A 57671-nucleotide genomic window follows, 5' to 3' on the forward strand; every position below is an offset into this window, starting at 1 on the left:
AGAAAGTATGAGTAATGAACTTATAAAATCTATAGTAAGTAATCATCACTACTTAGACGCATTTATGCGAAGTTAATATCCGTAAATTGTATAATATTACAGATGCAATGGTTAATGAGTATTTGGAACATCATGGCAGACCAGATGATGGTAATGCAACGAATTTTATAATTGAGAAATGACCATGGGGTGACTTTTAGTCACCAGCCCGAACCTATGGACTTAAAGTCCATAGTGGTTCAGTTTGGTTAAATGTTAACACCTTTAGAATTTTTTATTTAATAATAAAATAAGTAAATATCGCGATGATTTTATTTTAATTATTTCATTTTTAGCGGTTTGTGTTTTTTTTGAAATGTTAAGGTTTTTTTTTTGAAAAGTTAGATGTACTAAATGTAAGTTAATTAGAAAATAATAAAGGCAATGCTTTATTTGCTACTCTAAATTTGTGGCTATAAATTATTAAGAAATATAGATGGTTTCTTGCTAGTATTTAAAATATCTGATTAAACAGGTGTTAGAATTTAATTCCCTTATTGTCTAGATCAATATTTTCAATACTTTATCTGTTAATTAAAATTTGATTAGCAAGAGAATATACTATGTTTTTTATAAAACTTAACTCTTAAAACACAAATACAATGAAAACTAGAATTTTTAAACACAAAACGATTTTGTTATCTGGAATAATGTTGGTCGTTATTTTATTTGCTTCTTGTGAGAAAAATAAGCTTGAAACAGAAGTTTTTGAACAACAAGAGACTATTCAGAAAAGGAATAGAGATATTTATTTTGGAGAACCCTCTAATACTCTAAAAAGACAAGATTTTGTAGGGTTTGCGGGGGTTTTTGAAGTTAGAGATATAAAAGTGTTTCTTAATAACAATGTTCCCCAAGAATGGATGGTGCCAACTCAAAATGCAATTAATCAATGGAATTCTTCTAGTCCAGGAATAAGTATGAGTAGAACGACCAACAGAGGAGAGGCAGATATTGTAATCTCTGGAGAAGCTGAGGTTGGATTTGATTTTTCTCCTGCAGGTGCAGATTTTCCTCAAGCAGCAGGTGGTGCAGTAGGAGCATTTGTGACAATCAATTTGAATTATGACCCTGTTACATATGGTCATGGTCCATTAAATTATGGGAAAAGATTTTTGGTAATGACTCATGAGTTGGGACATAATGTAGGTTTTCAACATAGTGATCAAGGGCAAGTCTCTTTTATGAGAAATAACTTTTTACCAGGAGATGATAACTGGGCAGGGATGACTCAACAAGATAGGAATGCAATTACAGCCCAATTTCCAGATATTGTAGTTAGATAATTTTTGATGTAAATTATATACTATAAAGGCTTTACTAATAATCATTAGTAAAGCCTTTATTTTTATTGATAATGCTGTTTTAAATAATTTTTCAGTTGATACTTAAAGAAGTAAATAGTTGAAAAATCTTGTGAGAGAACAAAGGGTATTTCTTTTGATTTTGAAATAAAGAACAATATTTTTGCAGAGAAATTATAACATTTTTCATTATAAGAAACGCTTGTTTTATCAAGCAATTATTGTCAGACTATTTTATAAAAAATAAAGAAATGATTCCTACCCCGAATATTCAACAAGAAATAGAACCATTACGTATCGAGCTTCTTAATCATAAAGTATATAAGTCAATTACCACATTAGATGATTTACAAAAATTTTTAGAGTACCATGTTTTTGCAGTATGGGATTTTATGTCTCTTTTAAAAGCATTGCAAATAGAACTTACTTGTGTATCATTACCATGGGTTCCTAAGGGAAATCCATCAACTCGTAAACTTATAAATGAGATTGTATTAGATGAAGAAACAGATCAAGATCAGGATGGTAATCCTGCAAGTCATTATGAACTGTACTTAGAAGCGATGCAAGAGTGTCAGTCTGATACTACAAGAATAGAGCAGTTTGTTGAGTTATTACATCAGGGGATTGGTGTAGAAAGTGCCTTGAATCAGATTGATATTCCTGAATCTGTAAAGGAGTTTGTACTTTTTACTTTTTCTGTGATAGATACCAAAGAGCCTCATAAAATTGCAGCTGCTTTTACATTTGGTAGAGAAGATCTGATACCAGAAATGTTTACTGTATTGGTCAAGGATTTAAATGATAAACTACCAGATTCTTTAGATAAACTAGTGTATTACCTTAATAGGCATATCGAACTAGATGCAGATGTACATGGCCCGTTGGCTATGAGAATGATTGATGAGTTGTGTGGAGATGATATTGATAAATGGAATGATTGTGTTGAGATAAGTAAAAAATCACTTGAAAAAAGAATAGTTTTATGGGATGGTATTTTACAATCAATTAAAAATGCTGAAGTACATATGGTATAATTGTTATTTTTTGATTTAATATAGCGTAGTAGTGAGTTAATGAGGGGTAGGGGATAGTGTTTTGGAATACGGAATAGTAAAATAAAAGGTTGATCCCTTTCCTTTTTTACTCTCTAGCCAAATTTTGCCATCTAACATTTCTACATATGCCTTGGCAATAGATAATCCAATGCCTGCTCCTTCTAATGCATATCGATCTTCTAAATCGGCCTGTACAAACCGTTCAAAAATCGCTTTTTGCCGATTCTCGGCAATACCCGTACCAGTGTCTTTTACATAAAACTGTAAAAGATCTCTTTCTTTTTTGTACCCAAATTCTATATGTCCTTTTTCTGTATATTTTATAGCGTTTTGAATTAGTTTTGTTAGGATAACATTAAATTTTTCTTCGTCAGTATAAATAATTGTGTCATCCACCAATATACCGTTGGATAATGATAACGTAGTTTCTTTTTTTACAGCTTTAGGAGTAAATTTGTTCAATAAATACTCTGTTTGTTCATTAATATTTACTTTGTCTATAGAAACAGTTACTTGATCAGCTGATATTCTAGAGATATCAACAATATCTCTAATAATGTTAAGCATACGAGCCCCACTTTCTTTTATTAAATCTAGATATAATTGTTGTTCATCACCTGTGAGTTTAGGTTCGTTTAAAAGTTCAGCTAGACCAAGTATTCCATTCATAGGAGTTCGTATTTCATGACTCATATTTGCTAGAAAAGCAGATTTTAGGCGGTCACTTTCCTCGGCTTTCTCTTTCAATCGATTTAATTCTAGTTCATATAATTTGATCTCGGTGATATCAGTAATCGTACCTACATATCCTATTATCTGCTTTTTTTCGTTATGCTCAGGGATAGCTCTGCCTAATACCCAAGTAATGGTTCCATCAGGTTTTACAAACCTATATTCTACGTCAGCAATGTTTCTTTTATCAGGTGTAGTATACCATCCTTTTTTTAAACCTTCTCTATCTTCGGTATGTACAGCACTAAAAAAACCATCATTCAAAGCATTTTCTTGCGATAACCCAGAAATCGAACACCATTTTGGGTTTACGAATATGGTTTTACCTTTTGCATTTGTCATAAAAATACCTACAGGTACTAGGTTGGTAAGTGTATGATATCTATTTTCTGTGAGTTGTACAGCTTTTTCTGCAACTTCAAATTTTTGTTTGTATGTTAGAGAATGGAATACATCTTTAAATGTTAGGTAATTTGTCTTGTATACATCTTTTTCAAAATATTTTAAATAAATAGTAAAAAAAATACTGTAAAAAACAGCCATAAAGTTCTTTGATACCAATCCAGAATATAAGATTTTTTGGATATCGTCAAAAAACCTGAATGATCCTAGTGTAAAGAAGAAAGCATCAAAACTAAGGACTAATATCATGGTAAGTAATATTCTAAAAAACAAATTAGGAATGTATTTTGAGATATATTCAAACAGAAAAATTATTAATATGGAGTCTAAGTATAAAATGCCTGTTCCTACAAATAAAACAGATACATTGGTATAAAAGAATTCTGTAGAGATATCAAAAGGATTATAACTATATACTTCTTCGATGTTTATTTTAAAAACAAGTAAAAGAAGGCATAGTACAAGATTGGCTATAATTAAAGCATAGATTAATTTTCTGGTCGTAATTGCATCTTCTTTTATATACATTAATAATATAGCAAACAGTGTAGCACTAAACAATACAGATGAACCAGGAGAAACAACAATGTTTTCAGATATTTCAAAGTAGAGCGTACTAGCCATAAAAACCTGTATAAACTGAAACAATCCTAATGTGGTAAATAATACACCTAAACCTACAATGGTACGTAAACGAAAGAGTAGTAATATTAAAAAGGCTACAACAAACCCTTGAAATAAAAAAATCGAAATTTGATAAAATAGTTGTGTGTCCATAGCTATTATACTACATTATATATAAGGTATTCAGGCTGTTTATAGGTTTTAGTATATAGTGTTTTGTTTTATTAAGCTCCTTAAAGCTACAAACATTTGTTAAATTTTACTTACGTAAAACCGTAAAAATAATTGATGTTTAGTTTTTTTATTAAATGATTTTAATAAAAAAATAACTCTGAATAAGTGCTTGGATATTACTACAATTTACTTTTTTAATTGCTAAAAGTCAAAAAGAGAGAGGAATAAAGAAAAAAGAAGAGGGAGGGTAGCTATTTTTAAACAACAAAAAAACCTGCCGAAGCGACAGGTTTTGTACATTCGTAATTAAATAGGATATTATTAAAGTACTTTAACATTTACCGCGTTTAATCCTTTTTTTCCTTCTTGTAAATCAAATTCTACTGCGTCTCCTTCTCTGATTTCATCGATCAATCCAGAGATGTGTACAAAATGTTCTTTGTTAGAATCTTCTTCAGTAATAAAACCAAAACCTTTGGTGTCGTTGAAGAATTTTACTGTTCCTTTATTCATTTCTTATATTTAAATTAGTTAATAAAACCAAAGATAACGCCAAATATCTAAATGATCATCATCTGTGTGTTTTTTACTTCAATATTTTAAACAAAAAAAAATAATGTTTATTGCTATTGAGGATATAAAAATAATTTTTAGGAATCTTTGAAGAATTGATTATACTGGGTGATTTATGTAAAATACTAGCGGTAGTGTGCTTGTATTTCTTCTACAAATTTAAATTCTCTAACTCTAGTTTGTAGTCATATTGCAAATCTTCATGTAAAACAGTAATTTTCTTTTTGATCAAAATAATCTCTCGGTTATATAGGTTTAAGAGTGTGTTATTGTGATTTATAGACGGAGCAAGGTTTTTTAGTTTTTTACAAAAATAAAGCAAGACTTCTATTTCAGTCTCTTTATTTTTTGAATAGCGAATATATTTTTTGAGTGTTCGTAAAATTTTTCTTACAGTTTTCTTTATATAATAATATGAAGCAGTATTAATGGTTAGAAATAATTCATCTATTTCATTTTTTATATTGATGATATATGTTTCTTCATGGGTAGCATCAAATAGTAGATACGAGAGTAATTCTTTGTTTTCTTTTTTGAATTGCGATAGGCGAAGACAAAGATCGATAAGCTGTTGATGAGAATAGTCTGCCAATTCTGTTTTAATTTCTTTTGCTGTAGCAGTTTTCATCTGTGAAGTAGGATTGCTTTTATGTACATGATTAATACGTGCAATTTAGCTAAAAGTATCAACTCAGAGAGAGTGATATAAGATATATGTTTTTTTACTTAAAAAGAAGTATTATAGCGTTAGGTACGAAATAGTAATAACCATAGCATAATGATTTTTTTAACTAGCTGTAATTCAGTGATTAGTTTTATTTAGATGATTTTATGATAACAAAGTTATTAACATTATTGATTAATTTTTGAATTTTTTCACTTTAAATTGTGAATTAATTGTGTATTTCATCGGTTTTTAACATGGTTTCAACCAATTATCAACATTTAATAAACACTTTTCTTGCCTTTTTGTTGATAACGTGTTATCTTAGTGTAGATTAACACAAAAAAACACACAATCATGGATCATTTTTATTTTGTTTTAGGGCTTAATTTTAAGAATCTATTAAACTTTTTAAGAGAACTACCTCAAGCTTCAAGTTATGCACTTCGTAAGTAAGAGAGATATAACAAATTTTGGGCATTTGTTTTTTAAATCTATTATAGGGGGAATTATTTTCTGGTAATTCCTCTTGTAATTTTAAAAGAATGTGTAAACCCCGAAGCTTATCTTGAAATATTTTTTTCACAAGTATATTTCAAGTACTTACTTCGAGGGTAAGTTGCATATTTTATATGTATTGTGCTTATTGATTTCTTAAACGTTCGATTATTTTTAGAGCAACATGTTTTGAGGATAGATAATTTTGTCCTGTTATAAGATTTCCTTCTACTTCTACATGCATAGAGTTTCTGGAAGAAAATCTAAATGTGCCACCTCGCTTTTCAATTGTTTCTTGAATTTTAAAAGGAAATTGCTTGAAATAATCAGCATCTTGTTTCTCAAAAGAATCAGGATATCCACTAATAGTATTTCCATTTACAAGATATTTTCCATCTTTTGTTTTCAAATTCACAATTCCTGCTGTTCCGTGACATACAGAAGATATAATGCCCCCATATTTTTCAAAAATAGTCATAGATAACTTTTGAATTTCTTTGTTTTCTGGTACTCCATACATCGCACTTCCTCCTCCTATATAATGAACTGCTTTATAATTTTGAGGGTCTATATCAGAAGGTTTTTTTGTATGCTTTAATGCGTACATAAAATCAGTAGTATAGATATACTTTTTATGCAAAGAATCAGAAGTGTTAATATAAGCAAGAGGAATACTACCTCCATCTGGGCTTACAAAATCTACTGTATAACCTTCGTTTGTAAAGGTGTCAAAAGCATTAACTATTTCTGAAAAACTATTTCCTGTAGCAATATCAGAACTACCATGATAATGTGCATTGGATACAATAAACAGAATACGATCCCCTGATTGATTGCTTTTTTTGCTGCTTGCAGTTTTACTTATAACTTTCCAATTATTTTTAATTTTTTTGAGTAAAAACATATCCATAAATTCTATTCCTTTACTAGGAAGGATAATCTCTACTTTGGCCACTGCAATATCATTATAATGGTCGATAGATACAATGTTCCCTATGCGGCCATTAAATTGATTTGGAGTACCTTTTTTGAACCAATTTGCGTATTCTGATACTGGTACGATCCATACATCTTTTTCTTTATGGCTCAGATACAAGTTTGCTTCATTATAAAATGCCTTTTTTATAATTTCTGGTTGATCATAAGAAGTACCATCGATATAATTTTGTAATGTTTCACGTAGTAAATTGTCTTCTGTTTGTGAAAATAAAATGTTGCTGAATAAAATGAGTATGATTGCCAATAGATACGATTGCATATGTATTTGTTTTTTGATGAATATAAAATTTCGGCAATAGTATAATACATGTCTTTTAATTCTATTCAAGAATTATATATTATGCTTATCCGTATGTTTCCCTATTACTTGGTATCTTTAAAGTATGAAATTAATTGAGTTTTTTAAGCATTATCCAGACGAGGAAAGCTGTAAGATAGCATTTAAATCGTATCGTTTACAAGAAGGTGTAACGTGTAAAAAATGCGGTAGTACTTCCCATTACTGGAAAAAGAACAGAGAGCAATGGGAATGTAAGAGCTGTAAGCATCGTACTACTTTGAAGAGTGGAACGGTAATGCAGAGCAGTAAATTGCCCTACCAATACTGGTTTATAGCCATGCACTTAATAACAAGTACAAAGAAATCATTTTCTGCTAAAGAAATTCAACGTCAAATAGGTCATAAACGTTATGAGCCTATCTGGTCAATGGTTCATAAATTACGAAGTGTTATGGGGCTTAGAGACGAACAATACGAATTAGGAGAGGAAATAGAATTAGATGAAGGTTTTTTTGAAACTGTCTCTATAACAAGGGATAAAACAGAACCATTAAAACGAGGACGAGGAAGTCAGCGTCAATCAACGGTGTTGGTTGCAGCAGAATCAAGAGTAGAAGAACAAAATTATAATCCTAAAAAACATAGAACTAAAAAACGTGTAGGATATTTAAAGATGACGGTTATTGAATCATTAAAAAAAGAAGATTTAGCTGTGGTGGTAAAGGAAAAGGTAAAAAAGAATACTAAAATTGTTTCAGACAAATCAAACAGTTATAATAATTTGAAAGAGGATTATAATTTGGATTCTAAAGTGGTTCCAAAAAAAGAAATTAACACAATATTACCATGGGTGCATACAGCAATAAGCAATGCTAAGAGATTGCTACTTGATGTACATCATAGAATAGATGATGATTTTCTTCAAAACTATCTAAATGAATACTGCTTTAAGTTTAATCGAAGGTATTTTGATAATATTTTCGATAGACTGATGGTCGCAGCTGTATCTAATAGATGGAATTATCTTGGGGAAGAAAACGGATAAGCATATAATATTTATACCATTACTCAAAAAGTAAATGATCTGAATAATCAGGTACAAAAACTCAAAAACGAAATCAATAAATTAAATAATCATAACAAAGAAGAAAGAGGAGAAATTAGACTAAAATTAGACGCTCCTATTACTTCTAAACTTAATCTAAAAATACAATATAATGTTACCAATGCTGGATGGTTTCCTATTTATGATATTAAATCAAAAAATATAAAAAGCCCTCTTACCATTACCTACAAAGCAAATTTATATCAACAAACAGGAACCGATTGGCAAAATGTAGCTATCACTTTATCTACTGGAGACCCTAATATCAATAACCTAAAGCCAGATTTAAATCCTAAGTATCTAAACTTTACACATCATAGATATAAAAATAATTATCGAACACAAAATCAAGGGTATAAATACAATCCGATGATAAAAAGAGTTACTGGTGTTATTACAGACTCACAAGGGCAACCTCTTCCTGGTGCTACTATTATTGAAAAAGGAACCAGTAACGGGACTCAGACAGACTTTGATGGTAAGTATAGTATAGTGATTCAAAAAGGTAAAGAACTTTCTTTTTCTTACATAGGATTTACTAACACAACGGCTCCTATACACTCATCAATGATCAATATTCAATTAGAAGAAGACGAAACACAATTAGACGAAGTAGTGATTACAGCACGTGGATCTTCTTTAAATGGACGTATTAATGATTTGTTTGCAAAAAAAGAGGCAAAAAAAGAGTATAATCAAGTTGTAGAGACTAAAGAGCAAGGGATTATAAATACTCAATTTAAAATTAAGAAAAAATATACCATCAATTCCAATTCCGACATTACTGTAATTCAAATTGACAACTTTGATATGAAAGCTGATTACCAGTATTATGTAACTCCAGAAGTTAATGAAAATGTATTCCTTACAGCAAAACTAGGAAGTTGGGAGCAATTTAATTTATTAGCAGGAGAAGCTAACATCTATTTTGAAGGCAGTTTTGCGGGAAAAACAAATATTGATCCACTAGCTACTACAGATAGTATTACTGTCTCACTGGGTATTGATCCAAATATTATAGTTAAAAGAGAACAGCTCACTAATTTCAAAAACACTTCTTTTACAGGTAGTAATAGAATTATAAATAGCGGGTATAAAATTGAAATTAAAAATAATAAACAGCATAAAATTCGTATTGCTATAGAGGATCGTATTCCTATCTCTCAAAACAAAGAAATCAAGTTAGATAATATAGATACAGGAAACTCCTTGTATAATAACAAGACAGGAATGATGATCTGGAAACTGGATATTGCACCAAACCAAAAAGAAGAAAAGAAATTTTCTTATCAGGTAAAATATCCAAAAAACCGTTACATCAATCTCTAACGTTGAAATGTGAACCGAAAACCATCTTTAAATTGCTCATCAATGCTAAATTCATTAGCTGTAATCTCAAAATTACCCAGATTTCTATCATTGATGAGTAATTCTTGGTTTCCTTGAACCTCTATAATAGAATAAGAATATATTCCTGTAGGTAAAAGGTCTCCTGTAGAAGAACTTGTCATATCATTATTGGTGATTTCTACCTTTTTATTAGATTCATCAAAGACCCATACAATAACTCCTTTTTCAAAATCCTCATTTACACCAATAAATCCTCCTGTAACATTAGATAAATTCCATGTTCCTTGTAATCCTGATGAATCGGGATTAGGATCAACAACAGTATCATCATCATCACTACAACCCATTACTACTAGTAAGAATATCAAACCAACTAAATATTTCATCTTATATATATTTATAATTCTCTATACTCTATAGATGAAGTACATATAGCATTCGTTGCGTGTATTAAATGTTAAATATTAAAAATAGATCTATACTTTCACACTAGTTTAAAAGATTTAATGCAATATCCTCTATCTCATCAAGAAGTGCTTTAAGGTCTTCTTTTTGAGTCAACGGATTCATAATTGTAGTTCGTAAATAGCGATCCTCTTCTATCGTCGTCTGAACAATATAAAATTTACCAGATGCCACTAGTTGCTTTCTAATAGCATTATTAAGAGGGTTTATATTCTTAGAGTCTGTTTTTATATATCTAAAATTAATAATATTAGCTTCAGGTGCATGTGCTAACTCAAAAGAAGGTCGTTCTTTGATCATTTCAGCAAAAACAGAGGCTTGATCATAAAGGCTGTCAATATTTTTTCCAAATACTTCTTCTCCGTAGGCTTTTAGAATGGTATATATCTTTATAGACATCATAAGTTTAGTGCATTCAAACGTTCGTTTTCCAGAGTTATACCATTCTCTGGTATGCTGTGAATCCCATAGATATTGCGCTTTTTGCGCAAAAGTTTGATACGCGTTTTCTTCTTTCTTAAAAATCAATGCTGTATTCAATGCTGGTGTCATCAGCATTTTATGAAAATCTATAACTACAGAATCTGCCTTTTCTATTCCTTTTGCCAGGTGCTGGTATTTTTTAGAAAATACTACGCCACCACCATGAGCTCCATCTATATGAAACCATATGTTATGTTGGTTTGCAAAATCAGCAAGTGTTTCTAAGTCATCATATGATCCTGTTGCTGTAGAACATGCACAACCCACAAGTGCTATAACACAAAACCCTTCTGATATTGCTTTATCATAATAATGATCTAGAAGTCTTGTATTCATCTTATAATTACTATCTACAGGGATTTTGATAATACCATCACTCCCCAACCCTATAATTCTAGCTGCTCTATCAATACAATAATGTGCTTCTTCAGAAACCAATACTGCTAATTTTTCTTTATGTCCATTTTGCCACACACTAGAAGGTGCAATCGCCCTACGAGCTGCTAATAGCGCTGTAAGATTTGCCAATGTACCTCCAGATGTAAGAAAACCAGAACTTGGCATATCGAATCCAATTTTTCTTGCCAAAAGATCAGTTACAATCTTCTCTATCGCATTAGAAGCCATTCCCATTTCATACACTCCTGTACCATTACTTAACATATCCGACATCATTCCTGCCAATGAAGAGATTAATGCAGGCACGGCAACCTGATGACCAATATATCTAGGGTGATGTACCTGAATAGAATGATCTAATATATTTTTGAAGACATCTAATATACCCGAATCAGAAGAAAAATCATCTTGCCAATACGTCAATTCTTCTTCTGGATCTTTGTAAGCCAGTACAAGATGTTCTTTATCATTTTGTACTTTCTCTAAATGATCTGCTAATAAATCTATAACCTGATGCCCTATCTTCCTAAAATCTGTAGGGTCATACGCTTTTTCTAATACATCTATTTTGGGTATGGTATTTTCTTGCATCCTAATCTAATAATTAAATGAGTATTCATTGATATAATCTATCAAATCAATAGTTATATAGATATCAAAATTAGCTATCTCTATTTATAATAAAAAATACTTAATTTTGATTAATTAATGCTAAAAAATGATTAATGAACATTCAACAGCTTAAAAGTGCAATCGTATTATCAGAGAAGTTAAACTTTAGTAGAGCTGCAGAAGAGCTTAATATTGTACAACCTGCTCTAAGTAGGCAAATAAGGCAATTAGAAGAGAAAATTGGAGCAATACTTTTCAAAAGAGATAAGCGCAATGTCGAACTTACCTCAGCAGGTGTTTATTTTATTAAGGAAACAAAAAAGTTAATCACACAACTGGAAAAAATAAAAAAACAAACTGCAAATATTTATAATGGGCAAGCGGGTGAAATCACTATCGGATTTACCCATTCTATAATGCAAACAATCCTCCCTAAAATATTAAAAACTATTAATCATCAAATTCCAGGCATAAAAACAATTCTGAAAGAGATGAACAATAGAGATCAATACCTAGCATTGCAACAAGATGAGCTAGATATTGGTTTTGCAACAAACCCTATGGTTCCGTTGAATTTAAAGAGTAAAGTTTTATATATTGATAATTTTGTCATATTACTACCACAAGATCATAGTATTACAAAAGATAATTATAGAGACGTTTCTGTATTTGCCAACGAAGAGTTTATATTTCCATCAATGGCGGATGGTCCTAATTATGTACGCATTCTAGAAACCATATGCATTGATGCTGGCTTTATACCAAAGGTTATTCATGAAACAGATTCTGCAAGTACAAGCTTCAGGCTTGTAGAAGCAGGATTAGGTATTTCTTTTGAGCCTGCTTCCTCTTTACGAGGTCATAAATTCCCTATAAAAACTATAGAATTAAACAATATCAAACAAAAAGCAGAGCTTACTATGCTATGGAACCCTAAAAGAGAATCAGAAAATTCCAGATTATTTGAATTACTTAAAAATTGGAAATCAGATTGATCTTATAAAAAAACTACCCTTTATAGTCATCATCCCAATCTTTTACATTAGGTTTTCCTAATTTACCAACTGATTTTGCTACAATCATAGATACAGTAGCATCTCCTGTAACATTTACAGTTGTACGTAACATATCTAATGGTCTATCTATTGCAAAAATTAATGCCAACCCAATAGGTAATTTATCTGATGGAAAACCAATTGCCTCTAGCACAATAACCAACATCACCATTCCTGCACCAGGAACCGCTGCTGATCCTATAGATGCTAATAAAGCGGTTAATACTATAGTTATTTGGTTGCTAAAAGTTAATCCTTCTGGCCAAAGAACCTGCATAATAAATACAGAAGCTACTGCTTGATACAAGCTAGTTCCGTCCATATTGATAGTTGCTCCAACTGGTAGCACAAAACTAGACACTTCTTTATCAACGCCTATATGCTCCTCTACTCGCTCCATCGTAACGGGTAGTGTCGCTGCACTAGAACTGGTAGAAAATGCTAATAATTGAGCGGGACTAATTTGTTTTAAAAACCAAAATGGAGATTTCTTTGTAATTACAGCAACAAGAACGCAATAAAACACAATCATCAACAACAATCCAAATATTACTACTCCTCCATACTTTAATAATGCTAATAAAATATCGGGATCATCAGAAGTTACCACAACATTAGCTAATAATGCAAAAACAGCAAAGGGTGCGGTAAGCATAATTAAATCGACCATCTTTAATACTACATCATTAAGGCTATCAAAGAATTTCTTAAGAGGCTCTGACTGTGAAGGTTTCACAAGTAACATACTAATTCCTAAAAATATAGCAAAAAATATTACTTGTAACATCATTTTATTATCACTCATTGCTTTAAAAGCATTTTGAGGTATCATATCTACAATAAACTGTAGTGGTCCACTTTCTTTTTGTCTGCTTGCTTCAGCAATACGCTCTGATATTTTTGCATTACCAGCATATTCTTTAGTTAGTTTCTCTATTGTTTCAGGAGTGATACCTTCTCCTGGTTTAAAAGCATTAACCAATAACAAGCCTATAGTTATTGCGATTACAGTTGTCAAAATATAAATGATAATGGTTCTTCCTCCTATCTTCTTAAACTTTGAAATATCTTTTAAATCAGAAATTCCTTTGATCAAAGAAGCCAAAATAAGGGGTACGGCAATCAGTTTTAATAGATTTACGAAGATGGTACCAAAAGGAGCAATCCAATCTCCTGTAATTCCTTTGCCCCATGAAAATGTTGTCATAATAAATCCAAATACTATACCTAGTATCATTCCGATCATTATTTGCCAATGGAGTGCTAATTTTTTCATAAGGAATTGTTTATATTTTTAACAAAACAGCGTCGAAGATATAAATTAAAAATAAAAAAACGGCAACCTTATTAAGATTACCGCAATTATTAACTTTTATCTTTGTGAATTATTTTTTAATCGTTCTATTCATCAACCAATAATCTACCAATACTAAAGCTGCCATAGCTTCTACTATGGGTACAGCCCTAGGCACAACACAAGGGTCATGTCTTCCTTTTCCCTGCATAGTTACTATATTCCCATCTTTATCAATAGTTTCTTGATCTTGCATAATCGTAGCAACAGGTTTAAACGCTACATTAAAATAGATATCCATACCATTAGAGATGCCCCCTTGTATCCCGCCAGAAAGATTGGTTTTTGTAGTACCATCGGTATTAAATAAATCATTATGTTGACTACCTTTTAATACAGCACCCTCAAAACCACTTCCGTATTCAAATCCTTTTACAGCATTAATTGATAACATCGCTTTACCTAATTCTGCGTGTAACTTATCAAAAGCAGGTTCACCCAAACCTACGGGTGCCCCAGAAATCACACAACTTACGATTCCGCCAACAGTATCTCCTTCTTTTCTTATCTGTTTGATGTATGCTTCCATTTTATCAGCAACCTCTTTATCTGGACAGCGTACTATATTACTTTCTGTTAATGACAGATCAAGTTCACTATATTTTTTATCTAATTTGATAGCACCTACACCACTTACATAAGCATTGAATTTTATATCTGATAATACTTGTTTTGCAATGGCTCCTGCAACTACTCTACTTGCAGTTTCTCTAGCAGAAGAACGACCTCCTCCTCTATAATCCCTAACACCATACTTTTGATCATATGTATAATCTGCATGTGAAGGTCTGTATGAATCTTTGATATGTGAGTAATCTTTAGATTTCTGGTTTGCATTTTTTATTGCAAAACCAATTGGAGTGCCTGTAGTTACTCCTTCAAAAATGCCTGAGTAAAACTCTACTGTATCTGGTTCTTTACGTTGTGTTACAATAGCTGATTGCCCAGGTTTACGACGGTTTAGTTCTTCCTGAATTGCGTCAAAATCTAATTTTACGCCCGAAGGGCATCCATCAATAATCCCTCCAATTGCAACACCATGTGATTCTCCAAAAGTAGTTACCTTAAATAGGTTACCAAATGTATTTCCTGCCATACATACAATTTTTAACAAATGTAATTTTTAATCTTCAAAAACAAAGTAGTAATATGATATAAAAAATGATATTTTAACCCAAATTATACATTAAAACTTTATTAATAAGCTATAAAATGTGATAAACATAACAAAATGATATAGTTTGAAGGAATCTCTAGATACCAAAAATCATTTATAGTTAATTAATATGCTATATCAAATTAGTAAAGACTACATAACAATATACTTACATCTTCTTAATACACGATTCATAATAGGTATGTTACTTTGTATAACCATTGTACTTTGTATGAAAAAACGTACTGTAGAGCTTGTTGTAATTTCAGATATCCATTTAGGCACTTATGGATGTCACGCCAAAGAGCTTCTTAATTACTTGAATAGTATAAAACCACAAACCCTTATTCTTAATGGAGACATTATAGATATATGGCAATTTAGGAAACGATATTTTCCAAAATCGCATCTCAAAATCATCAAGAAGATTATTTCTTTTGCTTCAAAAGGAACCGAAGTTATATATATTACTGGTAATCACGATGAGATGTTACGTAAATTCAGTGATACTCAAATAGGTGATTTTAAACTAGTAGACAAATTAGTACTAGAACTGGATGGCAAAAAGGCTTGGTTTTTTCATGGTGATGTTTTTGATACTTCTATTCAAAACGCAAAATGGTTAGCAAAACTTGGAGGATGGGGATATGATATGCTTATTCTTCTTAATCAGGGTATTAATTGGTGTTTGACACATATAGGAAAGGAAAAATTTTCTCTTTCTAAAAAAATAAAAAATAGTGTAAAAAAAGCAGTTAAATACATTAATGATTTTGAAGATGTAGCTGCAGAATTAGCGGTTAAAAACAACTATCAATATGTAATCTGTGGTCATATCCACCAACCACAAATACGAAGATATAAAGATAAAAATGGTTCTTGTTTATACCTTAATTCAGGCGATTGGATCGAGAATCTAACTTCATTAGAATATAATTCTGGTGATTGGAAGCTTATTTATTATGAAAAAGAAGCTTTGGAAGCTTATCAAGATGCTATTGAAGAACCTGAGAGCATCAAAACAAATCTTGAGGCAATACATGCTTCTTTTTTGGTAGATCAAATAACTAATACCGCTATCAAGAAGCTTTAGTTTTTGTAGATAATCCATTTTTTAAAATACTCACAGGATGTAATGCTTGCCTGCTTGTACCATCATGTATTTGATGTCTACAACTTGTTCCTACAGCTGCAATGATTGTTTCTTCCGGTGTTTTTCTTACTGCTGGAAACAATGTTTGCTCCCCTATTTGCATACTAATATTATAATGTTCCTTTTCATATCCAAATGACCCAGCCATACCACAGCATCCAGATGGGATAATGGTTATTTTAAAGTTTTTGGGTAAATTCAAAATAGAAAAAGTATCTCTTATATTAGACAATGCTTTTTGATGGCAATGCCCATGTAATTTAATGCTTTTGGGCTCTGTAGTAAACTGATCAGAAGTTATATTTCCTTTTTCAATTTCAGCATATAAAAACTCATCAATCAACATCGTATGTGTTGCTATAGATTTTGATGCTTTAGAGTCATTAGCCAACCTCAAATATTCATCTCTAAAAGTGAGAATAGCAGAAGGCTCTAACCCAACAAGAGGAGTCTTTTCAGTTATAATCTCCTTAAAGACATCAATATTATAATTAGCCATCTTTTTGGCTTGCTGTAACATTCCTTTTGAAATAAAAGTTCGTCCGCTTTCTTTATGGTTTGCTATTTTCACCTCATAATTTAATCCTACAAGTAACTCAATAGCATCAATACCTATTTCTGCATCTAGATGATTTGTAAATTCATCGATAAAAAAGTAGATCGTTTTTATTGGGTTTTCTGGTTGTAGTCTATCTATATTTTGATTGTACCATTTACGTAATGATTGCTTACTCAATAACGGTAAATCTCGTTTTGGAGCAATCCCCATTGTTGATTTTAAAATACTGGAAGTAAATCTATTCTTGAAGAAAAAATTCATAAGCCCTGGCACAATCCTTCCTAAATCATTTAACTTATTAGAATTTGCAAACAATTTTGTGCGTAATGACGTACCATTTTCTTTTTGATACTGATATTCAAATTCTGCTTTTAATGTAGCAACATCTACATTTGATGGGCACTCCCCAGAACATCCTTTACAACTTAAACAAAGGTCAAAAACCTCTTTTAATTCTTTTGCATCAAATTTGTTTCTTTTATCATTATTAGTCAAAAATTCACGCAATGCATTGGCTCTACCTCTAGTGGTATCTTTTTCATTCTTTGTAGCTCTATAGCTAGGGCACATGGTTCCTCCTGAGGCTACAGATTTTCTACAATCACCACTACCGTTACATTTTTCTGCCGCTCTTAAGATTCCAAGTGAATCTGTAAAATCAAAAAGCGTCTCGATCTCGGGCTCTTTTCTATCTATTTCATAACGCAACTTTTGATCCATAGGGTAAGCATTTACAATCTTACCTGGGTTAAATATTACATTGGGATCAAAAATATGTTTAATCCCTTCTATTATTTTATAATTTTCTTCACCTATCATATATGCTATGTATGGTGCTCTTACAATACCATCACCATGTTCCCCACTCATAGACCCTTTATATTTTTTTACTAGAGAAGCAACGCCATCTGTAATTTTTTTAAAGAGGACAACATCTTCTTGTTTTTTTAGATCAAGAATAGGTCTAAGGTGAATCTCTCCTGCACCTGCATGTGCATAATAAACCGCTTGCTGATCATAGGACTCCATAAGGTCTGTAAATTCTGATATGTATGCTGCCAAATCTGGTATTGCAACCGCTGTATCCTCTATACAGGCAACTGCTTTTTTATCACCTACAATATTTCCTAATAAGCCAAGACCAGCTTTTCTAAGCTCTAATGCCTGATCGATTTCTGATCCTTTCAATACTGGATTAGCATAACTTGAGGTTGCACTATCCAATGTTTTTAATAATACTTCCTGCTGCTTATTTAAGTTCTCCTGATTCTCTGCTCTAAGTTCAAGCATTAGAATCGCCTCTGGATCATCAACAATAAAGAATCTATTTTTTAATTGTTCTGTATTATTTTTTGTGCAATCTAAAATTGTTTTATCCATCATTTCACATGTAAACAATGCATGTTGCATAATAGGTGCTACCGCTTTCATACAATCATCAATAGTTGTAAAATGGGCAGCAATCATTAATGCTTCTTTTGGTGGCAAGTTGTCTAACTGTAAAGTTATTTCTGTAGTAAATGCTAATGTACCTTCACTACCAGAGAGTAATTTACACATATCAAAATGCTTAGTACTATCAGAAAACACATCAGAGTCAATTAATTCATCAATTGCATACCCAGTGTTACGACGATGAATCTCTGGTTTAGGAAAATTAGTAATAATCTGCTCCTGAACTTTTTTTGAAGAAAGTTCTTCAAAAATATGTTGATATATTTTCCCTTCAAAAGTTTCTAATGTCCTTTTCTTATGAAATTCATTTATTGATATTTCTGAAAAAGAAACCTCACTTCCATCAGATAAAACAGTTTGCATTGCTACCACTTTATCTCTGGTAACCCCATATTGTATTGATGTAGTACCACTACTATTGTTTCCTACCATTCCCCCAATCATACATCGATTAGAGGTAGATGTATTTGGCCCAAAAAACAATCCATATGGTTTCAAAAATCGATTAAGATCATCCCGTATCACACCTGGTTGAACTGTAACTATTTTTTGTTCTTGGTCTACATGCACTATTTTGGTAAAATATTTGGAGACATCTACTACAATTCCTTCCCCCACACATTGTCCTGCTAGTGAAGTTCCAGCTGTTCTAGGAATCAAACCTATGTGATGTTGCGTTGCAAATGCAATGATTTTTTTTAAATCATTAATAGATTTTGGAAATGCAACAGCAATAGGAACTCTACGATACACAGAGGCATCTGTGGCATATAAAGATATGGTAAGTGTATCAAATAAAAGTTCCCCTTCTAATTGATCTTGTAAAGATGTCAATATATTTTTATTGATCATATGTATTTTTCTTTCCTAAAGAATTAAGAGATACTGGTCTTCTAAAATTGGTATCAAAACAAATAAAACTATCTGTACCTGCCACTCCATCAATCTGATGTACCTGCTCGTACAGAATTTTTCTTAAATGATGATTGTCATGAGCAAAAATAAGAATGAAAATGGCATAATACCCAGAAACATAATTACATTCTAATATTTCAGGAATTTTTTTTAAACCTACTACTACCTCTTCTGCATACCTAGCTTCTCTCAGGCGAATTCCAACAAAAGACTTTGTCTTAAAACCAATTTGTTGTTCATCTACTACAAATTCAGCTTTTTTGATGACTCCATTCTGTTTTAATTTTTTAATTCTTTGATGCACCAAAGAATTCGAGATTTTTAAATTCTCTGCTATTTGAGAAAAAGGTTTTCTAGCATCTTCTCGGATCTGTAATAAGATTTGTTGGTCTATATAATCAAAATGATTCATACTTATAAAAAAATTAAAATGTCAAAGTCAATATGGTAATAAAAATCAAGCATCTTTTAAAAATGACACAAAACATAGAACATTAAAGTTAAAAATGATTACAATAAGCTTTTATAATAGTCAAAAATAATACTTTTGGTAAAAATAAAAACACAAAAGATATGAATTTGACTCATTTTTTTGAAGAACTTTGGAAACAATACACATTAAAAACTCCTGCCGCACAAAAAATAAAAGATCTTTTTGAAGCAGAAGGAAATACGGTTTTTAATGACCATATTGCAATTCGTACTTTTAATGATCCTAGAGTACATATAGATGTCTTGGCAACTCCTTTTATTACTATGGGATATGAACCAAAAGGAGAATATTACTTTGAAAAGAAGAAGTTATATGCCAAACATTTTGAGCATAAAAGTAACCCTGATGCACCCAAAATTTTTATAAGTGAATTGATTCTAGAAGAGTTCTCTGTAGAGCTACAAAATCTTGTACGTACAATTTTAGATCAAGTAGATGATCATACGCTACAACAAAAAAACCTTATTCTGAAAGGTAGAGTTTGGCAAATACCATCTCTCGAAAACTATAATACCTTACTTGCTGAATCAGAATATGCTGCGTGGATGTATGTAAACGGTTTTTGTTCTAATCACTTTACTGTAGATGTAAATAAATTAAAAACATTCGATAATCTGTCTCAAGTAAACGAATTTCTAAAAGAAAACGGATTCAACATGAACACTTCAGGAGGAGAAATAAAAGGTTCCTCATCTCTACTTTTGGAACAATCAAGTATATTGGCAGATATTGTTACTGTTGAATTTAAAGAAACTGTTAAAAAAATAACTTCTTGTTACTATGAGTTTTCATATCGTTATCAAAATAGTGAAGGAGTCATTTTTAATGGTTTTATTGCTGATTCTGCAGATAAAATTTTTGAAAGTACGGATATGCAGTTACAAGAAAAACAATAGAATTATTAACAAAAATTTAAGATTTCTCCTTTCAGAATAATTGATTTATGACGTTATAGGTCGAGAATAGAATATTACTATTTTACGATTATGATCAAGTATTTATTTTTTTTATTCATTTTTCTATCTATAAGTACTCATACAGTACTATCGCAAGAAATCTCAGAGCATTCTATTGGACTACGCCTTAGTAACGGTGATGGTTTCTGGGCAGAGGCTTCTTATCAAAATGCCCTAAGTACAAACACACGTGTAGAATTAGGGCTTGCGCTACAAGGAAAAAGTACTTATAAAGCGATAAAATTAACAGGAATACACCAATGGCTTTTTACAATAGACAATGGCCTAAACTGGTATACTGGACCTGGTATTGGTGGAGGAGCTCTGGATTATGATACACGTATTGATGGCAGAGATGATAAAAAAACATTTGGTTTTATTACGGGAAATATTGGTATAGAATACAATTTTGATTTCCCTTTATTAATTTCATTCGATTTCAGACCAGAAATATATTTTGACAGTTATTCTAATAACGATATTAGTTTTAATTTTGGACTCAGTGCCAGATATCAATTTAACTAAGCTATTTACTCCTAATCAGAAAAACTTCAGAAACATAAATTATTTTCATATCATTCATAATAATCAATTAAAACTTAAAAAATCTTTAAGATCATGAAGAAACTTTTTTTTATACTATTAATCGTTATTTCGGCTTCTCAGCTCTATTCACAAAATAGACCAAAAAATGCAATAGGAATCAGGTTATCTGAGGGGTTTATTGGTGATGAAGGGTTTGGACCCGAAATTACTTATCAACGACAAATTATAAGTGAACACAATCGATTTGATGCTAATTTAAGTTACAAATCGAATTCTTTTATCTCTACATATCGTAGTGGTGTATTTTTTCATTGGACATATAATATTTGGGATAACCTAAATTGGTTTGCTGGACCTGGCGTTGGTTTTGGAGTTGTTGATTTTAAGACTCGTTATTTTGGAATAACCGTTGCAGAAGTAGATAGAGATAGTGAAATTTTTCCTTTTATAGGAGGTGATTTTGGTGTTGATTACCAATTTGATTTCCCTTTACAAGTAGCATTCAGTATTCGCCCTACCTTTGATTTTCATAATATAGATCGTTATAACGGCTATGGTGATGTAGATAATGTAGGTGCCAGCGTTGGAATATCTGCACGATACACTTTTTAAGATATTTAATTTATATAAAAGCCCTGTTTAGTTTAAAAACTAAACAGGGCTTTATTTTTTATTTTCTCCTAGTTACACCAATTCTTTGCTTCATAAAACAGGAATAATACATATTCAAGCTGTATATCCTATCTCTGCACTTATAAGTTTTATTGCAAGACACTTACAGTATTATTTTTTGTTTTTACATAAAATTCTTCTTTTAATCGAATAAATCATATGTTTTATCGATCAAATATACAAATCAAAGATTTAACGTCTAACCACGTATTTATATCTATTTGTAATTCAATGAATAAAATGCTAAATTTACCCGTACTCACCTACTCAACAAAACAAAAAAATAAAAACATTAAAAACTAACCCTATATGGCTTTACAAACTAGCACTACAATCTACATAGCCGACAAACGACTAGACTCTTACCAAAATTTAAGGCTTATTCAAGAAATAGATGCTCATCATGACCTCGAATTGGTGTGTCGTACTGATGCAGTCGAAAAACTCTCTGAAGAACTCATAGGTGATAGTAAAGATTATCTTGGTAGCATCATTACCATACAAATTAGTGCTAATTTAGGTTTACCCAATTATAGAGAGTTAGAGTTTAAAGGAATAATCACAGAGATAAAAGCCACTAGAGGTTTTGAGGAAGTACAAGGAGACTTAGTAACCCTTATTGCAAAAAGTACCAGTATACTCGCAGATAATATAAATCACTATACTTCATATACTAATCTAGGATTATCAGATATTTTACAACAAACCTTTCAAGGTTATGATACTGGTAAGCTTGGAACTGAATTTGAACCTACATCTAGTGATTCAATTCATTATTCAGTGCAACACAACGAAAGTGATTTTGCCTACGCTAGTAGATTAGCTGCTTATCATAACGAATGGTTTTATTATAATGGCAAAAAATTAGTATTTGGCACCCCTTCTACAGATGAAACCGAACTTATTTATGGTGTAGATGTCAAAAAATTCGGAATTCATTTACAAACCATACCAAATAATGCTACTTATTTCACCAATGACTATCTTATTAATAGTACACATCAAAAAAGTAGTACAGAAGTAGCTATTCCTCAAGAAGGATATCATGGCTTTATAGATAATAAATCTAAAGAAACATATACTAAACAACGACAAATACATCATTCTTTATATAATGATAATACAACCAAGTCAAAACTAGATACGCAAATTGAGCAATACACAAAAGCTCGTGCCATACAACAAATAATTTCTAAAGGTAGTAGTGACAATCCTGGGGTGAATCTTGGTGAAGTTATTAAAATCAACGGGTACGGTAGTTACCGTGTAATCAAAATAATTCATACCAATACAGAAAATGGCGTTTATAAAAACGAATTTGAAGCGGTAGATGCCAATTTTGATGCCTACCCAAAAATGGATATAACTAGATTCCCTAAGAGTGAAGTACAAATAGCCACCGTAGTAGATAATTCTGACCCAGAAGGGTTAGGAAGAATTAAGGTACAATTTGCTTGGCAAAAACCATTAGGAGAATCTACACCATGGTTACGAATGATGACACCACATGCTGGTAAGGATAAAGGGTTTCATTTTTTACCCGAGAAAAATGAAGAAGTTGTTATCAATTTTGAATCAGGTAATGCAGAACGTCCTTTTATAGCAGGAACATTATATAATGGGGCTGCCAAACCTGATAGCTGGCAAACAAATGCAAACGATATCAAAGCGATACGTTCGCGATCAGGACACACTATAGAATTAAATGACACCAAAAACGGTGAAAGTATCACAATCACAGATAAAAAAGGAAATAACCTTGTCATAGATACTGCTGGAGAAACTATTACAATTAATGCATTAAAAAATATAAACATTACTGCTGGTGAAAACATACAGATTAATGCAGGAAAAAACATTGATATAAGCGCTGGAGGAAACATAAGTAAAAGTGCAGGAGAAGATGTATCTATTGTTGCTAATAAAGATATGACACTAAATGCCTCTGGGAATATGACAGAAATATCTGATAATCGCAACGATATTATTGATGAAGATTACAGTAGGCAATCAGGCACTTCTGATGAATATGCTAATGAAATTTCTTTATTTAGTGCAGAAGAAAACCTCACCATGCAAAGCTCTAAAACAGTGAACATTAATAGTGCAGAAAAAAGTAAATTGTTTTAGATATGGCGATTACACGACAAGCGAAAAATTATAAAATAGAAGTTAAAGATCAATACAAATGTATTGTTGGTAAAAAGATTTATAAAAACGCCAATAAAATAATTATAGATGCTCTTAATGGGGATATGAATTTAAGTAGCAATAAAAAAGTAATCAACAATGGCGGAGCCTAAAATTAAATTCGGACATCCCGAAAATAATTCTAGAGAAAGTATACCTTCTGATTGTACTACATCCCAAAGAGTTAGACTACAAAATGAAGTAAACAAAAACTGTAAAGGTCAAATTTCAAGATGTCTAATTAGTGATCAATGCATGGTTCTCAGTGATAAAATGAAAAGAATCAACAAATGCATCCAATCAAGAACAACTATAAATGAAACATGTTTTAAAGGTGGTGATATTGGTCATATTCAAGCAGTAATACAAGCTATAAACTCTTTAATTAGGTGTCAAACTATTTTTGCAACAAATTGTAGCAAGCCAGTAAATGCCCCAGAACCAATTGACTTACCAGAACAAATGGTTCCGATTTCTAATGAAGATTTTATGGAGAAAATGACGGAAATTACTGGATTAACTGGTACTGCGTTGATTATATATTTAATAATTTCTGAAGGAACTAGGTTATTTCCTCCCAGAAACCTTATTCCAATCCCGTAATTTATTAATATGAAAAAAATAGATTTAATTATAAAAATTGAAGAAGCATTTAATCAGCAAAAATACCCTGGTGATGAAAAATTAGTATACGATAATAGTGGAAAACATCTGGAATGTATAGAGGTTAAAGAGCTTTTCAAAAATAAAAAATGGCAAGAGTTACCTAATAATTTTTTATTTGAAGCATCAACATCTTTAAATTTTTTTTCAAAAGAAGCTTTCAAATATTACTTACCGTCATTTATGATTTTTTCTCTAAAAGAATATGTAGAAGCAGATGGCATACCAGATATTTTAGTAAACCTACTAACACTTCCTTCTGAAACAGACATAGTTTTGCTTGCAAATGCAATAAAAAAGCATAAAATTGATATGGCTATGAATAATTTGGACTTCAATAAAATTTTACAAAACAATTTAAAAAACACAGATCAATTGATTCATCAATTTTTTGAAAAGGTAAATTTATTTACTAAAGAACAAAATGAAGCAATATTACAGTTTTTACAATTTATTGATAAAAACCATTCTGATGATTTTTTTAATAATGAACCACAAACTGCTATTAATAGATATTGGTTTATTTACAATTAAATAATTAGAGATAAACATCTTTCTAGTCAATTAATTTAAGTATATAATAATTATGAATAAACCAACCTATAACACTCTATATTACATACAACTACAGTAATAAATGATTGCATATCTAAAAGATTAGTAAAACTATTTTGAAGACAATTTACAGAACATATAAAATAAAAAATAGAGATACATTGGCGTCAATTGCTAAAGATAATGATGTTGATGTAAATGAATTGATACAATATCACAATAAACGCTCTGAAATATATGAACACATACAAGATAGATTACCTAGTTTTTTACAAGAAATAGTTTTACCCCCAAAAGGATATAGTCTTATTAATGGTAAAGAAGTATGGTTAAATAAAGAAGTCCCAGAACCAGACACTTTAAAAAAGTCTTTCTATGGTGGTCTACGTTTAGAGTTCCCAGAAAATGATTTGAATTATGGTGTCTTAAAAACCATTAAATCAGGAAAAAAAGAAAATACCATAAAATATAAATTAAGCCTTCGTTTTTATCCAGAAAATGAAGCACTTGACCACAATTTTATATCCATAGACCTTGTTTCTAAAATTTTCATCAATGACGAAGAACCAAATTTAATTGCAGATGAATTAGCAGTAGCTTGTACAGAGGTACTATATCCATTAGTCGTAAAAACAGATAACAATCTCAACCTATTAGATATTGTAAATCATCAAGATATTGTAAAGAGATGGAAAAAACAAAAAAGAAAAAAACTAAGTTATTATCAAGGTTCAGTTGCCGAAAAATACTTTCATCTCTTTGAGCAAACTTTATTTACTAAAGATCTGTTCTTTGAACACTTACAAAATGATTGGTTTTTTAAAGCATATTTCAATAAAATTTATACTGGGTATAATGATAAATTAGAAGTAGACAATAAAATAGAATTTCCAATTTTACCAAACACAAAAAATATACAATACACAGTTAGCAAAAAGGGAAGTATATTTATTAAAGATAACCGTATTAAAATAGAAATCGATGGTAAATGCACAGACCCAAGAAATAAAATAGAGTTAGAAAAAAAAGCCTACTTCCCTACTTCTATAGATAGAAATCATACTCCTGTAAAAGGAAAATACAGAGCTCTTTATTTTTTAAACTCAAAAGATCATAGAATACAATCTATATATTTATCTTGTGATTTAGATATGTCTAAAACAAAATCAGGAACCATTACTATCTCAGAGCTAGACAATGATTCTCAAATACAACACAAACGCCATCCTAAATCTATAAAGTTTCAAGAAGAAAATAACACCGATAAAAAGAAAAAAACATTTTGGAAATCATTGTTTTCATAAAAACCAAATAATTATGAGTGAAAAACACGTTGTAGTACAAGGAGCCACCTGTGAATGTCAGCATGGATTCATGCCAGATATGTTAAAAGTTAGTTCTCATCAATATGAATATGCTAATGATAAAGACGGAAGTCAAAAACTAATTGCAACAACCTTAGAAATAGGACAACCTTTTCAAGCAAACACGTTTGGTCAATGTAAGTTACAACCTATGGGTAGTAGCTACAAACCATGCCAACCCATGATTACTGAATGGACAGGTTTTTATGAAGATACACTCTTAAAAAATGGAGGAAATATCATTGTAGAAGATAGCAAAGCTACTTGTGCTATTTTTGGGGCTCCCTGTGTAAAAATTACTAACCATGGGCAAATTGCAGAACCCAGTCAGCAAAACATGGAAAATGCAGACGAAGACACTCAAGCACAATTAAATCCAATGGTTAATACAAATGATTTAAAAACCAAAGAATATAAAGGAGAAGGCATTATTGTTTCGGCTAAATAACAAATTATGGCAAGAGGAGTTAAAAAAATTAAAATGATTAGTACAGCCCACTATGCTTATAGTGGAGGAACAGCAACCGTAAAACCAGATCAAGAATTAACATTTGTTGTAAATGAATGGCTACCAGCCTCTACAGAGGAAGACAAAAAAAATGATGTTTTCTGGTTACTCCAAACAAATGATAGAAAGACCATTTTACATAGAGTCAAAGGAAAAGAGTTTCAAGCTACATTCAATAAAAAACTGTGTGGTTCTTATTCTTATTATTTAGAAGCAAGTCTATCAGGAAATCGGGATTTTAAAAATTCAGCAGGTATTTATATCAATGGGTATACAAAACCAATTATCAAAAAAAGTGAATGGCGATCAGAACCCAAAGGTAGTGATATAAGAAAAGTCCCAATAGCTTATGGTGATGTTGTATATCTATGGCTAGAGACAGAAGGGCTTAGTGGTGATTATATTTCTATAGAAGTGTACAACAACAGATCTTATTTTTTTGATGACACCTTGGTTGTCCAAAAAAAGAGAATCAAAGTCAAAGAAGGAGAAGCATTGTACAAAATTGGTGACACAAATTTATGGATGGCCAAAGTAAAAAACAGAAATGATAATGAAGAATTTTTTATTAAAGTCAAAACTTCTAACGGAAAATATGTAATAGATAATAATGGAGATGCCATTCATGCTCGTTTTTTAAGAGTAAAAGATAAAATGTCTAGCAACCTTGTTAAGCCATCAGAAAATATAACTCCAACCAAAATATTTAAAGCCGAAGTAAACGCAGAAAGATTTGAACCTTGTAAATTTAATAAGTTAACACTAACCATACCAGAAGTTAAAAAAGGGAAACTTGTAAATTCACCTATTCCAGTATTTGATAACGGAAAAGGTTTAAAAGGAGTCAAAAACACTGATGAAAAAATCAATAGAAGTGTCCATTTTCAATTCAACGATTATAGTATTGCTCCAGATGCTCAAAAAATTCTAAATAATATTTTAGGTTTTCTTCTTGAGCATATAGGAACAACAATTAATATGAGTGGATATGCTTGTGTTATCGGTAAAGAAGGCTATAATCAAAAATTATCTCAAAAAAGAGGAGATGCAGTTAAAGATTTTTTTGTACAAGGTGGATTAGATGGAGCTCGGATTAATAGTACAGGAAAAGGAGAATATAACATCAAAAGTGCCGATGATTATAAAAAACGAAATGAAGAAGTATATATTGATGCCAGAAGAGTTGATATATCTTTTAAATTCGCCAATCATAGCGCTAATGCCATTGTGATAGAAACTATTGCACCAAGTAGCCCCAAAGATACTATATTAGATATAGAAGGTTTCGAAGTCAAAGATTGTTATAGAAATCAGAACAAACATGCAAATAAAATTATTATAAATTCGCCTGACGCAGAAGTTTATAGTGGTTCTGGAACTTCTGCTGTTTTCCCTATTCAATCTACTCTTACTAAATATCATCCTGCTCCTTTACAATATATTTGGCCAAAATATAATATAGTAGAAGGTATTATGGGCAAAAGAGGCGATTCTGCAGCTGTATATAATATTCATTTACATAGTTGTAGGTATTACTCTAATAAGAAATACCCTGCTGTAAAATTAAAAGTATATCCAGATATAAAATGGACATTAAAATTCTTCCTAAACTTAACTAATGATTTAGGTGTCACATGGAAAGATCAGCCAGCATCAAAACATAAAGAATTACAAAAAAAAGCAGGAAAAATAGGAGCAGAAAACAGATGGAAACAAAAAGACGCTTCCTTTGGGTTTAGCCTAAAAAGTGAATGGGACACCAATAATTCTGGAACATATAATAGAAATGAAGAGCTAAAATTAGAATATGAAGCTAAATTCAAAAAATTATACGACCTCTTCTCCTCTATAGGCTCCATGTCTCAAGGAATTACAAAAAAGACTGGAGGTCAAATTAGAAATATCGGTTTTAAGGGAGTTCCTATGAAATTCGAAATAAAACCACCAAACCTTAATATACAAGGAATTTGGAATTTAGAAAAGGTAAATGAAAAATTAGGCACTAAAGTAGACATCTCTTTTAATGCTGAGCCATTGATTGGTTTAGAAATGACCGTAGATTTATTATGCCTAGCAGTAGGAGCTGTTGCTGGTGCTTTTACCGGAGGAACAGCATCACAGCCTGCTATGAGGCTTTATGGAGAACTAAAAGGTATTATGAATACTGGGGTTGATGTAGGAACAGATGATTTTGGTTTTAAAGCTAGCGCTGATGTTTATATAGACTTAGTAATATCTAGTACTATAAAGACCAGTGTTGGGTTTAATTTTAATACAGCTGGTAGCGTTAAAAAAGAAGATAAAGCTAAACTAGAAGTAACAAATACTTTAAAAATTGAATTAAAAGCAGGAATGTGGGTCAAGGCAGAAGCTAATTTAGTTATTGTAAAAGTTGAAGGCTATTTTGAAATGAGCGCCAAAGGTTCTGCTGCTGTAACTTTTGGTCATGGAGTCAACTATAATGATCAAGGATTATATTACACCCCAAAACTAGGATTTGATGGAATCACTGCAGAATATGTAGTTAAAGGAAAAGTTGGACTTTCTTCTAAAAAGAAAATCTTATGGGGAGGTACACCTAGCACTGATAATGAAGATATTATTTCACAAGGAAAAGCCGTTATTGTAGAACCTTTTGATGTTATCAAAAGTTTAGAAGAAACCTTTAAATTTAAAGCACAAATCCCTCTTATTAAAAACACTTAAAAATGAAAATTAAAATCGAATACTTTACATATTTTATAATGATCATACTTTTTAGTTCATGCCAATCTCAATCCAGAATAGACTTATCTGAATTAACACTATCAGAAGATTTTCTTACATTGGTACCAAAAGCAGAAAGAGCTCTTTTTTATAGTGATAAAATAGATCCTGCGACAGGAACTCCTTCATTCACAACAAATGAGGTTCAAAAGTATAGTTATAAAAATATAAAATTCGAACGACCCGAAATAGGAACGAGTCGAGTTGTTTTTTACACATATAAAGCTCTTGAAAAAGGAGGAGATAATCAGATTTCTGGACTTCATTTCAACATAGAAGGAAAAAATGAAGAACTATTTACTCTATTAAAAAAACAATATGGAGACCCAGAAGAGCTACATCCAGTACCTACAATACCCAAAGAAAGTGTATTATATGGACACAACAGCTTTGTATGGAAAGAAGATAAAACTTCAATTATTTTAGATTTCTATTATTCTAGTTTAAATGATCAACAACGTATAGAAACAGCTGTTTATATCATAAAAAATGATGCGAAAGATTTAACATTTCCTGAACGCACATCAGCAGAAAGACTAGTCAATACGCATACAAAAAAATAAATACATACATATCATGAGTATATTACCATATTATATGATCGATTTTAGTGCATCTGCCTGTATGTTTGAAATCAGAATAAATGATTATCCAGTGATTACGCAAAATATAGAAGGGCAAGTAGCTACATTGATTCCTATTAATTATGCAGTATTAGAAAATGGAGAACAAACCATTTCTGCTACAATGTTACCCAATACAGGAGAAATTGAATTACATCCTAAAGCTAATTTAAGGTTTAAAGTAATGTTATTTGATGTTACTAATGATTTTAAATTTCAAAACCAGTTTGATGAATATCAATCCAAACCTATCGGAGATCAAAAATTACCAATCATCAAAAAAAATGGAGTTTTTGAAGCAGAAATTCCTTATAAATTAAAAGCTTGGCAAAACGGAACTGATTTAAATGATGTTAAGGATGTTAAACAAAAATTACTTGATGCATACCACAACCTCTTGAGTATTATCAAGAACGGTAAATATGAAATGTTTCAAGAAAAAATTGTAAATAGAGAATTGAATATGGCAACCTCGATGTATCTATCCAACAAAGATGCACAAGCTAGAATCTCTGAATTAATTTCTGATTTCGAATCAGGTTTTCAAGTAATGCCCATAATAGAAGAAAGTGCTCTATTATTTATTTATTCCAACGGAAAGACTGCTGCACTTAAAAAACCAAATGGAGAATCTGCCTTATATTTATTAAATAGAAAGACAAAAGAAGAATTAATGATAGATGTAACTTTTTATATACCTGAAGGGAAGTCTAATTTTGAAATTATTTGATCTCACTTATTATGATCTAAAACCCCTTCTATGTTTAAACAAACCTCCTTTATATCAATAATTTCTTCTAATTCATATAAATTAGAAGAAATTCAAAAAGAACAGGTGTAATTACTCAAAAAAGTAGAACCATATGACAAAGATTAAATTTGGAAACTATGAAGCCAGTAAGGACAAAACATTAGAGAGTAAAAGTATTATTGTCAATGTTTTTTTTGATGGAACCTTAAACAACCGAAACAATACGAGATCTCGTGTTGCCAGTGAGAATCGTGGAAAAGGATTACCCTATAACCCAAATGATAATCCCGATAATTTTATCGCAGATTCAGGGGGAGATACTAGTTTTTATAACGATGAATCCAATGTTTCTCGATTAGAAGAATATGTAGTTACAGATCAGCAAGAAATATTCTCTATATATACAGAAGGTATTGGTACAGAAGATTACCAAGAAGATGAAAGTATTGGGATGGGATATGGTTCTAGTGACCCAAATGATGATGATATCGATACTGGAGTGCTAGGAAAAGTAAGAGTAGGATGCCAAAATATATTAGAAAAAGTAGAGCAAGTTCTAGAAAAAGTTGACTGTGCTTCTTTTACTTTCAATGTATATGGATTTAGTAGAGGTGCCGCGGCAGCACGTAATTTTGTGCATGAAGTAGGAATAACCAATACCCGACCCGATGATAATAGACCACCAGAGAATCACCCACATGGGCATATAGGAGTATTATTTGCAGGAATTGATATAGTCGTAGAAACTGTAAAAGTTAATTTTGTTGGCCTGTATGATACGGTATCTTCTTATCATTTGAATGATTCTTATACTTTTTACCCAGATACAGATCCAAATTTTGAAAATGATGTACCAGAATTAAATCTAAATAGTTTAGGTAGTACCAATTATACACTACATCTCACAGCTGCAGATGAACAACGTATTAATTTCTCCTTAACAGACATTAGTAGTGCTAGAAAAGGAAAAACTCTTAATTTACCAGGGGTACACTCTGATATTGGTGGTGGATATGTAGATGGCATGAACGAAAATGGGCTTATTCTATATGATTTTGCTCATACATCCCCTGACCCCATTCGTAGAGAACAACAGCGTTATATAGATGAAGGCTGGTATCTAGATGGTGAAATTATCATAGATGAAACTGGTATAGATGAATTATTAGGTAACAGAACTAATCTATCCAATACATACAGCCACATACCCCTATACTACATGATGAACTACTCCAAAAATGAAGGAAAAGTAGAATTTCAAGACTCTGATTTAAAAGATGATTTCCCTCTTAATGATTTTTTAAACAAGGTAAAAACTCGTCTGGATAAGTTTATTGATAATGGTGATGTTTTTGAATTATTACGGGATAAAGGAAATATTACAGAACATCATCCTAACTATCAAAAATTTGTAGCTGATGATGTGATGTTACGAGAATTACGAAATCAATACTTGCATATTTCTCATAATTATAAAAATCTAAATGTAGGAGTACCTACAACTGTAGAACCAATGGCGCCAAGAGAAGGAGGTCGACAGATTATTTCTGGATAACTATAGCTAATAAAGTAAAAAATCTATGAAATATCTCTATAAAGTACTTATAGGAATCATTTTTATACTAACACTTATAGGGTGTAAAAATAAAATAAACAAAATGGCAATACATCAAGATATAAAAACCTATAAATGGGATGTAGAAGGGGGTGCTCCAAAAAATTATCCAGGTGTTTTTTATTATGCCAATCTTATTTATGATGGAGGGAGTAAATATGTACCTGCTGGAGCAGCAGGATATCAGAATGGCTGGGGATGGGGTGGCAGATCTCATACACAAGGTAACAAACCAACACCTCTTCCCCATCGATTACAAGCTGTATGGGTATCAACTGTAGAAAAGCAAGCATATTTAGGCGATTTTGAGCTGGATACAGAAAAAATTGAAAAAATATTTGAAAAAGGAAATATTAGAATGAGAAATGGTAAAATATCTCACAATTTTTCTTTTAAAGTAAGTATTGCCCCTGGGGGGATAATCGCTGTATGGATAGAAGGAATAAGAGAACAGATAGAAATAGGCTATTTTAAAGGGCAAAAAACAGATAAAATCACATACAAAGATTTAGCACCTCAAGGTATAGATCAATCACTAGAACAGTATTGCGAGCGGTTTATAAAAAGAATACCTGTTGATATTCAACAACAATTAATTAAAACAGGGCCACCATTTGGATTATGGGATAAGTATCGAAAAAAATACAAATGGAATACTGCTCCTCTAGAAGAAAAAAAATTAACAAGTCTGGATTATCATTATTTTAATGGGGAGAAAGCATTTCTAAAATTTAAAGAATATGATTTTAATACCCTTAAAGAATATGCCCTACCCTATGAAGGGATTATTGATTGGGAAACGACAGAAGGAAAAAGATATGAGGGTACTATTCATTTTAATGAAGAGAGCATTTTTAAGGTATTTGAGGAGGTATACCAGAAAAAAGAAGATACTGCCGCCATTTTCTATGATGTAAATACATCTAATGATAAAACATCAATCAAAGCTTTTCTACAGAATGAATCTATAAAAAAAGAAATACAAATCGATAGTATAAATGTAGGTAAATATCCTGATTAGCATAGCAATAACTTGATAAACAATCAATGATATACCCCTGCTATAGCAACAATATATCAAAATAGTGTAGAAAATTCCAATTTCCCTAAACGCACATCAGTTAAAAGATTGATGCAAACACATACAAAAAAGTAAAACATTAATTCTCTTACCCTAATCTCTATGTATAAAATTGGTCTTATTCTATTTATTACAACTACACTCCTCTATGTTTCATCAAGTAATGCACAAGAAAAAACATATGAATTAAACGAATTATGTAGTGGTCTAGGCATGAACACAATGCTCAATCAAATCATAAAATATCATAAGCAGGAAAAAAAGGATGCTGAAAATATACTAGAATATTACGAAGTACAAGATACCCATTTTACTTTTTTAGATACTCCTATAGCAAACATTAAAGTTCTTGTAAAAAATAAAATGGTTCAAAACATTATATTTACATTCGAACAAAAAGAGCTAAACGCACCAGAATTATCCTATACAACGAATTCTTCTAATAAAGACACACCACAAGATAGTCTTATAAATCACAGAAAAGAATTGTTTTTAGAGTTCTTAGATCAACATACTCCTATAACTCAAAAAATTAAAAAGTATCTTACTAATACCTACCAATTTATTTCAGAAGAACCTTTATGCCAATTTGATTGTATGGACATATGGAAATCTAAGTATGCAGAAATCTATATTGAAAAAAATAACTATATGGAAGACCACCCTACTGACCTATCAAAAACTACAGTATATATAGACCAAACTCTTATGATTAAATCAACACTTACCAACTAAAAAGTTCCCAATATATACTCAATTATCACCTCATATCTTGTTATTAATTAGATCATAAAAACGATAGTAAAATCACTATATTATTGCTAAAGCACTTTCGTATGTTTTTATATAAAGTGGTATAATATTACTCACATCAAATTTCATAGCCTCTCTATATGCATTTTCTTTAAACATCTCTAATGTAGCATCATCTTTTAGTATTTTTATTGCATTATGCGACATTTCTTTCACATTACCTACATTACTAAGATATCCAGAAACACCTTGACTATTTACTTCTGGGATTCCTCCCGCATTACTTGATATTACAGAAACCTTATTTACCATAGCCTCTAGTGCAGCCAGTCCAAAACTTTCTCGTTCTGATGGTAATAAAAATAAATCAGAAAAACATAAAATCTTATCGACCTCATTACTATTCCCAAAGAAAATCACTTTATCTTTTATTCCTAGCTCTTTACATCTCTGCTCCGCAGGTTCACGCTCTGGCCCCTCTCCTACCATCAATAACTTGGCAGGCATCTTCTTTTGAATATTATAAAATATATCTACCACATCACTAATTCTTTTTACAGATCTAAAATTACTGATGTGTGTTACTATACGTTCCTCAGGAGTAGCCATTAATTCTCGTTGGCAATCTGTAAAGCTTGTCTTTTTTTGAGCTATATCTATAAAATTGGGTACTACCTCTATCTCTTTTTCTATATCAAATAAACGCAAGGTATCCTCTTTAAGACTTTGTGAGACAGAAGTTACTATATCACTTTTATTAATACTAAACGTAACTGCAGGTTTATAAAAAGGATGGTTTCCTACCAAAGTAATATCAGTACCATGCAATGTAGTAACCATAGGTACATGAATTCCCTCTTCTGCCAACATTTTTTTCGCCATATATCCTGCATACGCATGAGGTATCGCATAATGTACATGCAACACATCAATTTTATATTTTTTGATCGTATCAACCAATTTGCTAGATAAAGCCAATTCATATGGTTGATAATGAAAAAGAGGGTATTCAGGTACATTCACTTCATGAAAATGAATGTTAGGATTCAAAAGATTCAACCGAACGGGTTGTTTATAAGTAATAAAATGAACTTCGTGGTTTAATTTTGCCAAAGATATTCCCAATTCTGTGGCCACTACTCCACTACCTCCAAAAGTTGGATAGCAGACAATTGCAATTTTCATAAATATAGTTTTCTTGTGCTACAAGGTACAAGAAAATTAGTATTGGATATTGTTAAAGGAATTTTAAAAAAAGCAGATCATAAGCCGGATTCTGTTCTCTAACTAAATCAGAGCCCCTATCATTTATCTAGCCCTAATATTACTATTAGGATCAAACCGCCTACCCTCCAACATTGGGCGCACAACCCTCAAAAGCTGGTTTACATGGCGTTGCACCGCATAGAGTTTACCTGGTTTCACTACAGCATTACCTGTACATACTTTCTGCTGCACTTGTCCTCGTTTTACAACGGACGGGCGTTACCCGCTATACTGTGCTATGGTGTCCGGACTTTCCTCTTCTGCCCAAACAGAAGCGATAAGGTGATCTGCTTTCTGCAAAAGTATCATAATTCTAATCTTTTAGATTCTGAAATCAGAATTATTTTTTTCATGTTAATAACTAAAAATAAAAATCGAAGGCTACAATTCATTATTTGCCTGCAATTTTTAACTTTGTAGCCGATGGAACATTTTATAGTATCTGCACGTAAATATAGACCCCAAACATTTAAAGATGTTGTGGGACAACAGGCTATTACCAATACGTTGCTCAATGCTATAGAAAATAACCATTTGGCACAAGCATTGTTATTTACTGGTCCTAGAGGGGTAGGGAAAACTTCTTGCGCAAGAATTCTTGCCAAAACCATTAATCAGGAAGGGAATGAAGATCCCGATGAAGATTTTGCTTTTAATATTTTCGAACTTGATGCCGCTTCAAACAACTCGGTAGATGATATCAGAAGTTTGATCGATCAAGTGAGAATTCCTCCTCAAACAGGAAAATATAAAGTATATATTATAGATGAGGTACATATGTTATCTCAAGCAGCTTTTAATGCTTTTCTAAAAACATTAGAAGAACCCCCTAAACATGCTATTTTTATTCTGGCAACTACAGAAAAGCACAAAATTATACCTACAATTTTGTCTCGATGTCAGATATTTGATTTTAAACGTATCACTGTTACCGATGCAAAAAATCATCTTATGCAAGTTGCTACCCAAGAAGGTATAACTGCAGATGAAGATGCTTTACAAATTATTGCTCAAAAAGCTGATGGCGCTATGCGAGATGCTTTATCTATCTTTGATAGAGTCGTAAGTTTTAGTGGTACCAATCTAACACGGCAAGCAGTTACAGAAAATCTAAATGTACTAGATTATGAAACCTATTTCAAAACTACTGATCTAATACTACAGAATGATATTCCTCAATTATTATTAGAGTTTAATGATATCCTTGCACAAGGATTTGATGGACATCATTTTATTGCTGGTCTTGCATCTCATTTTAGAGATTTATTAGTTTGTAAAAATCAAGCAACTATTAATCTTCTCGAAGTAGGGCAACAAACAAAAACAAAATACTTAGAACAATCTCAAAAAGCTCCACATGAGTTTTTAATCAAAGGGATTGAACTTGCCAATGATTGCGACTTAAAGTATAAAACCAGTCGTAACCAAAGACTGCTCGTCGAATTATGCCTTATGCAACTTGCTTCTATCCTTACGGATGGAGAAAAAAAAAAAATAACCAACCTTATATAATTCCTCCTTCTTATTTTAAAGAAAAAGAAAGTAAATCAAAGCAAGCTTCTTCAGGAACAACAGAACATACTGTAGAAAAGCCAGAAACTAAACAAGAAGAAATTATACAGGAAACTAGTAACGACACAAAAGCTACAACAGCTTCATCAACAGAGTCAGAGACTACTACTATTAATACCACAGAGAAAAAACCATCTATAATTAATAGAGAACGTAGGACTTCTGGATTATCGTTGAGTAGTATTAAAAGAAAAAAAGAGCACCAAGTAAGTAAAGAAGAAAAAGTAGTTGATCCTACAAACCTACCAACTTCACCCTTTACAGAAGCAGAAATGCAAACAGCCTGGACTGAATATGGAAAAATGCAGGATAAAAAAGGGGAACGTATTATTGGTTCTATGTTTGCCATGAATATACCTACTCTTCAAGAAGGGTACATTTCATTAGAATTACCTAATCAGTCTATGAAGGTGGACCTAGAAGCTGCCCAGTCAGGACTATTACAATATCTATATAAAAAATTAGACAACTACAGTATTGAACTTAAAATCACTGTAAACGAAGAAGCTTCTAAAAAATACGCATTTACTCCACAAGATAAATACGACAAATTACGCGAGAAAAACCCGTTGATCGATAAATTACGTGCTGATTTTGATTTAGACATCTAATTGTTTGTATAAAATACTCACATCAATACATCATGGATACTTAGAAGTATATTAATAATATAATATCTTTGTAATCGATTTAAATAAATAATTATTCATCGCTAAAAAAATTACTACTATATGCTTGGCTTAAAACTCCCCACAGACCCAAGATGGGTAAATATTGTAGAAAAGAATATCGAAGAAATACTTACAGATCATGCATATTGTGAGCAAAAAGCTACTTCTACTGCGATATCACTTATGGTAAGTTTTCCTGAATATACAGAATTGGTACAAGAAATGGTTAAATTGGTAAAAGAAGAGATTACCCATTTTAAAATGGTACATGATAAAATTATTGATCGAGGTTGGGTGCTTGGCAGGGATAGAAAAGATGAGTATGTTATCCAGTTAATTACTTTTTTTCCAAAAGGAGGAAGTAGAACAACACAGTTAGTTCATCGCTTATTATACGCTGCACTGATTGAAGCTAGAAGTTGTGAGCGCTTTAAACTACTTTCTGAAGAGTTAGAAGATCAAGAACTTTCTGATTTTTATAGAAGTCTAATGGTCAGTGAAGCTAATCATTATACAATGTTTTTAAACTTTGCAAGGCAATATGGTGATCGCAAAGAAGTAGATAAAAAATGGCAAGAACTTTTAACCTATGAAGCCAAAATAATGGAATCATTAGGAACCAAAGAAACCATTCATGGGTAGCTAACTACAATACTACTCTAATATAAAATAATAGCCAAATTCAACTCATTCGTTGTGAGTTAAATTTGGCTGTTTTTGGTTTATTCAATTAATCATTGTTCTTTATATTTTACACATTTCAATCGAGAATTGGCATTATTTAATTATTATTTGATCAGAAATACTTTGATCTCCGTCAGATACTTTTATAAAATAAATACCTGATACAAGACCTTCTAAGGGTATCTTTTCACAAGAAATTTTCCCTGATTTAACTGTAACCCCTTGTAAATTAGTTAAAACATAAAAAGCTTCACGAGTATCGGTTGATTTAATTATAATATGTGTAGTTGCAGGATTAGGATATACTAATATCGAAAAATCTTTTTTATTGCGTATAGACTCATCCTTCGATAATCTTTTGTCTCTTGACACCCCCCCAATATGAACAGTATAATCCTCTACTTCTCCGTAACCAAAGGTTTCACAAGAAGTAGAAATCCCATCCCATTTCATTGCAACTCTCATTCGCGTAGCACCTAATTTTGCCGTTGTTGGCACACTAAAATCATATGATAAATTATTAGGGTTTGATGTAGCTTTATTTATTATTTTTTCAGAAGTTTCAAACACTCCATTTTGATTATAATCAATCCACACAGCCCAATTCTCTGTGTAAGATGTATTTGCAAACCCAATACTCAATACAATTGTATTAGGTCCATATGAGATATTTGCTACTTGTGAAGTAAAATCACCGTAACCTCCATTATCAAGTGTAGCATTAGAGATCCCTCCTATTCCCACATAGTCAATATATTCATATTGTGCCGTATTTCCTTTTGAGGTACAATATGAGATTACAGTATCTAATGTAGTAACCGCTATAGTAGTACTAGATAAAGAAACATTATCCTTTGCATCATATGCATATACTTGAAAAGAATATGTAGTTCCAGCTGATAGACCTGTTATTTCATATACAACATCAGTAGTAGAAGTTAGTAATGTCCCGTCTTGAAATATACGATATCCTACTACTCCAACATTATCTGTAGCAGCTTCCCAAGAAAGCTGTACACTGGTTGTTTTTCTATTAGAAGCTATTAAATTTACAGGAGCACTAGGAGCTTGCGTATCACTTCCTGAATTATCTCCTCCATTGAATGTATGCTTTCCCAAATCGTTAAAACTATTTTTTGGATGAACACTCCATTCTGATGAGGTGTATGTCGTAGCAGGTGATGAAATTGTCTTTTTTCTTCTTAATGTTACATCTTTACCAAAATTAGAAGACCCTCCATTAAAGTTTCCTATAACATCTATAAGGACTTCATTCTTAAATAATCCTATTGGATCATTTCCATTAAATTTTAGTGTGGATGATCCTGACAAGAGATCTGCTTTATTTTTGACCGTATTTGAAGCAGAATTATTAACAATAACATATACAGTATTTCTTTCTAGAACACCTGATAAACTTAATGTTCCTGTCCACCCGCCAGATCCATTAGTTTGTTTTTTTACTGTATACCCAGAAAGATTAATGGATGCTCCTGTAAAATTAGCTATTTCTAATGTCTTATTATTGGAGGATCCTTCTACATATTCAGAAAAAAATAATGCTGTTGCGTTACCTCCACCTGTTGAACCACTTTGAGTAGTTACCGTTATAATACTACTTGCCGCAGAAATATTAGATGCTTGATCTTTCGCTTTAATAAAAAATGAATAATTTGTATCAGGAGTTAACCTTAAAACAGTATAATTAGTAGTAGTTACAGTGCTAAAGAATGTACCATTTCTGTATACATCATACCCTACGACTCCTACATTATCTGTAGAGGCATTCCATGATAGCTTTACAGAATCATCTGTGATATTAGTAGCAATCACCCCTACAGGAATACTTGGTGCTTGAGTATCGGTACCCCCTGTATCACCAAACCTATCTTCTGCTTGAGGACCTCCCCAGATTTGTGTTGCAAATGCAGGATTATCAATAAAAGGATTCCTATTTCCTTGCAAGTTTTCTAAAATAGGATTACGTTGCAGTTCTAATGAAGATACTGGATCTTCTGCATTCCACTCAAGAAATAGTTGCAACATATTACTATCGCTATTTACAGTTGTTCCTATTCCAACATTTTTAGGTAAACAACGGTTATTATAACGTATATACATATACATCATCATACGAGCAACATCTCCTTTCCATTCATCACCAGGATACCAATGCCCTTGAGAAGTACTACCAGAATTACCAGTTCCATCAGCAAACTTTCTACTACCTCTTGATGAATTACGCTGTACATCAGCAGGCCTTAAATGGTGGGCATCTGCTCCAGGACCCGATGTTCCTAAATTTGGACTTCCTAAAGATTTTGGATATACATGCTCTCTATTCCAATCAGTAGCCCCTCCCCCATTATTATGTATTCCTCTTGTTCTATCTGTAGTTGAGTTTCCATCTATATCACTATACCCATATACCAAAACAACTTTAGAGGAATTTGTAGGATCAATATCAGTTTGTTTTAACGCTTCCCATACTCCAGGGGTATAAGAAAGAAATACAGTGTGCGTGTTTGTTACTTTATTTGCTAATTCGTTTTTGAGAGCTACCCCAGATGCATTGAGATCAACATCATTATAATATGATGGGATTTGACTATATCCTATAAGAGGAACAATCAGTAATAAGAGCCATAGTTTCTTCATTGTGTGATAAATTAATTGATTAATCATGTTTGACGTTGCTTCGAAGCTACTGTTATTTTAAAGAATTTCCTCTAGTAAAAAGTTATCAAACCACTATCAAATTGGTTTCTTTATTAAAAATCTATAAACCTAGAAAGAGGTCGTCTAAAAAGTAATGTTTAGGCGATTTTTTTTATTCTTTTTGGTTTAATGGTTGTGTGAGATTATTAAATGTATGCAAAAAAAAGAAAAAGTATACTTAGCTAGCTAAACTATACTTTTTAAGGTTATGTGCCATGGCAATTAGCCCTATTTCTACATTTACTTTATCAATACCTCTTAACATAAATCGTTTAAAATTCATATTTTGTTTTATATTTCCAAAGACAGCCTTTACATCCCAGCAGCGTTGTTTTCTTTTAGCGATGCCTTTTTGGCTGGTCAGTAATGTTCTGGCTTTAGACTTTAATCGTATTAGGTTGTAATTACGTTCTATAATGCGATTAGACTTAGATTTATGACACAGACTTCTAAGAGGACAGCCCTTACAGTTTTGAGCTTGGTATCTGTGAAGTTCTTGCTCAAACCCGTTTTTAGTTTTCTTTTTATAACTGCCAATGTTTGTCATTTCCTGACCCATAGGACAGTAGTAAATGTCCATTTCTTTATTGTAGTGTAACTGGTCTGGATGGAAAGGATTGATTTTTCCTTTCTTTAAATCCTGCTGTTCTTTATGGAAGTAGTTGTATTTTACGTAGGCAGTAATTTCTTTATCTTCTAAATCGGTATAGTTTTCTTCACTACCATAGCCTGCATCTGCGGTTAATGTTTCTGGGATTTGATGATAGCTTTCAATATGGTTAGTTAAGTGGTCTTTTAATGTGGTAGTATCTGCTGTGGTAGTATCTGCTGTGGTTTGAGCCAGTGTGTAGTTGGTTAGGTATTGATTATTGGTAGAGGCCTGAAGATTATAAGCAGGTTTTAGTTGTCCGTTTTGCATATGGTCATCCTTCATGCGCATAAAGGTCGCATCCAGATCTGTTTTGCTATAACTGTTTCGCTCTTTTAAAATAGCTTCTTGCTTTTCGTATTTAGTCATATTTTGTGGCCAGTTCTTTTTGGCATAATTGAGCTTCTGTTTTACTTTTTTATCGATCTCTTTTCCTTGTAAGGCTTCATTAATGCTATTTATAGTAGCTTCTATTTTATCGGATGATATGACTTCAAAATCTGGTTGATTGGGTGTTTTTTGTTCCTCTTTATACACCTTTTCTACATAAAACCAAAGTTCTTTTAATTGTTTTTTGATACGGTCTTTACTTGTTTTTATCGATTTTCCCAAAACAAAAGTATAGCGATTGGCATTGACTTCTATCTTGGTTCCATCTACAAAAATGTCTTTCAGTGATAAAACACCTTCTTCTGCTAATAGAACAACCACTTTATGAAAGATTTTCTTTAAATGCTTTTGCAAACGTTTACTTCTAAAATCGTTGATGGTATTATGGTCGGGTTTACTTTGTCTACTAAGCCACATAACATGAATGTTCTCATAAAGAGCCTGCTCTATTTTTCTTGAAGAATATAAATTACGTAAATAGGAATAAATAATAATCTTGAGAAGCATCCTTGAATGATAACTTGAGGTGCCGCCTCCTTTATAACCTTTCTCTAGGGAGCTAATATCAACATGGTCAATAATCCTGTTTACTATTCGAACTGGATGATTAATAGGAACTAAATCATCATAACTGGGAGGCAAAAGACTCAATTGATCTTGATCATAACTCTTAAAGATAACGTTTCGACTCATATCTAAAGATAAAAATCAAAAACCATTTGAACAAATAAAAAAGACTGCCTTTTCAGACAGCCTCTTTTTTAGACCACATTATATTTCTTTTTTGAATTTACTGTAACAGTTTAAAAGATTGTTTGGCTATTTCTAATTCTTCATCTGTAGGGATTACCAATATTTTTACTTTTGAAGTTGGGATACTGATATCTCTGATTTCTTTAGATCTTACTTTATTTTTTTCTGTATCTAATTCAATACCTAAAAACTGTTGATCCATACAAACCAAGTTTCGTATTACATCAGAATTTTCTCCAATACCTGCGGTAAAAACAATCGCATCCAATCCATTCATTATAGAAGCATAAGAACCTATATATTTTTTAATACGATATGCATTCATTTCTAATGCTAATTGGCAATCGGTATTTCCTTTTTCTGCTTCAGATTCTATATCTCTCAAATCACTATATCCAGTCAACCCAAGCATCCCACTTTCTTTTTGTAAAAGAGTGTTTACTTCATCCAAGGAATACCCCAAAGTATTTACCAAATAAAAAATTATTGCGGGATCAATATCACCAGATCTAGTTCCCATAATCAAACCATTCATAGGGGCAAATCCTAAAGTATGGTCAACGCTTTTACCATTTTGAACTGCGGTCATACTACAACCATTCCCTAAGTGAATCGTAATAATTTTAGATTGCTCTTTATCTAAAAAATCAATTGCTTTTTCTGAAACGTATTTATGACTTGTTCCATGAAAACCATATACTCTAATATCGTGTTTATCTAAAAACTTATTAGGGATTGCATACTTATAGGCTTCTACAGGCATTGTTTGATGGAATGCCGTATCAAACACTCCTATTTGCTTGGCACTGGTAAAAATATCTTCGGCAACCAAAATACCTTCTAAATTTGCAGGATTATGCAACGGAGCTAATGGTGAGAGTTCTTTTATTTTTTGCTTTATTTCTTCTGTTATCTCTACAGTTTTAGCAAAAGTACTTCCCCCATGTACAACTCTATGCCCAACTGCTTCTATTTCTGATGCTGAATGAATCACACCTATCTTATCATCCATCAAATAACTTGCAATCAATTGTAACCCTTCTTTATGCGAATCAACTGTTACTGTATTTTCTATTTTTTCTGAAGTTGATTTATAGGTTATTTTTGCATTTTCTAATCCAATACGTTCTAATAACCCAGAACAAATTACTTTTGCCTCTGGCATAGTAAATAATTGAAACTTAATTGATGAACTTCCTGAATTTAATACAAGTATTTGCATATGTCTTTTTGATATGTCTATGCTCTAAAAAACTAGACTTTTTATTATTTATATGGTACTTTTCTTACAGTCCTTTTGCTTGAATGGCTGTGATAATTACTGTGTTATAAACATCATCTGCTGTACACCCTCTACTCAAATCATTTACTGGTTTATTTAATCCCTGTAACATCGGTCCTATTGCCAGTGCTCCTGTTTCACGTTGCACAGCTTTATAAGTGTTATTCCCCGTATTCAAATCCGGAAAAATCAAAACACTTGCCTGACCAGCAACTTCTGAATCTGGCAATTTACTTTTTCCTACCTTCATATCTACTGCAGCATCATATTGTATTGGTCCTTCTATTTTCAAATCAGGGCATTTTTCTTTTACAATTGCTGTTGCTGCTCTTACAATCTCTACATCTTCTCCTTTTCCTGAAGTTCCTGACGAGTATGATAACATAGCTACTTTAGGTTCAATACCAAATGCAGCAGCTGATTCTGAAGAAGATATTGCAATCTCTGCTAATTGTTCTGCATTAGGGTTTGGATTAATCGCACAGTCTCCAAATACAGAAACTCTATCATCTAAACACATAAAAAACACAGAGGATACTACATTTGCTCCTGGTTTTGTTTTTATAAATTGTAATGCTGGTCTAATTGTATGTTGAGTTGTATGTACTGCTCCTGAAACCATACCATCTGCATGCCCTTTATAGATCATCATGGTTCCAAAATAAGAAACATCTGCCATCATATCTTTTGCCATATCCAGATTTACATTTTTATGTTTTCTCAATTCATAAAATGTCTGTACATACTCATCAAAATACGGAGACTCTGTAGGGGAAACTACTTGTATTTTGGTAAAATCTATAGGGATATCAAGAGTAGTAGCTTTATTTTTTATTTTCTTTTCATCCCCGATAAGCGTTATATCAACAACTCCTGATGCTAGTAACCGTGAAGTTGCTCTCAATATTCTTTCATCAGAACCTTCTGGTAAAACAATATGTTTTTTATGTTGTAATGCGCGTCGTAATAAATTGTATTGAAACATACGTGGTGTTAACCCTTCTGATTCAAAAGTGATCAATCGATCAGCCAAACGATCTTCATTTACATAAGTACCAAATATGCTGATCGAAGTGTTTATTTTTTGTAGATTATCTAAATAAATTTTTGGTTTTATTGCTCCTATTTTATTAGATACAGAGAATGTACCACTAGGAACTGATACAATAGGAAAAGATAGTGATACTCCTTCTATCAATTTGAGTATAGATTTTTCTGGTATAATCCCACCAGTAAGTATAATTCCTGAAATTTTCGGGTAATTATCAGAAATATTGGCCTGTAAGACTCCCAAAATAATATCTGCTCTATCCCCCGGAGTAATTACCAAGCTAGTATCTTTAAGATGTGTAAGGTAATTACGCAATTGCATAGCACCAACTCCAAAACTACCTGCTTGGTTATTAAGATATTCTTTACCAAACAACACTTTTCCATCTAATTCATTTACAATCTCTCTAATAGTTGGGTTTATTAAAGAGTTTACTTTTGGAATAATTATTCGTTCTACATCTTTATCAAAATCCTTATCAAAATAGCCTCCTAATTGCTCTTCACTACCTTGATCAACTTTATTGGCTACAATAGCCAAAACTTCAACGTCTTTACTAGAAAAAGTATCAAAAGCTAGCTTTAGGTTTGCTGCAATTTCTTTATTTTTTTTATCTATTCCACTAGCTACAATCACCGCAGGAATACCCAAATTTTTGGCTATTATAACATTGATATCAAACTCAATAATGCTACCTTCATCAGAGAAATCTGTACCTTCTACTAATATAAAATCGAATTTTTCTTCAAGGTTTTTATATTTTCTGATAATTTCATCCATGATTTCACCAGATTTTCCTTGATTGTACTTTTGTAGTACTTCACTTCTTGTATAGGCGTACGCATTTTTGAAATTAATATCTAATTCAAAATGTGATATAACAGTATTAATATGATTATCTACTTCTCCTTCTCTAGGGTCATCAATAATAGGTCTAAAATATCCTACTTTAGCAACTTTACCAAGAAGCATACGCATCATACCCAATACAACAATAGATTTACCACTATTGGGTTCTATAGTGGCTATATAAACGGCTTTACTCATATAATAAAATTTGGTAATGCAAAGATACGGTAATGTGATAATTTAGCGTATAAACACTAATAACAAAGGTGTTTTATACGATAGTATTAGAATATTAACAATTTGAATTTGATTTTAATAAAAAAAGGTTCAGAACACTTCCAAACCTTTTGTTTTATCGCATAAAAAATAACAACTTAATTTATACCTTTTCCACTTTTAAAGCCTTTGTAGGATAAATGCGATAACACATCCTATAATTAATTTGATTAATACAATCATTATCATACTATAATTTAAAAGATAAACCAGCTTGAAACACCGAATTTTTAAGTGATGTATTATTTTCTTTAGTTATATCAACCAACCCAAGGTTATACCTAATTGCTACTTCTAAATCATCAGTTAATGAATATCCTATACCCAAAACTGCTCCATAATCAATTTTCTTAAAATTACTTTTAACAAAACCTGCTCCTTTACCCCCCAATAAATATCCTACTTGAGGTCCTGCTTCTAAGCTTAATTTATCAATCGGGTAAAACTTTATTATTGCGGGTAGCATATTGATATAATTTAATTTAATTTTTCCAGAGGTGTTTTTTGATTTAGCTCCTTGTGCAGAATACAGTATTTCAGATCGAATTGCTAATTGTTTGGATAGTCTATATTGAGAAAAGACTCCTCCCATTGCCCCAATTTTAAACTTAGAAGGTGTATTTCTAAACTCGGTTAGATTAAGCCCTGCTTTAACCCCAAATTCTACTCCTTTTTGTTGTTCCTGTGCACTCATAACCATTCCCCCTAATAACACTGTACATAACATTAATTTAATTGTTATCTTCATTTTGATTTATTTGTTTTTAATTGAATACATTATTGTTCTGAAAACGATTTTCAGATTAGAAATTAATCCCTAATTCGAGTTCAATTCCAAAGTTTTTAGTATACACTCTAGAGGTTTGTATTTGCTGAAAAACACCTGCTCCAATGACAATACCATACTCTTTCCAGGGAATAATTTTTATTCCCTGCCTAGCTCCAATCCCGATAAGAAAATTATGTTGTTTGCTTCCTTTTGTTTTTTTGGTGATTTCTATACCCAAAGGCACTTCTAAGCTTATATTGGCATATATTCCTGGTATTATTTTTAAATATCCATCAAAACCGCCTCCAATACTAAAAGCATCTACAGATGTATATTTTTTGTTGAGTAATGAACTTCGTTTTATACTATATCTATCATAAGATATTACAAAGGGCATGATAAAATCTTTATCACTATCCGCAAATCCTATGTAGCTTATTTTCCATCCCTCTTTATGCTTGCTATATACTTTCTTATATGTCAACATATTAAACCACTCCCCTAACTTTTTTTTATACTTTATCTCTGATTTCTCATAAAAACCATCTTCTACATTGGTTTCTATTCCTTCTGATATAGATTTTGGCTTATTTTGTTTTTTATAGTTATTAATAAAGCTTAAGGTACAATACTCTAATGCAGCCCTGATTCTTTGTTCATAGGTGTCGAATATTTTTGATTTATCAGATATATAAAAAGTTGCATCTTCATAATGTTCTACATCAAAAAGCTTTTGCAGTGTATCATTTTCTTTTTCATAAAAAGTCAGGTTAGCATGTACTCTTGTTGTTATATAACTGATACTACTTTGTGATTGCTGAATTTCTAAATCTTTGATTTTTATAACTATTGGTTTTGCCTCTTTGGGTTGCAAAAAAGAAGTTTTCATAAAATTCAGAATAGCGGTTGGTGCATCTGGGTGCAATTTAAAAATGACTTTTTCTCCGTCTCTATTCGTTCCTAATCCTAAATTTTTCTCTTTTCTAATATCAATAACCTGCGCTATAGAAATAGATACATTATCTGTATGAAAAGGAATGGTTTTTAAGGCTATGTTTTCCTGAGACAATACTACAGAAGACAAGAAAAATATTGATATATGCCAGAGATACTTCATCATAAATTTGATTTTATAAATTAGAACTATAATGAACTTCTACCTCTCTAATCTCATCAATATCAAAATACAGTACCAAATCTTTAGGTGTTAAGGTGGCGATATGTGCTTTTACAGTTTCTCTTTTGTCATTAGTCATCATAATATAAGCTCCATTGGTATTTAGCATCCAGACGCCACTTTCCTTTTTTCCTTCTGACATAGAGATAAAGGTCATATCCTTTTTAAAAAAGATATAATCATTTTTTTCTTTTTTAGATGGTGGATATTTCTTAGCTCCAATTTTATAAGTATCCAAATCCCATTTTTTCAGAAGCACATTCTTATCAAGGATCTGTGCGCTCATATTATAAAATGAAAAAGTGAATAGTATTGTCGTTAGGATTGTAATGCTTACTTTGTTGTTCATATCTTACTCTTAAAATTTTAGCCAAAACTAGTAAGCATGAATTGTATGTTGTTTGTCCTGTTAAGACAAAAAAATGTGACCTGTATATGATCTTGAAGTTCTTGTTTCACTCTGGAAATAATATATTAATTGTCCTAAAAAGACAACTCAAAAATTGCTATTTCGTAGTACCTTTCCTTTAAAATAATAAAGCATGGGAAACCCAACACAACTAGAACGTTATAAAAAGTTAATTCTCTATATAGAAGAAAGATTTAAAAATGAAATCAGTAAAAAAGACATAGAAGACATATCGTTTTATTCATATCGAAATATCAATCGAATATTTCTTGCATTACACCATGAAACTATAGGACAATATGTAAAAAGGATAAAACTGGAAAAAGCAGCAGAATACTTAAAATTTTCAGATGAGAACATCTCAGATATCGCTCATGAAATTGGGTATAGCGATGTTGCTGCTTTTAGTAAAGCCTTTAAAAAACAGTTTAAAAGTGCTCCTTCTTCTTTTAGAAATTCAAGCAAAATCAAACAATACATTACTCAAAAAGCAATCTTTCCATTAGAAAATACTCAAGAACAACCCCTTGTGTATGAAATCGAAGAAATCCCTGATTTTGATATTTTATATTTAACTTATCAAGGGTCTTATGAAAATATTAAAGAAATAGAAAAAACTTGGAAACAATTGATTTCATATGCATCAAAACATGACTTATTAAAGGATGAAACAATTATTTTGGGAGAAATACTGGATGATGATGCAATCACCGATACTTTGCATTGTAGGTATAATGCTGGAATTGTTCTAGAAAAAGAAATAGATTTTTCTCTAAAAGGATTATTTAAAACCAAACATATACCCCAGCAAAAATATGCTAAATTTATACACAAAGGTAGTCATGAGAGTTCTACAGACACCTATAATTTAATTTATGGATACTGGATAACCGAAGTACAGTTAGAATTTGAAGACAAACCAACTTTAGAGTTTTATCTTAATGATGAATCTACTACTCCTAAAAAAGAACTCCTTACCGAGATTTATATTCCTGTAAAATAACAATTGTCTGTATTGAACAATAAGTTTTTGAATCTGCTCATTTAAATTTGTTTGGAAAAAAAGTTCTATGCAAAAAAGAATTATTGGACTTGATGTGGCAAGAGCATTGGCTATCTTCGGAATGATTATCGTTAATTTTAAAATGGTATTTGGAAATCATGGTAACCTTCTCTTGGATACATTTTTAGGATTATTAGACGGAAAAGCTGCTGCAACTTTTGTGGTTCTGGCAGGTGTAGGAATTTCATTACTAACAAAAAGAGCTATATATCAAAATGATGAAGAAGCACTAAACAGAAACAAAAATAGACTTCTTAAAAGAGCCCTATTTCTTTTCTTAATTGGTATATCCTATTCAATAATTTGGCAAGCAGATATTTTACACTTTTATGCGATATACATACTACTGGCAATATTTTTAATAAAAAGTAATCCAAAAACACTAGTGTCAATCGCAATAGGAATGATTCTATTATACCCTATACTCATGATATTATGGAATTATGATAGTGGATGGGACTATATTAAAATGGAGTATACAAATCTATGGACAGTAAAAGGTTTTTTAAAAAATCTTTTTTTTAATGGTTTCCACCCTGTCATTCCGTGGAGTGCATTTATGATTATAGGAATGTGGTTTGGTAAAATGGAATTAAACAATACCACAATAGTTATTAAAACTTTATGGATTAGTCTTACTGTATTTATAGCAGTGCAAATACTATCATATTTTTCTATCATATTCATCTCTATGGGAGACCAAGAAATCATTACAGAATTAACCCCAATTCTTGGAACAAACCCTATGCCTCCTTTACCTCTATACATGGTTTCTGGAAGCAGTATAGCGATATTTCTTATTTCTTTTTGTATTCTCATCTCAAAAAAATATGAGAACACTACTTTTATACGTATTCTAAAAAACACAGGGCAACTTGCTTTAACTTTTTATATCGCACATGTTATAATAGGAATAGGATGTATCGAAATTGTCAACCCTACAAAAATGGGAACATATACCATAAATTTTTCGTTTTTATACGCCATATTCTTTATTGTAACATGTCTTATTTTTTCAATGGTTAATAAAAAACATGCAAAATATGGCCCCATTGAGTGGATAATGCGAAAATTAACTGATTAAAGGTCTATGGTAAAGGCATAAAGACCGTCTAAAGTTTGATTAGACGGTCTTTATTGTTTGTTATAGATTATAATCCTAATTTATATCTTTCCCTTTTTTGAGTTTTTCTAACTGTTCTGTAAGCCGATTTTTAAAATTGTTTGGAACTTTAGTTAATGCAACATTAAGAGTTTTTATAGCGTTTTTATAATCTCCTGTAGCCGAATATGCTCTAGCCAAACCATAGTTTGATGGCCACACTCCTTTATTATTCTTCACGTTATCTTTCAAAATTGATAAAGCTTTCTCTTTTTGTCCAAGTTTGATAAGACTTGTTCCTAGTTGATATACATCTAAAGCATTTCCTAATTTTGCAGCTTTATCTACAAAATTCATTGCATCTTCTGTTTTTCCTTGCTTAGCCAAAATTTGTGATTTAAGTGATAGGTTAGCAAACGTTTCTTTACTAAAAAAATTACCTGCTATAGATGTATTCACCCATTCTAGTGCTTGATCAACTTTTCCTGCATTAAAAGCATAATTTGCAGCATTATCCCAATTTATTTGGGTAAAACCAGCATTACCTTGAAGGTCTTTTTTTATCTCATCTATTACTATACCTCCTACTTCTACTTCAATTTTGAAAGAGATTTCTTTTTTCTCCCATCTCAAGGATGCTATTGTACTATTTGCCTGTACTTCTGGAAACAAAAATGTTAACAACTCTGTATGCGTAGCTTCTTTTGTCGTTACATCTACACGTAAGGCATCTTCTTTTTCATCATAGAAATAACTCCCCCAGGCAGTAGCATTATTAGACAGTATAATAGTTGCCTTACCATCTTCTTTTAATGCTATATGCAAACCATATGTTCCTGCTTTTATATTTTTTCCTTCGATCTTTACATCATGCGTAAAGTTTATCGTAGTATTACTATTTGCTCCTGCTCTCCATGGTGCTGCTTTTGATGTGCCAAAGCCTAAGTCATTATATCCATAAGGAACTAGCTTGCCCCAAATCTCTCGTTCTTTTACACTAGGTCTCCCATAATCTATTGTAATATTGGTTATCCCAACACGTTGCATTACCTGTGCTCGTTGGCTCCCCTCTGGAGTTTTGAGCTGTGCTTGTGTTTGCAATACTATCAACATTGTTAGTATTAAAAAATAAATTGTAGTTTGGTTGAATTGTTTCATGACTCCCTTTTTTTGAATTAATAAATCTCATTTTATAAGAAATCAATAACTTAAAAAACACACACTACATCTATTCTCGAAAAATAATTTTCATTTCGAGATTATAATTTTAGAGATTATTTTTCACCAAAGATTGCCCCTTATATTCTGAACAAAACAATGTAAGAGGTAATTTTCACCTGTACTGTTACTAGATTGTTAAACTCAAATAGAGAATCACAATTCATTGTTAAAGCTTTCTATTCATTTAACAAGTGATTAACAAAATTTTCAAAATCCTTTTTAAAGTCAATGTATTTTTGCCCAGTAGCGGGTCCATTAAAACCTGTATGAATTTTACGTACGTTCCTTTTTTTATCAATAAAAATAGTAGTAGGATATGACAGTACTTGTGTGAGCATTGGTAGTTTTTCTTGAGCTTTTTGTTTATCAGAAGTACCATATTGAGCGAGTAGAATAGAGTATTCTACCTTTAATTTTTCTTGTAATCTTTTTATTGATCTAAATGCTTTTTCTTCTGTTTTTGCATATTCAAAAGCTAGGGCAACAAATTCTATATCTTTGTCCTTATGGGTATTGTAATATTCTACATAATACTTTGTTTCATCCATACAATTAGGACACCATGTTCCCATAACTTGTACAATAACAACTTTATTATCAAATCGTTTATCTTGTAATGAAACCTTGTTTCCTTCTGTATCTTTAAAACTAAAATCCAACGTCTTGTATCCTTTTTTTATAAAAGTTAAAGAATCCTCAGATGGTAATTCAAAGCTTTCATTTCTTTTTGCTGTAAAAGGTTCTTTCCAATGATTTCCTGAATAAAAATATCCATTAAGTACACTATCAACCACTTCTGCTGTAAATAAAAATGCATGTGCTCCATCAAATGCTGATAATTGTAATTTGTCTTCATTCAAAACTCCCTCTAGATACCTATAATCTCCTGTAGTAGTTCTGAATGTTCCAGTAACGATATTCCCGTTTTGTTTAAAAAGACCTTTAGCAATATATCGATCTTCTTCATTATCCATACTAAAAACTGTTTCCCAACTCCCTGTAATATTCTGATTAGGTTTTGATGTAATTACAAAACGATCTTGTTCTCCATATTTTGCGTTAAAAGGCACTACTCTATTTAAATCTTCTTTTATAAAGCTTCCAGAAAGTGTTATTGAGTCAATAAACTGTGCCAAAATATATCCTTCAAAAACAGGGAATTTAATTTTTATAGAATCACCATTAATCACTACATCATCAATATCGATAATTTCTTCTGCATTGAATACCTTTATAGATTGATCTTCCATTACTTCCATCAAAAAAGGAAGCTCTTTATCATCCATAACTCCAACCGTTGCCCTCCATGGCCCACTTTTCAATAATCTTTGCTCAATATTTTTTTCTTTTTTACAAGAAGAAAAAACAGTTATAGCTAACAGGACAAATAGGGTTATTTTTTTCATCAAATATTATTTTACATAAAAAGATGCCGAAAGTTACTTAAAACTTATGTGTACTATCTTTATTTTATAATTTTATTAAACTTTATTTTCTTTTATTCTTTATCACAGACGGTTACTTTTTTACTTTTGAACTCATCTTGACTTTTTATTTTTAACCGAAAATGAATTGAAATTTGATCAGATGAGGCACTTTTTGAAAGCCATAGCAGCGCTACGGGTAAGAAAAGTAACGAAATATGAGTCAATTTTAGCCATTTTTTAGGAAATAGAAAAAGTCAAGATGAGTTCTTTATATACTTACTTCCAAACGTATGTGTTTTTTTATGAAGATAAGAAGTTTCTAGTTTGTATCCTCTCGTCAATATAGTATCTTTACCCTCAGAATTTAGAATAATCACAAATGAAAATTTCATACAACTGGCTTAAGCAATTTATTAATATTGATTGGAATGCAGAAAAAACTGGAGAACTGCTAACTGATCTAGGATTAGAAATAGAAGGAATAACATCATACCAAAGTGTAAAAGGAGGATTAGAAGGTGTTATTGTAGGGCAAATTCTCAATTGCGAAAAACACCCTAATGCAGATAAGCTAAAAATTACCAAAGTAGACTTAGGTAATGGCGAACCTGTACAGATTGTTTGCGGAGCTCCTAATGTAGCTGCAGGGCAAAAAGTTCCTGTTGCAACCATTGGCACAAAGTTATATGATGATAATGGAGAAGAGTGGACTATTAAGAAAGGGAAAATCAGAGGCGAAGAGAGTCACGGAATGATTTGCGCTGAAGATGAGCTAGGACTAGGAAAAGGTCATGATGGAATTATGGTTCTAAGTACTGATATTCCTGTAGGAACCAAAGCTGCTGATGTTTTTGATATTGAAAATGATTTTGTTTTTGAAATTGGATTAACTCCAAACCGTGCAGATGCAATGAGTCATTGGGGAACTGCTCGTGACCTCAAAGCAGGGTTATTACAACACGATATCAATCTAGAACTTATTACACCATCTGTAAGTAGTTTTATTGTAGAAAATAGATTAAACAAAATTGATGTTGAAGTAAAAAATCCTGAACTTGCTCCAAGATATTGTGGTGTGACTATCACTGATCTCAAGGTGCAGGAATCTCCTACATGGCTACAACACCGATTAAAAGCAATTGGTATAACCCCAAAAAATAATATTGTAGATGTTACCAATTATGTACTACATGAATTAGGGCAACCATTACATGCATTTGATGCTCATTATATAGAGGGAAATAAAATTGAAGTAAAAACAGTTGAAGCGGGTACTAAGTTCAAAACACTGGATGAAGTAGAACGAGAATTGCACCCTGAAGACCTTATGATATGTGATACTGAAAAACCATTATGTATTGCTGGTATTTTTGGAGGAATTAACTCTGGAGTTACAGAATCTACTACGTCAATCTTTTTAGAAAGCGCTTATTTTAATCCTGTCAGTGTTCGTAAAACAGCAAAAAGACATGGATTAAATACAGATGCTTCCTTTAGATTTGAACGAGGCATTGATCCTAATATTACTGAATATGCTTTAAAAAGAGCTGCTTTATTAATACTAGAACTTGCTGGAGGAAACGTTTCTAGTGAAATTATAGATCTCTACCCTAAAAAGATAGAGGATTTTCAAGTATTCTTATCTTTTGAAAATACCGCAAAATTAATCGGTGAAGAGTTACCACAAGAAACCATAAAAGGCATCCTTACCTCTTTAGATATTAAAATTAATAGTGTAACAGAAACAGGCATTGGTCTTACAATTCCTGCTTATAGAAATGATGTACAAAGAGAAGCGGATGTTATAGAAGAAGTACTTAGAGTATATGGGTATAACAATATAAGTTTTACCCAGAAATTAAATGCTTCAATTTCTAATTTTGATAAATTCGCTGATCACAATATACAAAACACTATTGCTAATCAATTGATCGGACAAGGGTTTAATGAGATGATGGCTAATTCTCTCACTTCTCCTGATTATATCAATTTGAGCGAACAACTCAAAAATGAGAACAATATAGAGATGCTAAACCCTCTTAGTAATGATCTAGCAGTAATGAGACAATCTATGTTGTTTTCTGGCCTAGAAACCATATCCTACAATATCAACAGAAAACGAGCAGACCTTAAGTTATTTGAATTCGGAAAAACATATCATAATTACGAAAGCGGAAGAATTGAAAATAAACACCTTAGTATTCTTATCTCTGGAAATCGCCATAGTGAAGCTTGGAATGTAGATGCTCAAAAAAGTGATTTCTTTTATCTAAAAGGAATTGTTACTTCTACCTTAAATCGTTTAGGAATAAATAATTTAAAAACATCTCCGCTCAAAAATGATCTTTTTACAGAAGGACTATTATTAGCTATCGGCAAGGCCAAATTAGTTGACTTCGGGATTGTAAAAAAATCTGTTCTTAAACATTTTTCTATTTCTCAAGAAGTTTTATATGCCGATTTTAATTGGGATGCTATACTTGAATATTCCAGACGTAATAAAATAAAATACACAGATATACCTAAATTTCCAGAAGTAAGACGTGATTTTGCACTGCTATTAGATAATACAGTTTTATTTGAAGACATTTATACAATTGCTAAACAAACAGAAAAACAATTACTTAAAGATATAAATCTATTTGATGTTTATCAGGGTAAAAAGTTACCTAAAGACAAAAAATCATACGCAGTGAGTTTCATTCTACAGGATGAAAAGAAAACCCTGACAGATAAACAAATTGATAAGATCATGAATAAACTCCAGAAAAATTTCGAAAACAAACTGGGTGCAGAATTAAGATAATTCAATAAATATATTATTATATATAAAAGGGTAAATAGTTCGTGTAACTATATTTACCCTTTTTTATGCTCAAAAAACAAGCATTTAAGAGCAACAATATTAATCCTCACATGATTTTAGATATAACACCAATTCTTAATTAGAACTATCTCATAAAATCATTTCTTTTTACTCCATGCTTTAAAATAAAATAATCTGTGAATTTTCTTGAGCTGATATAACCTTGAAAAGGTATTGAAAACAAGCTGCTTTCTAATAAAACCTTAAACTTAATATGAATCATTCCTAACCCTGCCTAAAAAACAACAAAATATAAGCAACAAAAAAGCGGAATAGGTAATACCCATTCCGCTTTTCTTATTATAGGAATAAACTTTTTATTTATTAGTTTCCTCCTTCAATAGCTTTAAGCTTATCTTTCATTTCACCAGCTTTAGGATCATCCAATTGATAGAATATATTCATCAAAGTACGGATTGCCTCAACATTATCAGGACTATTCTTTAAAGCTCCTTCTAAATAAGGAACTGCATTTTTGTATAAATCCTGTCTTTTTTCAGAAAGCACATCATATTTTCTATTATCACTAGCA

At 31.5% G+C, this 57671-nt stretch carries 46 protein-coding genes, 1 other RNA gene and 1 pseudogene (1 of these 48 running past the window's edge); 26 read left to right on the forward strand and 22 right to left on the reverse strand.

Features of this window, described 5'->3' with window-relative positions:
- Positions 1-641: 641 nt before the first annotated feature.
- Both CVD18_RS02475 and CVD18_RS02480 read left to right on the forward strand, forming a co-directional pair.
- On the forward strand, positions 642-1325 hold the full coding sequence (locus CVD18_RS02475) for a M57 family metalloprotease (RefSeq protein ID WP_103863864.1): 684 nt from the start codon (positions 642-644) through the stop codon (positions 1323-1325).
- 269 nt (positions 1326-1594) lie between these two features.
- Entirely contained in the window at positions 1595-2380 is a 786-nt protein-coding gene (locus CVD18_RS02480; protein ID WP_103863927.1) for a DUF3050 domain-containing protein, read from the forward strand.
- 36 nt (positions 2381-2416) lie between these two features.
- Here CVD18_RS02480 and CVD18_RS02485 read toward each other — a convergent pair whose 3' ends face one another.
- The 4 genes from CVD18_RS02485 to CVD18_RS02500 all read right to left on the reverse strand — a co-directional run bounded on the left by CVD18_RS02485 (position 2417) and on the right by CVD18_RS02500 (position 7326).
- Positions 2417-4312, reverse strand: coding sequence for a PAS domain-containing sensor histidine kinase (locus CVD18_RS02485; protein WP_103863865.1), 1896 nt, complete (start codon positions 4310-4312; stop codon positions 2417-2419).
- 342 nt (positions 4313-4654) lie between these two features.
- A complete protein-coding gene (locus tag CVD18_RS02490) occupies positions 4655-4846 on the reverse strand; it encodes a cold-shock protein (protein WP_103863866.1) in 192 nt (63 codons plus the stop codon).
- A gap of 211 nt (positions 4847-5057) precedes the next feature.
- Positions 5058-5534 carry a hypothetical protein gene (locus CVD18_RS02495; RefSeq protein WP_103863867.1) on the reverse strand — a complete coding sequence of 159 codons (477 nt, stop codon included), beginning with the start codon at positions 5532-5534 and terminating at the stop codon, positions 5058-5060.
- Positions 5535-6213: 679 nt separating this feature from the next.
- Positions 6214-7326, reverse strand: coding sequence for a nuclear transport factor 2 family protein (locus CVD18_RS02500; protein WP_103863868.1), 1113 nt, complete (start codon positions 7324-7326; stop codon positions 6214-6216).
- A 124-nt stretch (positions 7327-7450) separates the two neighbouring features.
- Here CVD18_RS02500 and CVD18_RS02505 point away from each other — a divergent pair, with 124 nt between their 5' ends.
- On the forward strand, positions 7451-8392 hold the full coding sequence (locus CVD18_RS02505; RefSeq protein ID WP_103863869.1) for an IS1595 family transposase: 942 nt from the start codon (positions 7451-7453) through the stop codon (positions 8390-8392).
- Between the two features lie 162 nt (positions 8393-8554).
- On the forward strand, positions 8555-9781 hold the full coding sequence (locus CVD18_RS02510) for a DUF4139 domain-containing protein (protein WP_255409409.1): 1227 nt from the start codon (positions 8555-8557) through the stop codon (positions 9779-9781).
- Here CVD18_RS02510 and CVD18_RS02515 read toward each other — a convergent pair.
- Both CVD18_RS02515 and CVD18_RS02520 read right to left on the reverse strand, forming a co-directional pair.
- Positions 9778-10188, reverse strand: coding sequence for a hypothetical protein (locus CVD18_RS02515; RefSeq protein WP_146052686.1), 411 nt, complete (start codon positions 10186-10188; stop codon positions 9778-9780). The genes CVD18_RS02510 and CVD18_RS02515 overlap by 4 nt on opposite strands.
- Before the next feature lie 103 nt (positions 10189-10291).
- Complete coding sequence (locus tag CVD18_RS02520) at positions 10292-11740, reverse strand: aminotransferase class I/II-fold pyridoxal phosphate-dependent enzyme (protein ID WP_103863872.1); 1449 nt, start codon at positions 11738-11740, stop codon at positions 10292-10294.
- A 134-nt stretch (positions 11741-11874) separates the two neighbouring features.
- Here CVD18_RS02520 and CVD18_RS02525 point away from each other — a divergent pair, with 134 nt between their 5' ends.
- A complete protein-coding gene (locus tag CVD18_RS02525; protein ID WP_103863873.1) occupies positions 11875-12756 on the forward strand; it encodes a LysR family transcriptional regulator in 882 nt (293 codons plus the stop codon).
- 13 nt (positions 12757-12769) lie between these two features.
- On the opposite strand, the gene CVD18_RS02530 is transcribed toward CVD18_RS02525, so the two are convergent.
- Together CVD18_RS02530 and aroC are read right to left on the reverse strand one after the other, a co-directional pair.
- Positions 12770-14092 carry a dicarboxylate/amino acid:cation symporter gene (locus CVD18_RS02530; RefSeq protein WP_103863874.1) on the reverse strand — a complete coding sequence of 441 codons (1323 nt, stop codon included), beginning with the start codon at positions 14090-14092 and terminating at the stop codon, positions 12770-12772.
- A gap of 109 nt (positions 14093-14201) precedes the next feature.
- Entirely contained in the window at positions 14202-15266 is a 1065-nt protein-coding gene (gene aroC, locus CVD18_RS02535) for a chorismate synthase (RefSeq protein WP_103863875.1), read from the reverse strand.
- Positions 15267-15558: 292 nt separating this feature from the next.
- On the opposite strand from aroC, the gene CVD18_RS02540 reads away from it, so the two are divergent.
- A complete protein-coding gene (locus CVD18_RS02540) occupies positions 15559-16419 on the forward strand; it encodes a UDP-2,3-diacylglucosamine diphosphatase (protein WP_103863876.1) in 861 nt (286 codons plus the stop codon).
- On the opposite strand, the gene CVD18_RS02545 is transcribed toward CVD18_RS02540, so the two are convergent.
- Together CVD18_RS02545 and CVD18_RS02550 are read right to left on the reverse strand one after the other, a co-directional pair.
- The gene (locus CVD18_RS02545) at positions 16406-19345 is read right to left on the reverse strand and encodes an FAD-binding and (Fe-S)-binding domain-containing protein (RefSeq protein WP_103863877.1); all 2940 of its coding nucleotides are present in this window, start codon (positions 19343-19345) and stop codon (positions 16406-16408) included. The genes CVD18_RS02540 and CVD18_RS02545 overlap by 14 nt on opposite strands.
- A complete protein-coding gene (locus tag CVD18_RS02550; RefSeq protein ID WP_103863878.1) occupies positions 19335-19820 on the reverse strand; it encodes an Lrp/AsnC family transcriptional regulator in 486 nt (161 codons plus the stop codon). The genes CVD18_RS02545 and CVD18_RS02550 overlap by 11 nt, the downstream gene beginning before the upstream one ends.
- 161 nt (positions 19821-19981) lie before the next feature.
- Between CVD18_RS02550 and CVD18_RS02555 the strand changes: the two genes are divergently transcribed.
- The 15 genes from CVD18_RS02555 to CVD18_RS02620 all read left to right on the forward strand — a co-directional run bounded on the left by CVD18_RS02555 (position 19982) and on the right by CVD18_RS02620 (position 34926).
- The gene (locus CVD18_RS02555) at positions 19982-20797 is read left to right on the forward strand and encodes a DUF1338 domain-containing protein (RefSeq protein WP_103863879.1); all 816 of its coding nucleotides are present in this window, start codon (positions 19982-19984) and stop codon (positions 20795-20797) included.
- Between the two features lie 90 nt (positions 20798-20887).
- A complete protein-coding gene (locus tag CVD18_RS02560) occupies positions 20888-21382 on the forward strand; it encodes a hypothetical protein (RefSeq protein ID WP_103863880.1) in 495 nt (164 codons plus the stop codon).
- Positions 21383-21475: 93 nt separating this feature from the next.
- On the forward strand, positions 21476-22015 hold the full coding sequence (locus CVD18_RS02565; protein ID WP_103863881.1) for a hypothetical protein: 540 nt from the start codon (positions 21476-21478) through the stop codon (positions 22013-22015).
- A gap of 369 nt (positions 22016-22384) precedes the next feature.
- Positions 22385-24205, forward strand: coding sequence for a type VI secretion system Vgr family protein (locus CVD18_RS02570; RefSeq protein ID WP_103863882.1), 1821 nt, complete (start codon positions 22385-22387; stop codon positions 24203-24205).
- Between the two features lie 2 nt (positions 24206-24207).
- A complete protein-coding gene (locus tag CVD18_RS22475) occupies positions 24208-24378 on the forward strand; it encodes a hypothetical protein (RefSeq protein ID WP_158250377.1) in 171 nt (56 codons plus the stop codon).
- Entirely contained in the window at positions 24365-24868 is a 504-nt protein-coding gene (locus tag CVD18_RS02575) for a hypothetical protein (RefSeq protein ID WP_103863883.1), read from the forward strand. The genes CVD18_RS22475 and CVD18_RS02575 overlap by 14 nt, the downstream gene beginning before the upstream one ends.
- Before the next feature lie 9 nt (positions 24869-24877).
- Positions 24878-25462 carry a DUF6714 family protein gene (locus tag CVD18_RS02580; protein ID WP_103863884.1) on the forward strand — a complete coding sequence of 195 codons (585 nt, stop codon included), beginning with the start codon at positions 24878-24880 and terminating at the stop codon, positions 25460-25462.
- Positions 25463-25599: 137 nt separating this feature from the next.
- Entirely contained in the window at positions 25600-26787 is a 1188-nt protein-coding gene (locus CVD18_RS02585) for a LysM domain-containing protein (RefSeq protein ID WP_103863885.1), read from the forward strand.
- A 13-nt stretch (positions 26788-26800) separates the two neighbouring features.
- Positions 26801-27295: a DUF4280 domain-containing protein gene (locus CVD18_RS02590; RefSeq protein ID WP_103863886.1), complete on the forward strand. Its 495-nt coding sequence runs from the start codon at positions 26801-26803 to the stop codon at positions 27293-27295.
- 6 nt (positions 27296-27301) lie between these two features.
- The gene (locus CVD18_RS02595; protein ID WP_103863887.1) at positions 27302-30061 is read left to right on the forward strand and encodes an OmpA family protein; all 2760 of its coding nucleotides are present in this window, start codon (positions 27302-27304) and stop codon (positions 30059-30061) included.
- A 2-nt stretch (positions 30062-30063) separates the two neighbouring features.
- A complete protein-coding gene (locus tag CVD18_RS02600; protein WP_103863888.1) occupies positions 30064-30684 on the forward strand; it encodes a hypothetical protein in 621 nt (206 codons plus the stop codon).
- 13 nt (positions 30685-30697) lie between these two features.
- The gene (locus CVD18_RS02605) at positions 30698-31474 is read left to right on the forward strand and encodes a hypothetical protein (RefSeq protein ID WP_146052687.1); all 777 of its coding nucleotides are present in this window, start codon (positions 30698-30700) and stop codon (positions 31472-31474) included.
- 133 nt (positions 31475-31607) lie between these two features.
- Positions 31608-33050: a phospholipase effector Tle1 domain-containing protein gene (locus tag CVD18_RS02610; protein WP_103863890.1), complete on the forward strand. Its 1443-nt coding sequence runs from the start codon at positions 31608-31610 to the stop codon at positions 33048-33050.
- A gap of 25 nt (positions 33051-33075) precedes the next feature.
- On the forward strand, positions 33076-34131 hold the full coding sequence (locus CVD18_RS02615) for a DUF2931 family protein (protein WP_103863891.1): 1056 nt from the start codon (positions 33076-33078) through the stop codon (positions 34129-34131).
- Positions 34132-34293: 162 nt separating this feature from the next.
- The gene (locus CVD18_RS02620) at positions 34294-34926 is read left to right on the forward strand and encodes a hypothetical protein (protein WP_103863892.1); all 633 of its coding nucleotides are present in this window, start codon (positions 34294-34296) and stop codon (positions 34924-34926) included.
- Positions 34927-35001: 75 nt separating this feature from the next.
- Here CVD18_RS02620 and bshA read toward each other — a convergent pair whose 3' ends face one another.
- Complete coding sequence (gene bshA, locus CVD18_RS02625; protein ID WP_103863893.1) at positions 35002-36129, reverse strand: N-acetyl-alpha-D-glucosaminyl L-malate synthase BshA; 1128 nt, start codon at positions 36127-36129, stop codon at positions 35002-35004.
- A 65-nt stretch (positions 36130-36194) separates the two neighbouring features.
- Positions 36195-36504: RNase P RNA component class A (gene rnpB / locus CVD18_RS02630), an RNA gene on the reverse strand.
- Between the two features lie 129 nt (positions 36505-36633).
- On the opposite strand from rnpB, the pseudogene CVD18_RS02635 reads away from it, so the two are divergent.
- Both CVD18_RS02635 and CVD18_RS02640 read left to right on the forward strand, forming a co-directional pair.
- Positions 36634-38393: pseudogene (locus CVD18_RS02635) on the forward strand (DNA polymerase III subunit gamma/tau).
- A gap of 120 nt (positions 38394-38513) precedes the next feature.
- The gene (locus CVD18_RS02640) at positions 38514-39095 is read left to right on the forward strand and encodes a tRNA-(ms[2]io[6]A)-hydroxylase (protein WP_103863894.1); all 582 of its coding nucleotides are present in this window, start codon (positions 38514-38516) and stop codon (positions 39093-39095) included.
- 135 nt (positions 39096-39230) lie between these two features.
- Here the strand turns inward: CVD18_RS02640 and CVD18_RS02645 are convergent, their stop codons facing one another.
- From CVD18_RS02645 to CVD18_RS02675, 7 genes are all read right to left on the reverse strand, one after another.
- Complete coding sequence (locus CVD18_RS02645) at positions 39231-41795, reverse strand: endonuclease (RefSeq protein ID WP_158250378.1); 2565 nt, start codon at positions 41793-41795, stop codon at positions 39231-39233.
- A 238-nt stretch (positions 41796-42033) separates the two neighbouring features.
- Positions 42034-43587, reverse strand: a complete 1554-nt coding sequence (locus CVD18_RS02650; RefSeq protein WP_103863896.1) for an IS1182 family transposase — start codon at positions 43585-43587, stop codon at positions 42034-42036.
- A 97-nt stretch (positions 43588-43684) separates the two neighbouring features.
- On the reverse strand, positions 43685-44869 hold the full coding sequence (locus CVD18_RS02655; protein WP_103863897.1) for an acetate/propionate family kinase: 1185 nt from the start codon (positions 44867-44869) through the stop codon (positions 43685-43687).
- Positions 44870-44933: 64 nt separating this feature from the next.
- Complete coding sequence (gene pta / locus CVD18_RS02660) at positions 44934-47027, reverse strand: phosphate acetyltransferase (RefSeq protein ID WP_103863898.1); 2094 nt, start codon at positions 47025-47027, stop codon at positions 44934-44936.
- A gap of 268 nt (positions 47028-47295) precedes the next feature.
- Positions 47296-47853 carry a porin family protein gene (locus tag CVD18_RS02665; protein WP_103863899.1) on the reverse strand — a complete coding sequence of 186 codons (558 nt, stop codon included), beginning with the start codon at positions 47851-47853 and terminating at the stop codon, positions 47296-47298.
- 55 nt (positions 47854-47908) lie between these two features.
- On the reverse strand, positions 47909-48994 hold the full coding sequence (locus CVD18_RS02670; RefSeq protein ID WP_146052688.1) for a hypothetical protein: 1086 nt from the start codon (positions 48992-48994) through the stop codon (positions 47909-47911).
- 10 nt (positions 48995-49004) lie between these two features.
- Entirely contained in the window at positions 49005-49400 is a 396-nt protein-coding gene (locus CVD18_RS02675) for a lipocalin family protein (protein WP_146052689.1), read from the reverse strand.
- A 193-nt stretch (positions 49401-49593) separates the two neighbouring features.
- Between CVD18_RS02675 and CVD18_RS02680 the strand changes: the two genes are divergently transcribed.
- Together CVD18_RS02680 and CVD18_RS02685 are read left to right on the forward strand one after the other, a co-directional pair.
- Positions 49594-50463 (forward strand): GyrI-like domain-containing protein, encoded by an 870-nt coding sequence (locus tag CVD18_RS02680; protein WP_103863902.1) that lies wholly within the window; start codon positions 49594-49596, stop codon positions 50461-50463.
- Positions 50464-50530: 67 nt separating this feature from the next.
- Complete coding sequence (locus CVD18_RS02685; RefSeq protein WP_103863903.1) at positions 50531-51607, forward strand: DUF418 domain-containing protein; 1077 nt, start codon at positions 50531-50533, stop codon at positions 51605-51607.
- Positions 51608-51682: 75 nt separating this feature from the next.
- On the opposite strand, the gene CVD18_RS02690 is transcribed toward CVD18_RS02685, so the two are convergent.
- Positions 51683-52783, reverse strand: coding sequence for a DUF2911 domain-containing protein (locus tag CVD18_RS02690; protein ID WP_103863904.1), 1101 nt, complete (start codon positions 52781-52783; stop codon positions 51683-51685).
- A gap of 239 nt (positions 52784-53022) precedes the next feature.
- Complete coding sequence (locus CVD18_RS02695; RefSeq protein ID WP_103863905.1) at positions 53023-54252, reverse strand: peroxiredoxin; 1230 nt, start codon at positions 54250-54252, stop codon at positions 53023-53025.
- A 400-nt stretch (positions 54253-54652) separates the two neighbouring features.
- On the opposite strand from CVD18_RS02695, the gene pheT reads away from it, so the two are divergent.
- Entirely contained in the window at positions 54653-57079 is a 2427-nt protein-coding gene (gene pheT / locus CVD18_RS02700; RefSeq protein WP_103863906.1) for a phenylalanine--tRNA ligase subunit beta, read from the forward strand.
- A gap of 384 nt (positions 57080-57463) precedes the next feature.
- Here the strand turns inward: pheT and CVD18_RS02705 are convergent, their stop codons facing one another.
- A protein-coding gene (locus CVD18_RS02705; RefSeq protein ID WP_103863907.1) for a tetratricopeptide repeat protein crosses the window boundary here: on the reverse strand, positions 57464-57671 show its 3' end. It continues 1064 nt past the right edge of the window; the window shows 208 of its 1272 coding nt (coding positions 1065-1272); its start codon lies off the right edge, out of view — the gene reads right to left on this strand; its stop codon occupies positions 57464-57466.

Origin of the sequence: Aquimarina sp. I32.4 (genome assembly GCF_002924285.1) — a bacterium.
Lineage (GTDB): Bacteria > Bacteroidota > Bacteroidia > Flavobacteriales > Flavobacteriaceae > Aquimarina.

What these genes read in the sequence shown, in the direction of transcription:
- CVD18_RS02475 (WP_103863864.1), top strand. Translation starts at nt 642, where the DNA reads ATGAAAACTAGAATTTTTAAACACAAAACGATTTTGTTATCTGGAATA.
- CVD18_RS02480 (WP_103863927.1), top strand. Translation starts at nt 1,595, where the DNA reads ATGATTCCTACCCCGAATATTCAACAAGAAATAGAACCATTACGTATC.
- CVD18_RS02485 (WP_103863865.1), bottom strand. Translation starts at nt 4,312, where the DNA reads ATGGACACACAACTATTTTATCAAATTTCGATTTTTTTATTTCAAGGG.
- CVD18_RS02490 (WP_103863866.1), bottom strand. Translation starts at nt 4,846, where the DNA reads ATGAATAAAGGAACAGTAAAATTCTTCAACGACACCAAAGGTTTTGGT.
- CVD18_RS02495 (WP_103863867.1), bottom strand. Translation starts at nt 5,534, where the DNA reads ATGAAAACTGCTACAGCAAAAGAAATTAAAACAGAATTGGCAGACTAT.
- CVD18_RS02500 (WP_103863868.1), bottom strand. Translation starts at nt 7,326, where the DNA reads ATGCAATCGTATCTATTGGCAATCATACTCATTTTATTCAGCAACATT.
- CVD18_RS02505 (WP_103863869.1), top strand. Translation starts at nt 7,451, where the DNA reads ATGAAATTAATTGAGTTTTTTAAGCATTATCCAGACGAGGAAAGCTGT.
- CVD18_RS02515 (WP_146052686.1), bottom strand. Translation starts at nt 10,188, where the DNA reads ATGAAATATTTAGTTGGTTTGATATTCTTACTAGTAGTAATGGGTTGT.
- CVD18_RS02520 (WP_103863872.1), bottom strand. Translation starts at nt 11,740, where the DNA reads ATGCAAGAAAATACCATACCCAAAATAGATGTATTAGAAAAAGCGTAT.
- CVD18_RS02525 (WP_103863873.1), top strand. Translation starts at nt 11,875, where the DNA reads ATGAACATTCAACAGCTTAAAAGTGCAATCGTATTATCAGAGAAGTTA.
- CVD18_RS02530 (WP_103863874.1), bottom strand. Translation starts at nt 14,092, where the DNA reads ATGAAAAAATTAGCACTCCATTGGCAAATAATGATCGGAATGATACTA.
- aroC (WP_103863875.1), bottom strand. Translation starts at nt 15,266, where the DNA reads ATGGCAGGAAATACATTTGGTAACCTATTTAAGGTAACTACTTTTGGA.
- CVD18_RS02540 (WP_103863876.1), top strand. Translation starts at nt 15,559, where the DNA reads ATGAAAAAACGTACTGTAGAGCTTGTTGTAATTTCAGATATCCATTTA.
- CVD18_RS02545 (WP_103863877.1), bottom strand. Translation starts at nt 19,345, where the DNA reads ATGATCAATAAAAATATATTGACATCTTTACAAGATCAATTAGAAGGG.
- CVD18_RS02550 (WP_103863878.1), bottom strand. Translation starts at nt 19,820, where the DNA reads ATGAATCATTTTGATTATATAGACCAACAAATCTTATTACAGATCCGA.
- CVD18_RS02555 (WP_103863879.1), top strand. Translation starts at nt 19,982, where the DNA reads ATGAATTTGACTCATTTTTTTGAAGAACTTTGGAAACAATACACATTA.
- CVD18_RS02560 (WP_103863880.1), top strand. Translation starts at nt 20,888, where the DNA reads ATGATCAAGTATTTATTTTTTTTATTCATTTTTCTATCTATAAGTACT.
- CVD18_RS02565 (WP_103863881.1), top strand. Translation starts at nt 21,476, where the DNA reads ATGAAGAAACTTTTTTTTATACTATTAATCGTTATTTCGGCTTCTCAG.
- CVD18_RS02570 (WP_103863882.1), top strand. Translation starts at nt 22,385, where the DNA reads ATGGCTTTACAAACTAGCACTACAATCTACATAGCCGACAAACGACTA.
- CVD18_RS22475 (WP_158250377.1), top strand. Translation starts at nt 24,208, where the DNA reads ATGGCGATTACACGACAAGCGAAAAATTATAAAATAGAAGTTAAAGAT.
- CVD18_RS02575 (WP_103863883.1), top strand. Translation starts at nt 24,365, where the DNA reads ATGGCGGAGCCTAAAATTAAATTCGGACATCCCGAAAATAATTCTAGA.
- CVD18_RS02580 (WP_103863884.1), top strand. Translation starts at nt 24,878, where the DNA reads ATGAAAAAAATAGATTTAATTATAAAAATTGAAGAAGCATTTAATCAG.
- CVD18_RS02590 (WP_103863886.1), top strand. Translation starts at nt 26,801, where the DNA reads ATGAGTGAAAAACACGTTGTAGTACAAGGAGCCACCTGTGAATGTCAG.
- CVD18_RS02595 (WP_103863887.1), top strand. Translation starts at nt 27,302, where the DNA reads ATGGCAAGAGGAGTTAAAAAAATTAAAATGATTAGTACAGCCCACTAT.
- CVD18_RS02600 (WP_103863888.1), top strand. Translation starts at nt 30,064, where the DNA reads ATGAAAATTAAAATCGAATACTTTACATATTTTATAATGATCATACTT.
- CVD18_RS02605 (WP_146052687.1), top strand. Translation starts at nt 30,698, where the DNA reads ATGAGTATATTACCATATTATATGATCGATTTTAGTGCATCTGCCTGT.
- CVD18_RS02610 (WP_103863890.1), top strand. Translation starts at nt 31,608, where the DNA reads ATGACAAAGATTAAATTTGGAAACTATGAAGCCAGTAAGGACAAAACA.
- CVD18_RS02615 (WP_103863891.1), top strand. Translation starts at nt 33,076, where the DNA reads ATGAAATATCTCTATAAAGTACTTATAGGAATCATTTTTATACTAACA.
- CVD18_RS02620 (WP_103863892.1), top strand. Translation starts at nt 34,294, where the DNA reads ATGTATAAAATTGGTCTTATTCTATTTATTACAACTACACTCCTCTAT.
- bshA (WP_103863893.1), bottom strand. Translation starts at nt 36,129, where the DNA reads ATGAAAATTGCAATTGTCTGCTATCCAACTTTTGGAGGTAGTGGAGTA.
- CVD18_RS02640 (WP_103863894.1), top strand. Translation starts at nt 38,514, where the DNA reads ATGCTTGGCTTAAAACTCCCCACAGACCCAAGATGGGTAAATATTGTA.
- CVD18_RS02645 (WP_158250378.1), bottom strand. Translation starts at nt 41,795, where the DNA reads ATGAAGAAACTATGGCTCTTATTACTGATTGTTCCTCTTATAGGATAT.
- CVD18_RS02650 (WP_103863896.1), bottom strand. Translation starts at nt 43,587, where the DNA reads ATGAGTCGAAACGTTATCTTTAAGAGTTATGATCAAGATCAATTGAGT.
- CVD18_RS02655 (WP_103863897.1), bottom strand. Translation starts at nt 44,869, where the DNA reads ATGCAAATACTTGTATTAAATTCAGGAAGTTCATCAATTAAGTTTCAA.
- pta (WP_103863898.1), bottom strand. Translation starts at nt 47,027, where the DNA reads ATGAGTAAAGCCGTTTATATAGCCACTATAGAACCCAATAGTGGTAAA.
- CVD18_RS02665 (WP_103863899.1), bottom strand. Translation starts at nt 47,853, where the DNA reads ATGAAGATAACAATTAAATTAATGTTATGTACAGTGTTATTAGGGGGA.
- CVD18_RS02670 (WP_146052688.1), bottom strand. Translation starts at nt 48,994, where the DNA reads ATGATGAAGTATCTCTGGCATATATCAATATTTTTCTTGTCTTCTGTA.
- CVD18_RS02675 (WP_146052689.1), bottom strand. Translation starts at nt 49,400, where the DNA reads ATGAACAACAAAGTAAGCATTACAATCCTAACGACAATACTATTCACT.
- CVD18_RS02680 (WP_103863902.1), top strand. Translation starts at nt 49,594, where the DNA reads ATGGGAAACCCAACACAACTAGAACGTTATAAAAAGTTAATTCTCTAT.
- CVD18_RS02685 (WP_103863903.1), top strand. Translation starts at nt 50,531, where the DNA reads ATGCAAAAAAGAATTATTGGACTTGATGTGGCAAGAGCATTGGCTATC.
- CVD18_RS02690 (WP_103863904.1), bottom strand. Translation starts at nt 52,783, where the DNA reads ATGAAACAATTCAACCAAACTACAATTTATTTTTTAATACTAACAATG.
- CVD18_RS02695 (WP_103863905.1), bottom strand. Translation starts at nt 54,252, where the DNA reads ATGAAAAAAATAACCCTATTTGTCCTGTTAGCTATAACTGTTTTTTCT.
- pheT (WP_103863906.1), top strand. Translation starts at nt 54,653, where the DNA reads ATGAAAATTTCATACAACTGGCTTAAGCAATTTATTAATATTGATTGG.